The 56429-nt window shown below is 34.7% G+C and carries 56 protein-coding genes (1 of these 56 only partly in view); 13 read left to right on the forward strand and 43 right to left on the reverse strand.

All coding sequences use genetic code 11. The features are described from left to right. The 28 genes from rpsM to rpsL form a co-directional block, all read right to left on the reverse strand. Positions 1-116 carry the 5' portion of a 30S ribosomal protein S13 gene (gene rpsM, locus ACHRWY_RS20740; protein WP_031456033.1) on the reverse strand. The gene continues 259 nt to the left of window position 1, outside the view, so 116 of the gene's 375 nt are visible here — the first part of the coding sequence; it begins with the start codon at positions 114-116; its stop codon lies beyond the left edge, outside the window. Between the two features lie 2 nt (positions 117-118). Continuing rightward, positions 119-235 (reverse strand): type B 50S ribosomal protein L36, encoded by a 117-nt coding sequence (gene ykgO / locus ACHRWY_RS20745; protein ID WP_002987490.1) that lies wholly within the window; start codon positions 233-235, stop codon positions 119-121. A gap of 12 nt (positions 236-247) precedes the next feature. Then, positions 248-463 (reverse strand): translation initiation factor IF-1, encoded by a 216-nt coding sequence (gene infA, locus ACHRWY_RS20750; protein ID WP_007136545.1) that lies wholly within the window; start codon positions 461-463, stop codon positions 248-250. Between the two features lie 7 nt (positions 464-470). Next, the gene (gene secY, locus ACHRWY_RS20755; protein WP_068843790.1) at positions 471-1817 is read right to left on the reverse strand and encodes a preprotein translocase subunit SecY; all 1347 of its coding nucleotides are present in this window, start codon (positions 1815-1817) and stop codon (positions 471-473) included. 13 nt (positions 1818-1830) lie between these two features. Continuing rightward, positions 1831-2283: a 50S ribosomal protein L15 gene (rplO, locus tag ACHRWY_RS20760; protein WP_017495009.1), complete on the reverse strand. Its 453-nt coding sequence runs from the start codon at positions 2281-2283 to the stop codon at positions 1831-1833. Positions 2284-2294: 11 nt separating this feature from the next. Further along, complete coding sequence (gene rpmD / locus ACHRWY_RS20765) at positions 2295-2477, reverse strand: 50S ribosomal protein L30 (RefSeq protein ID WP_017495010.1); 183 nt, start codon at positions 2475-2477, stop codon at positions 2295-2297. 12 nt (positions 2478-2489) lie between these two features. Further along, the gene (gene rpsE, locus ACHRWY_RS20770; RefSeq protein WP_085950271.1) at positions 2490-3014 is read right to left on the reverse strand and encodes a 30S ribosomal protein S5; all 525 of its coding nucleotides are present in this window, start codon (positions 3012-3014) and stop codon (positions 2490-2492) included. Between the two features lie 3 nt (positions 3015-3017). Next, positions 3018-3368: a 50S ribosomal protein L18 gene (gene rplR / locus ACHRWY_RS20775; protein WP_053470830.1), complete on the reverse strand. Its 351-nt coding sequence runs from the start codon at positions 3366-3368 to the stop codon at positions 3018-3020. 11 nt (positions 3369-3379) lie between these two features. Continuing rightward, positions 3380-3922 (reverse strand): 50S ribosomal protein L6, encoded by a 543-nt coding sequence (rplF, locus tag ACHRWY_RS20780; protein WP_042565877.1) that lies wholly within the window; start codon positions 3920-3922, stop codon positions 3380-3382. Between the two features lie 18 nt (positions 3923-3940). Beyond that, positions 3941-4339: a 30S ribosomal protein S8 gene (gene rpsH, locus ACHRWY_RS20785; protein WP_017495014.1), complete on the reverse strand. Its 399-nt coding sequence runs from the start codon at positions 4337-4339 to the stop codon at positions 3941-3943. A gap of 104 nt (positions 4340-4443) precedes the next feature. Further along, positions 4444-4713, reverse strand: a complete 270-nt coding sequence (rpsN, locus tag ACHRWY_RS20790) for a 30S ribosomal protein S14 (RefSeq protein ID WP_007803655.1) — start codon at positions 4711-4713, stop codon at positions 4444-4446. Positions 4714-4716: 3 nt separating this feature from the next. Continuing rightward, positions 4717-5268, reverse strand: coding sequence for a 50S ribosomal protein L5 (rplE, locus tag ACHRWY_RS20795; RefSeq protein ID WP_017495015.1), 552 nt, complete (start codon positions 5266-5268; stop codon positions 4717-4719). Between the two features lie 2 nt (positions 5269-5270). After that, positions 5271-5585: a 50S ribosomal protein L24 gene (rplX, locus tag ACHRWY_RS20800; protein WP_007803650.1), complete on the reverse strand. Its 315-nt coding sequence runs from the start codon at positions 5583-5585 to the stop codon at positions 5271-5273. An 11-nt stretch (positions 5586-5596) separates the two neighbouring features. After that, entirely contained in the window at positions 5597-5965 is a 369-nt protein-coding gene (rplN, locus tag ACHRWY_RS20805) for a 50S ribosomal protein L14 (protein WP_007803649.1), read from the reverse strand. 2 nt (positions 5966-5967) lie between these two features. Continuing rightward, positions 5968-6228: a 30S ribosomal protein S17 gene (gene rpsQ / locus ACHRWY_RS20810; protein WP_007803646.1), complete on the reverse strand. Its 261-nt coding sequence runs from the start codon at positions 6226-6228 to the stop codon at positions 5968-5970. A 17-nt stretch (positions 6229-6245) separates the two neighbouring features. Next, a complete protein-coding gene (gene rpmC, locus ACHRWY_RS20815; protein WP_007803639.1) occupies positions 6246-6437 on the reverse strand; it encodes a 50S ribosomal protein L29 in 192 nt (63 codons plus the stop codon). A gap of 13 nt (positions 6438-6450) precedes the next feature. Beyond that, positions 6451-6876, reverse strand: a complete 426-nt coding sequence (rplP, locus tag ACHRWY_RS20820; protein ID WP_007803637.1) for a 50S ribosomal protein L16 — start codon at positions 6874-6876, stop codon at positions 6451-6453. A 19-nt stretch (positions 6877-6895) separates the two neighbouring features. Further along, complete coding sequence (rpsC, locus tag ACHRWY_RS20825) at positions 6896-7654, reverse strand: 30S ribosomal protein S3 (protein ID WP_012022487.1); 759 nt, start codon at positions 7652-7654, stop codon at positions 6896-6898. Between the two features lie 5 nt (positions 7655-7659). Next, a complete protein-coding gene (gene rplV, locus ACHRWY_RS20830) occupies positions 7660-8073 on the reverse strand; it encodes a 50S ribosomal protein L22 (protein WP_007803631.1) in 414 nt (137 codons plus the stop codon). Positions 8074-8079: 6 nt separating this feature from the next. Continuing rightward, positions 8080-8358: a 30S ribosomal protein S19 gene (rpsS, locus tag ACHRWY_RS20835; RefSeq protein WP_012022488.1), complete on the reverse strand. Its 279-nt coding sequence runs from the start codon at positions 8356-8358 to the stop codon at positions 8080-8082. A 6-nt stretch (positions 8359-8364) separates the two neighbouring features. Further along, on the reverse strand, positions 8365-9189 hold the full coding sequence (gene rplB / locus ACHRWY_RS20840) for a 50S ribosomal protein L2 (protein ID WP_007803623.1): 825 nt from the start codon (positions 9187-9189) through the stop codon (positions 8365-8367). 9 nt (positions 9190-9198) lie between these two features. After that, positions 9199-9489 carry a 50S ribosomal protein L23 gene (gene rplW / locus ACHRWY_RS20845; protein WP_007803621.1) on the reverse strand — a complete coding sequence of 97 codons (291 nt, stop codon included), beginning with the start codon at positions 9487-9489 and terminating at the stop codon, positions 9199-9201. 7 nt (positions 9490-9496) lie between these two features. Further along, positions 9497-10126: a 50S ribosomal protein L4 gene (rplD, locus tag ACHRWY_RS20850; protein ID WP_395357230.1), complete on the reverse strand. Its 630-nt coding sequence runs from the start codon at positions 10124-10126 to the stop codon at positions 9497-9499. After that, complete coding sequence (gene rplC, locus ACHRWY_RS20855; protein WP_007803612.1) at positions 10126-10743, reverse strand: 50S ribosomal protein L3; 618 nt, start codon at positions 10741-10743, stop codon at positions 10126-10128. Before rplC ends, rplD begins: the two co-directional genes overlap by 1 nt. 402 nt (positions 10744-11145) lie before the next feature. Further along, positions 11146-11451 (reverse strand): 30S ribosomal protein S10, encoded by a 306-nt coding sequence (gene rpsJ, locus ACHRWY_RS20860; RefSeq protein ID WP_007803605.1) that lies wholly within the window; start codon positions 11449-11451, stop codon positions 11146-11148. Positions 11452-11462: 11 nt separating this feature from the next. Further along, positions 11463-13619 carry an elongation factor G gene (gene fusA, locus ACHRWY_RS20865; protein ID WP_065450854.1) on the reverse strand — a complete coding sequence of 719 codons (2157 nt, stop codon included), beginning with the start codon at positions 13617-13619 and terminating at the stop codon, positions 11463-11465. A gap of 10 nt (positions 13620-13629) precedes the next feature. After that, positions 13630-14106, reverse strand: coding sequence for a 30S ribosomal protein S7 (gene rpsG / locus ACHRWY_RS20870; RefSeq protein ID WP_007803600.1), 477 nt, complete (start codon positions 14104-14106; stop codon positions 13630-13632). A gap of 117 nt (positions 14107-14223) precedes the next feature. Continuing rightward, entirely contained in the window at positions 14224-14607 is a 384-nt protein-coding gene (gene rpsL / locus ACHRWY_RS20875) for a 30S ribosomal protein S12 (protein WP_007136570.1), read from the reverse strand. A 168-nt stretch (positions 14608-14775) separates the two neighbouring features. On the opposite strand from rpsL, the gene ACHRWY_RS20880 reads away from it, so the two are divergent. The 7 genes from ACHRWY_RS20880 to ACHRWY_RS20910 all read left to right on the forward strand — a co-directional run bounded on the left by ACHRWY_RS20880 (position 14776) and on the right by ACHRWY_RS20910 (position 27775). After that, a complete protein-coding gene (locus ACHRWY_RS20880; RefSeq protein WP_395357231.1) occupies positions 14776-16491 on the forward strand; it encodes a hypothetical protein in 1716 nt (571 codons plus the stop codon). A gap of 87 nt (positions 16492-16578) precedes the next feature. Continuing rightward, a complete protein-coding gene (locus ACHRWY_RS20885) occupies positions 16579-19857 on the forward strand; it encodes a SusC/RagA family TonB-linked outer membrane protein (protein ID WP_395357232.1) in 3279 nt (1092 codons plus the stop codon). Between the two features lie 11 nt (positions 19858-19868). After that, the gene (locus tag ACHRWY_RS20890; protein ID WP_395357234.1) at positions 19869-21329 is read left to right on the forward strand and encodes a SusD/RagB family nutrient-binding outer membrane lipoprotein; all 1461 of its coding nucleotides are present in this window, start codon (positions 19869-19871) and stop codon (positions 21327-21329) included. 303 nt (positions 21330-21632) lie between these two features. Then, on the forward strand, positions 21633-24692 hold the full coding sequence (locus tag ACHRWY_RS20895; RefSeq protein WP_395357236.1) for a SusC/RagA family TonB-linked outer membrane protein: 3060 nt from the start codon (positions 21633-21635) through the stop codon (positions 24690-24692). Between the two features lie 16 nt (positions 24693-24708). Then, complete coding sequence (locus tag ACHRWY_RS20900) at positions 24709-26115, forward strand: SusD/RagB family nutrient-binding outer membrane lipoprotein (RefSeq protein ID WP_395357237.1); 1407 nt, start codon at positions 24709-24711, stop codon at positions 26113-26115. Positions 26116-26200: 85 nt separating this feature from the next. Then, the gene (gene rlmB, locus ACHRWY_RS20905; RefSeq protein WP_395357239.1) at positions 26201-26935 is read left to right on the forward strand and encodes a 23S rRNA (guanosine(2251)-2'-O)-methyltransferase RlmB; all 735 of its coding nucleotides are present in this window, start codon (positions 26201-26203) and stop codon (positions 26933-26935) included. 42 nt (positions 26936-26977) lie between these two features. Next, positions 26978-27775, forward strand: coding sequence for a DUF2490 domain-containing protein (locus ACHRWY_RS20910; protein ID WP_395357241.1), 798 nt, complete (start codon positions 26978-26980; stop codon positions 27773-27775). 6 nt (positions 27776-27781) lie between these two features. Here ACHRWY_RS20910 and ACHRWY_RS20915 read toward each other — a convergent pair whose 3' ends face one another. Both ACHRWY_RS20915 and ACHRWY_RS20920 read right to left on the reverse strand, forming a co-directional pair. Continuing rightward, entirely contained in the window at positions 27782-28282 is a 501-nt protein-coding gene (locus ACHRWY_RS20915) for a hypothetical protein (protein ID WP_395357242.1), read from the reverse strand. Between the two features lie 68 nt (positions 28283-28350). After that, complete coding sequence (locus ACHRWY_RS20920; RefSeq protein WP_395357244.1) at positions 28351-29115, reverse strand: rhomboid family intramembrane serine protease; 765 nt, start codon at positions 29113-29115, stop codon at positions 28351-28353. Positions 29116-29266: 151 nt separating this feature from the next. On the opposite strand from ACHRWY_RS20920, the gene ACHRWY_RS20925 reads away from it, so the two are divergent. Then, positions 29267-30544, forward strand: a complete 1278-nt coding sequence (locus ACHRWY_RS20925) for a replication-associated recombination protein A (protein ID WP_395357246.1) — start codon at positions 29267-29269, stop codon at positions 30542-30544. A gap of 15 nt (positions 30545-30559) precedes the next feature. Here the strand turns inward: ACHRWY_RS20925 and ACHRWY_RS20930 are convergent, their stop codons facing one another. Genes ACHRWY_RS20930 through ACHRWY_RS20945 form a run of 4 tightly spaced genes read right to left on the reverse strand, consistent with a single transcriptional unit; the run spans position 30560 to position 33161 of the window. Then, on the reverse strand, positions 30560-31309 hold the full coding sequence (locus tag ACHRWY_RS20930) for a hypothetical protein (RefSeq protein WP_395357247.1): 750 nt from the start codon (positions 31307-31309) through the stop codon (positions 30560-30562). Between the two features lie 2 nt (positions 31310-31311). Next, entirely contained in the window at positions 31312-31998 is a 687-nt protein-coding gene (locus tag ACHRWY_RS20935) for a YjjG family noncanonical pyrimidine nucleotidase (protein ID WP_395357249.1), read from the reverse strand. A gap of 3 nt (positions 31999-32001) precedes the next feature. Then, positions 32002-32691 carry a DNA repair protein RadC gene (gene radC / locus ACHRWY_RS20940; RefSeq protein ID WP_395357251.1) on the reverse strand — a complete coding sequence of 230 codons (690 nt, stop codon included), beginning with the start codon at positions 32689-32691 and terminating at the stop codon, positions 32002-32004. After that, positions 32691-33161, reverse strand: coding sequence for a GNAT family N-acetyltransferase (locus ACHRWY_RS20945; RefSeq protein ID WP_395357253.1), 471 nt, complete (start codon positions 33159-33161; stop codon positions 32691-32693). Before ACHRWY_RS20945 ends, radC begins: the two co-directional genes overlap by 1 nt. Before the next feature lie 133 nt (positions 33162-33294). Here ACHRWY_RS20945 and ACHRWY_RS20950 point away from each other — a divergent pair, with 133 nt between their 5' ends. Beyond that, positions 33295-33921 (forward strand): DUF1287 domain-containing protein, encoded by a 627-nt coding sequence (locus ACHRWY_RS20950; protein ID WP_395357254.1) that lies wholly within the window; start codon positions 33295-33297, stop codon positions 33919-33921. A gap of 70 nt (positions 33922-33991) precedes the next feature. Here the strand turns inward: ACHRWY_RS20950 and murC are convergent, their stop codons facing one another. Together murC and ACHRWY_RS20960 are read right to left on the reverse strand one after the other, a co-directional pair. Then, a complete protein-coding gene (gene murC / locus ACHRWY_RS20955; protein ID WP_395357256.1) occupies positions 33992-35347 on the reverse strand; it encodes a UDP-N-acetylmuramate--L-alanine ligase in 1356 nt (451 codons plus the stop codon). Between the two features lie 63 nt (positions 35348-35410). Next, complete coding sequence (locus ACHRWY_RS20960; RefSeq protein ID WP_395357258.1) at positions 35411-36097, reverse strand: tetratricopeptide repeat protein; 687 nt, start codon at positions 36095-36097, stop codon at positions 35411-35413. Positions 36098-36227: 130 nt separating this feature from the next. Here ACHRWY_RS20960 and ACHRWY_RS20965 point away from each other — a divergent pair, with 130 nt between their 5' ends. Continuing rightward, a complete protein-coding gene (locus tag ACHRWY_RS20965) occupies positions 36228-42629 on the forward strand; it encodes an alpha-2-macroglobulin family protein (protein ID WP_395357260.1) in 6402 nt (2133 codons plus the stop codon). A 129-nt stretch (positions 42630-42758) separates the two neighbouring features. Here ACHRWY_RS20965 and ACHRWY_RS20970 read toward each other — a convergent pair whose 3' ends face one another. The 5 genes from ACHRWY_RS20970 to hpt form a co-directional block, all read right to left on the reverse strand. After that, positions 42759-44903, reverse strand: coding sequence for a S46 family peptidase (locus tag ACHRWY_RS20970; RefSeq protein WP_395357262.1), 2145 nt, complete (start codon positions 44901-44903; stop codon positions 42759-42761). A gap of 176 nt (positions 44904-45079) precedes the next feature. After that, positions 45080-46081 (reverse strand): GTPase ObgE, encoded by a 1002-nt coding sequence (gene obgE / locus ACHRWY_RS20975; protein WP_395357264.1) that lies wholly within the window; start codon positions 46079-46081, stop codon positions 45080-45082. Between the two features lie 108 nt (positions 46082-46189). After that, positions 46190-47464: a hemolysin family protein gene (locus ACHRWY_RS20980; RefSeq protein ID WP_395357265.1), complete on the reverse strand. Its 1275-nt coding sequence runs from the start codon at positions 47462-47464 to the stop codon at positions 46190-46192. A gap of 219 nt (positions 47465-47683) precedes the next feature. After that, entirely contained in the window at positions 47684-48256 is a 573-nt protein-coding gene (locus ACHRWY_RS20985; RefSeq protein WP_395357266.1) for an adenylate kinase, read from the reverse strand. A gap of 80 nt (positions 48257-48336) precedes the next feature. Continuing rightward, on the reverse strand, positions 48337-48867 hold the full coding sequence (hpt, locus tag ACHRWY_RS20990) for a hypoxanthine phosphoribosyltransferase (protein ID WP_395357268.1): 531 nt from the start codon (positions 48865-48867) through the stop codon (positions 48337-48339). Between the two features lie 184 nt (positions 48868-49051). Between hpt and ACHRWY_RS20995 the strand changes: the two genes are divergently transcribed. From ACHRWY_RS20995 to ACHRWY_RS21005, 3 genes are all read left to right on the forward strand, one after another. Next, positions 49052-50326, forward strand: a complete 1275-nt coding sequence (locus tag ACHRWY_RS20995) for a PQQ-dependent sugar dehydrogenase (RefSeq protein ID WP_395357269.1) — start codon at positions 49052-49054, stop codon at positions 50324-50326. A gap of 160 nt (positions 50327-50486) precedes the next feature. Then, positions 50487-52586, forward strand: a complete 2100-nt coding sequence (locus tag ACHRWY_RS21000) for a TonB-dependent receptor (RefSeq protein WP_395357271.1) — start codon at positions 50487-50489, stop codon at positions 52584-52586. Next, the gene (locus tag ACHRWY_RS21005; RefSeq protein WP_395357273.1) at positions 52587-53159 is read left to right on the forward strand and encodes a hypothetical protein; all 573 of its coding nucleotides are present in this window, start codon (positions 52587-52589) and stop codon (positions 53157-53159) included. It begins immediately after the preceding gene. 123 nt (positions 53160-53282) lie between these two features. Here ACHRWY_RS21005 and ACHRWY_RS21010 read toward each other — a convergent pair whose 3' ends face one another. Then, complete coding sequence (locus tag ACHRWY_RS21010; RefSeq protein WP_395357274.1) at positions 53283-54170, reverse strand: type IX secretion system membrane protein PorP/SprF; 888 nt, start codon at positions 54168-54170, stop codon at positions 53283-53285. A gap of 22 nt (positions 54171-54192) precedes the next feature. Then, positions 54193-56429 (reverse strand): gliding motility-associated C-terminal domain-containing protein (locus ACHRWY_RS21015; protein WP_395357276.1); only part of this gene is annotated, 2237 nt, incomplete at its 5' end.

Raw genomic sequence — 56429 nt, forward strand, 5'->3', positions numbered from 1 at the left:
ACTTGAGCTTTTTCTAAAATCTCAATAGCTCTACTTCTTCCTAATCCAAAGATATAGGTTAGTGCTATAACACCTCTTTTATTTTTTGGGATATCTACCCCTGCTATTCTTGCCATAATTATCCTTGTCTTTGTTTAAATCTAGGATTCTTTTTGTTTATTACGTACAATCTCCCTTTTCTACGCACGATAATGCACTCGGCACTTCTCTTTTTTACTGATGCTCTAACTTTCATAGTGAATATCCTTTAATATCGATAAGTAATTCTTGCTTTTGACAAATCGTAAGGACTCATTTCTAGTTTCACTTTATCACCAGGTAATAATTTGATGTAATGCATACGCATTTTACCAGAAATATGAGCAATTACAATATGTCCATTTTCTAACTCTACACGGAACATCGCATTTGATAATGCTTCAATGATTGATCCGTCTTGTTCTATTGCTGATTGTTTTGCCATAAATATATTAAGCTACTGCTTTTCTATTTTTACCAGTCTTCATTAAACCATCATAATGTTTGTTTAACAAGTATGAATTGATTTGTTGAATAGTATCTATTGCAACTCCAACCATAATTATTAATGAGGTACCTCCAAAAAACATTGCCCAAGATTGTTGTACATCCATAATACTTACAACAATAGCTGGGAACACAGCAATCAAAGCAAGGAATAAAGATCCTGGGAAAGTTATTAAAGACATCACTTTATCTAAGAAATCTGAAGTTTCAGCTCCCGGACGTACGCCAGGAATAAAACCACCACTTCTTTTTAAATCATCGGCCATCTTGTTAGTAGGAACAGTGATTGCAGTATAGAAGAATGTAAATACAATAATTAAAGTTGCAAATACAAAATTATACCAAAATCCGAACATATTACTAAAAGCACCAACAATAGATTGTGATGTATCTGATTTAGACAATCCAGCTACAGCCGCAGGGATAAACATAATTGCCTGAGCAAAAATGATTGGCATAACTCCAGAAGCATTAAGCTTAAGAGGGATCCATTGTCTATTACCACCTGCCAAATCTTGCTCATAATCTCCAGTTGTTGTACGACGAGCGTATTGAACTGGGATTCTTCGTACTGCCATTGTAAGCAATACACAAGAAATGATTACTAATAACCACACAATAATTTCAATAACTAATAACATTGGACCACCATTGTTATTGGTAACTCTAGAAGAAAACTCCTGCATGAATGCCTGAGGTAATCTAGCCAAAATACCAACCATAATCAATAATGAAATTCCATTTCCAATACCTTTATCTGTAATTTTTTCTCCAAGCCACATAGCAAAAATTGTGCCTGTAACTAAGATAATAACTGATGAGAACAAAAATTCAGGAGAATTAAAACCTAGTAAGAATGCACTTCCAGGCAATGTTCTGTATAAATTATAGATATAAGTCGGACCTTGAACCAGTGTAATAGCTATAGTCAACCAACGAGTGATTTGATTAATCTTTTTTCTACCACTCTCTCCATCGTTTTGAAGTTTTTGCAAATAAGGAATCGCAATTCCCATTAACTGAACAACAATAGATGCAGAAATATAAGGCATAATTCCTAAAGCAAAAACTGAAGCTTTAGAGAAAGCACCTCCTGTAAACATGTCTAGGATAGATCCTAAACCATTTTTAGTTTGTCCCGCTAAACCTGTCAATTGAGTTGCGTCAATTCCAGGTAGCGTTACGTGTGCACCAAAACGATATACTAAAAGCAATCCTAATGTAATTAAGATTCTGTTTTTCAGTTCTTCGATTTTCCAAACATTACTTATTGATTCAATAAATTTCTTCATCTTAGTAGATAAGTTATATAGTTACAGCTTCTCCACCAGCAGCTTCAATAGCAGCTTTTGCAGTAGCAGTAAATTTGTGGGCAGTTACTTTTAATTTTGCTTTCAATTCTCCTCTACCTAAAATCTTAACGATTTCATTTTTGGTAGCAAGACGATTTGCTACGAAATCTGTCATTGAAACAGAATCAGTAATCACACCATTGTCTACTAATAATTGAAGCGTATCTAAATTAACACCTTCGTATTCTTTACGATTGATGTTTGTGAAACCAAACTTAGGTACACGTCTTTGAAGTGGCATTTGCCCTCCCTCAAAACCAATCTTTTTAGAATAACCAGAACGAGATTTTGCTCCTTTGTGACCTCTTGCAGAAGTACCACCTTTTCCTGAACCTTCTCCTCTACCTAATCTTTTATTTTGATTGTGTGTTGACCCTTCAGCTGGTTGTAAGTTACTTAAATTCATAACAGTATTTGTTATTTAGCTTCTTCGACAGAAACTAAGTGTTTAACTTTGTTTATCATCCCAAGGATAGCAGGATTTGAATCATGCTCTACAACTTGTCCCATTTTACGTAGACCTAAAGCTTCCAAACCTCTCTTTTGAGAAAGAGGACAGTTGATTTTGCTTCTTACTTGTTTTACTAATAATTTAGCCATAATTTCCTTGAATTAACCTTTAAAAACTTTTTCTAAAGAAACACCTCTTTGTTTTGCAACAGTATAAGCGCTTCTCATTTGTAATAAAGCATCAAAAGTTGCTTTCACTACGTTATGAGGATTTGATGATCCCTGAGATTTAGATAATACATCGTGAATACCTACTGACTCAAGAACCGAACGAACAGCTCCACCAGCAATAACTCCTGTACCATGAGAGGCAGGAATTAAGAATACACGTGCACCACCAAATTTACCTTTTTGTTCGTGAGGAACAGATTGTCCGTTCAAAGGAATTTTTACTAAATTTTTCTTAGCATCTTCTACTGCTTTCGCAATTGCTTCAGAAACGTCTTTAGATTTTCCTAATCCATGACCAACTACTCCGTTTTCATCACCTACAACTACAATAGCAGAAAAACCGAAAGCTCTACCACCTTTTGTAACTTTAGTAACACGATTAACACTTACCAGACGATCTTTAAGTTCAAGACCACTTGGTTTTACCAATTCTACATTTTTGTATTTAGACATAATATATTAGAATTTAAGTCCAGCCGCTCTTGCGCCTTCTGCTAATGATTTAATACGACCGTGATACAAATATCCACCTCTGTCAAAAGTGATGGTTTCGATCCCGGCTTTTAACGCTTTCTCTGCAACTAATTTTCCAACAGCAGCAGCGACTTCAACGTTAGTACCTTTTCCTATTTCTTTTTCTCTTGAAGATGCAGCTAAAATAGTAACTCCATTTACATCGTCAATAAGTTGAGCGTAAATTTCTTTGTTACTTCTAAATACAGATAGTCTTGGGTTAGCAGCAGTACCACTAATCGATTTTCTAATTCTGAATCTAATTCTCTGTCTTCTATCAGATTTTGTTAATGACATAATCTTATTTTTTAAGCTGATTTACCTGCTTTTCTTCTTAATACTTCACCCACAAATTTAACACCTTTTCCTTTGTATGGCTCAGGCTTACGGAAACCTCTGATTTTCGCAGCAACCTGTCCTAAAAGTTGTTTGTCAAATGATGTTAATTTTACGATAGGGTTTTTACCTTTTTCAGATATTGTTTCTAAAGCTACTTCCGGAGCAATTTCTAAAACAATATTGTGAGAATATCCAAGAGCTAAATCTAATTTTTGACCTTGGTTTGAAGCTCTATAACCAACTCCAACTAATTCAAGTTCTTTTGTAAAACCTTCAGATACACCAATAATCATATTATTGATTAATGATCTGTATAATCCGTGTTTTGCTCTTTGGTCTTTATGATCAGACGATCTTTCTAATAAAACCTGATCGCCTTCAACTTTTACAGTAATGTCCGAAAACTCCTGAGTTAGTTGACCTTTTTTTCCTTTTACCGTAACGATACCGTCTTTAACTTCTACAGTTACGCCAGCAGCGATTACAATTGGGCTTTTACCTATTCTTGACATCTTATTTAGTCTTTAAAATTAGTATACGTAACAAATTACTTCACCACCTACATTTAATTGTTTCGCTTGTTTTCCAGTCATAAGACCTTTTGAAGTTGAAACAATTGCAATTCCTAATCCGTTAAGGATTCTTGGTAATTTGGCAGCACCTGCATATTTACGTAAACCAGGTTTACTAATTCTTTGGATATCTTTAATTACAGGCTCTTTAGTATCTTTATCATACTTCAAAGCAATTTTGATTGAACCCTGTACAGAGTTGTCTTCAAATTTGTAACTCAAGATATAACCTTGATCAAATAAGATCTTAGTTATTTCTTTTTTTAGATTAGATGCCGGAATTTCAACAACTTTGTGGTTTGCAGCCACAGCGTTACGAACTCTAGTCAAATAATCTGCAATAGGATCTGTATACATATGTATTTGATTGCGATTATGGTTTTCGGGAGGCACCCGCCTCCCGAACCTTTAATCAATTAAAATTATTTTTTGGTTTGCAAAAGTAATAACTTATTGCGAGATTACCAAGATGCCTTTTTAACTCCAGGAATTAATCCATTATTAGCCATCTCACGGAAAGTTACACGTGAAATACCAAATTGACGGATATAACCTCTTGGTCTACCTGTTAATTTACAACGATTGTGTAAACGAACTGGTGAAGCATTTTTAGGTAATTTTTGTAAACCTTCAAAATCTCCGGCTTCTTTCAAAGCTTTTCTTTTCTCAGCATACTTAGCTACCGTTTTCTCTCTTTTCACCTCACGGGCTTTCATTGATTCTTTAGCCATGTCTTAATTCTTTTTAAAAGGTAATCCTAATTCAGCCAATAATGACTTTGCTTCCTTGTCTGTTTTTGCAGTAGTAACAAATGTAATATCCATTCCTGAAATTTTGTTTACTTTGTCAATATCAATTTCCGGGAAAATGATTTGCTCTAAAACTCCAAGATTGTAATTACCTCTTCCGTCGAAACCAGTAGCTTTGATACCACTAAAATCTCTAACACGCGGTAAAGCAGAAGTAATAAGTCTATCTAAAAACTCATACATTCTTTCACCACGTAAAGTAACTTTTGCTCCAATAGGCATCCCTTTTCTCAATTTGAATGACGCAACGTCTTTCTTTGAAATTGTAGATACTGCTTTTTGTCCAGTGATCTTTGTTAACTCATCAACTGCATAGTCAATAAGTTTTTTATCAGATACAGCTGCACCAACTCCACGGCTCAAAACGATTTTTTCAAGTTTTGGAACTTGCATTACGTTTGTATATCCGAATTCCTCTTTAAGAGCAGAGATTACTCTACTCTTATATTCTTCTTTTAGTCTAGGTGTATATGCCATTACTATAGTACTTGATTAGATTTTTTTGAAAATCTTACTTTCTTATCTCCTTCTACTCTAATACCAACTCTAGTTGTTTCCTTAGTTTTAGGATCAATTAGTGAAATGTTAGATATTTGTATAGAAGCTTCTTTCTTAACGATACCACCTTGAGGGTTTTTAGCACTTGGTTTTGTATGTTTCGAAACCATGTTTACACCTTCAACTATCGCTTTATTTTTCTCACGGTAAACACGTAAAACTTTACCTTCAGCACCTTTATGGTCTCCAGCAATAACTCTTACGATATCTCCTGATTTTATTTTTAGCTTTATCATCTTAAAACGAATTAAAGCACTTCTGGTGCTAATGATACAATTTTCATGAATTGTTTTTCACGAAGTTCTCTTGCTACCGGACCAAAAACACGTGTTCCTCTCATTTCCCCTGCAGCGTTCAAAAGAACACATGCATTATCATCGAAACGGATATAAGAACCATCAGCTCTTCTCACTTCTTTTTTGGTACGTACAACAACTGCAGTTGAAACAGCTCCTTTTTTAACGTTACCGTTAGGAGTTGCATCTTTAATAGATACTACAATCTTGTCACCAACAGAGGCATACCTTCTTTTGGTACCTCCTAAAACACGGATAGTTAAAACTTCTTTTGCTCCCGTGTTATCTGCTACTTTTAGTCTTGATTCCTGTTGTACCATAATTATTTAGCTCTTTCTAAGATTTCAACTAATCTCCAACATTTTGTTTTACTTAAAGGACGCGTTTCGCTAATTCTTACAGTATCTCCAATGTTACAGTCGTTTGTTTCGTCGTGTGCAACGTATTTCTTTGTTTTCAACACGAACTTACCGTATAATGGGTGTTTTACTTTTCTTACTTCAGCAATAACAATAGACTTATCCATTTTATTTGAAGTAACAACACCTATTCTTTCTTTTCTTAAATTTCTTTTTTCTTCCATCTTTCAGCAGAATACAATTATTGTAACTCTCTTTTAGTTAACTCTGTAGCCAATCTTGCAACTGTTCTTCTTACACTTCTAATTTGAAGCGGATTCTCAATTGGAGAAATAGCGTGAGCCATTTTTAGGTCAGCATATATTTTCTTAGTTTGACTAAGTTTTTCTTGCAACTCCGCTGCAGAAAGATCTTTTATTTCTGATTGTTTCATAATATAAATTTAATTATGCTTCGAAATCTCTAGCAACGACGAATTTAGTTTTTACTGGAAGCTTTTGAGCTGCAAGACGTAACGCCTCTTTTGCAACTGATAAAGGAACTCCTCCAACTTCAAACATAATTCTTCCGGGTTTAACAACGGCAGCCCAATATTCAACGGCACCTTTACCTTTACCCATACGTACCTCAAGAGGCTTCTTAGTAATTGGTTTGTCTGGAAATATTTTGATCCATAATTGTCCTTCTCTCTTCATGAAACGAGTTGCAGCAATACGTGCAGCTTCGATTTGACGAGAAGTTAAGAACATTCCATCTTCATGTACAGATTTAATACCAAACATTCCATTAGAAAGTTCATGCCCTCTTTGAGAGTTACCTTTCATTTTACCCTTTTGTACCTTACGGTATTTTGTTCTTTTAGGCTGTAACATTTTTCTTTAGTTTAAAAATTTACTTTCTTTTACGAGCGTCTGGTTTTCCACCTTTATTAAAGTTAGATTTACCTCTAGGGGCATCTCCACCTTTACCACCACCAGTTCCAGATTGTTTTTTATCCATTCCTGCAAGCGGAGAAAGATCTCTCTTTCCATAAACTTCACCTTTCATGATCCATACTTTGATACCCATTCTACCGTAAGTAGTATGAGCTTCAGCCAAAGCATAATCAATGTCAGCTCTGAAAGTTGATAGAGGAATTCTACCTTCTTTGAAACCTTCTGAACGTGCCATCTCAGCACCATTCAAACGACCAGAAATCAAAACTTTGATACCTTCAGCGTTCATACGCATAGAAGCAGCAATAGCCATTTTGATTGCACGTCTGTAAGAAATACGGCTTTCGATTTGACGAGCGATGCTTGTCGCCACAAGATAAGCATCTAATTCAGGTCTTTTGATTTCAAAGATGTTGATTTGAACCTCTTTGTCAGTAACTTTCTTAAGTTCTTCTTTTAACTTGTCTACCTCTTGTCCACCTTTTCCGATAATGATACCAGGTCTTGCAGTAGTGATAGTAACGGTTACAAGTTTCAAAGTTCTCTCGATGATTACTTTTGATACACTAGCTTTTGATAAACGAGCGTGGATATACTTTCTGATTTTGTGATCTTCGGCAAGTTTATCACCGTAATCATTTCCACCATACCAGTTTGAGTCCCACCCTCTGATGATACCAAGTCTATTTCCAATTGGATTTGTCTTTTGTCCCATGCTGCTTAAGAATTGCTTTGTGTGTTATTGATAGCTCCAAGCACGATTGTTACGTGATTAGAACGTTTTCTTATTCTGTGTGCACGACCTTGTGGAGCTGGACGAAGTCTTTTCAACATCATTCCACCATCTACTCTGATCTCTTTAACAAATAATCCAGCTTCTTCTAAATTACCTTCACTATTTTTTTGCTCCCAGTTGTTGATTGCAGATAATAATAGTTTCTCTAATTTTCTTGAAGCCTCTTTAGAACTGAATCTTAAGATGTTAAGTGCTCTTTCTACCTTCTGACCTCTTACCAAGTCCGCTACTAAGCGCATTTTTCTAGGTGAAGTAGGGCAGTTATTCAATTTTGCGAAAGCAATAGACTTATTAGCCTCTTTTCTCGCATCTGCTGTTTCTCTTTTACGAACTCCCATTGCTTCTTATTTTTTACCTTTATTTTTTGCTCCAGCATGACCTCTAAAAGATCTAGTTGGTGAAAATTCTCCTAATTTGTGACCTACCATGTTTTCTGTTACGTAAACTGGTACAAATTGACGACCGTTATGAACTGCGATAGTTTGTCCAACGAAATCCGGAGTAATCATAGAAGCTCTAGACCAAGTCTTTACTACACTATTTTTACCACTTTCTACGTTTTCCTGAACTTTCTTGTCTAACTTATAATGAACGAAAGGTCCTTTTTTTAATGAACGTGCCATATCTTATTATTTCTTTCTACGTTCTACGATATACTTGTTACTCGGGTTTTTCTTAGAACGAGTTCTATAACCTTTTGCTGGTATTCCATTTCTTGAACGTGGATGTCCACCAGAAGAACGTCCTTCTCCACCACCCATTGGGTGATCAACAGGGTTCATTGCAACAGGTCTTGTTCTAGGTCTTCTTCCTAACCATCTTGTTCTACCTGCTTTACCAGATACAACTAATTGGTGGTCTGAATTAGAAACAGCTCCAATTGTAGCCGAACAAGTTAACAAGATCAATCTTGTTTCACCAGATGGCATTTTAATTGTAGCATATTTTCCATCTCTTGCCATTAATTGAGCAAATGTACCAGCTGAACGAGCGATTACCGCTCCCTGACCTGGACGTAACTCAATACAAGAGATTACAGTTCCTAAAGGAATTCTGCTTAAAGGCAATGTATTACCAATTTCAGGTTGAGATTCCGGACCAGAAACTAATTTCTGACCAACTTTCAATCCGTTTTGAGCAATTACATAAGTTTTCTCTCCATCAGCATAAGCTAATAAAGCGATAAATGCAGTACGATTTGGATCATATTCAATTGATTTCACAGTAGCCGGAATTCCGTCTTTAGTTCTTTTGAAATCAATGATACGATATCTCTGCTTGTGACCACCACCCGTATAACGCATGGTCATCTTTCCTTGACTATTTCTACCTCCAGAGTTTTTTATCGGCGCTATCAAAGAGCGTTCCGGCTTATCAGTTGTAATGGCGTCATAACCATTCACAACTCTAAATCGCTGACCTGGGGTAATAGGTTTTAATTTTCTTACTGACATTTTTCTATCTTAGATATTGTTGTAAAAATCAATTGTTTCTCCTTCTTGTACTTGAACAATCGCTTTCTTAATTGCATTTGTCTTTCCACTGATCAAACCACTTTTAGTGTATTTTGTAGTTCTGTCCGGTCTTACGTTCATCGTGTTAACTGAAACGATAGTTACTCCATAAGCAGCTTCAATAGCTTTCTTAATCTGAACTTTGTTTGCTTTTTTGTCAACAACGAATCCGAAGCGGTTTAAAACTTCACTTTCTTTGGTTACTTTTTCTGTTACTATAGGTCTAATTATGATACTCATATTCCTATTATTTGCTTAAATTTTCTTCGATTAACTCCAAAGAACCTTCTAAAAGCACTAAATTGTTAGTGTTTAAAATAGCGTAAGTGCTTAATTCTGAGCTAGTTACGACATTAGAAGCCTTTAAATTGCGTGAGGACAAATATACATTTTTATTCGACTCTCCCAACACAAATAGAGATTTTTTATTTTCTAACCCTAAAGCTTTCAAAACGTTAATGAAATTTTTAGTGTTTGGCGCTTCAAAATTAAAGTCTTCAAGAACGATGATATTCGCCTCTTTTGCTTTGATTGAGAAAGCTGATTTTCTAGCCAATCTTTTCAAGCTTTTATTCAATTTAAATGAATAACTTCTTGGTCTTGGCCCAAAAATTGTTCCACCACCTTTAAACAATGGATTTTTGATACTTCCCGCACGAGCAGTACCTGTTCCTTTTTGTTTTTTAATCTTACGTGTACTTCCTGTCACTTCAGCTCTTTCTTTAGCTTTGTGAGTCCCTTGTCTTTGATTAGCAAGATATTGCTTAACATCAAGGTATACAGCGTGATTGTTTGGTTCAATTGCGAATACTGAATCAGAAAGTTGAACTTTTCTTCCAGTATCTTTTCCGTTGAAATCTAATACTTTTACTTCCATTACTTCTGAATGATTACATAAGAGTTTTTATGTCCAGGAACACATCCTTTAATAACAAGCAGGTTCTTTTCAGCAACTACTTTTAAAACTCTAAGGTTTTGAACTTTTACATTGTCTCCTCCCATTCTTCCAGCCATACGCATTCCTTTGAATACTCTAGATGGATAAGAAGAAGCTCCCACAGAACCTGGCGCTCTTAAACGGTTGTGTTGACCGTGAGTTGCTTGTCCAACACCACCAAATCCGTGACGTTTAACAACCCCTTGAAAACCTTTACCTTTAGATACACCTTGTACATCTACAAATTCTCCTTCAGCAAAAATAGAAACATCAATAAGATCCCCTAATTTTTGTTCAGTTGCAAAATCTTGAAATTCAACGACTTTTTTCTTAGCAACAGTTCCAGCTTTTTTAAAGTGACCTAAAGCCGCTTTAGTGGAATGTTTCTCGTTTTTGTCATCGAAACCAAGTTGCAACGCTTCGTACCCGTCAACACCTTTGGTTCTGACTTGGGTAACAACACACGGCCCAGCCTCGATTACTGTACAAGGAATGTTTTTCCCGTTTTCGTCGAAAATACTAGTCATGCCGATTTTTTTACCAATTAACCCAGACATAAATATTAATTATTAATTACTAAAATTCCCTTCAATTTGAAAATAACAGAAATTTCCAAACAGGGAGTGCAAAAGTATACATTAAAATTGAATATACCAAACAGTTAGAAAAATTAAATAGCTCATAATCAAAATCAAAGCACCAATCCGAGTACTGCCAATATTTTTTTTCTCCAAAAAAATATTTTCCATTAGCTTAACCCACAAGACCCATTACCTTAACATTTATCTAATCCTCCACAGAAAAAACTCTCGCAACAGCCTAAACCAAAGACATTTCAACTAAACCACATACAATTAACCGCTATAGATATTTCACGAAAAATTATAATATTTTTTTTTAGCATAAAAAAAAGCGAGACATTTCTGTCTCGCTTTTTATATATAAAATATAATAAAAAATTATACTTTTATTTCCACTTCAACTCCACTTGGCAATTCAAGTTTCATTAAAGCATCAATAGTTTTAGATGAAGATGAATAAATATCAATCAATCTCTTGTATGACATTACCTCAAATTGCTCTCTCGCTTTTTTGTTAACGTGCGGAGAACGTAACACAGTGAAAAGTTTTTTGTGAGTTGGTAACGGAATTGGACCTGTTACAACTGCTCCAGTAGTTTTTACTGTTTTTACGATCTTTTCAGCAGACTTGTCTACCAACATGTGATCGTAAGATTTTAGTTTTATTCTGATTTTTTGACTCATTTTCTTAAGAATTAAGCGTTACCTTTTGCTTTTTTAATTACAGCTTCTGAAATATTAGAAGGTGTTTCTGCATAGTGAGAAAACTCCATTGTTGAAGTAGCTCTACCAGAAGATAATGTTCTTAATGTTGTTACATATCCAAACATTTCTGATAAAGGCACATCAGCTTTAATAGTTTTAGCACCGTTTCTGTCACCCATGTCATTAACCTGCCCTCTACGACGGTTGATATCACCTACGATATCCCCCATGTTTTCTTCAGGAGTAATAACTTCCATTTTCATGATTGGCTCAAGAATAATTGCTCCAGCAGCCTTAGCCACTTCTCTATAACCCATTCTTGCAGCTAATTCAAAAGAAAGAGCATCAGAATCGACAGGGTGGAAAGATCCGTCTGTCAAAGTTACTTTCAAACTATCCACTTGATAACCAGCCAAAGGACCAGTTTTCATAGCTTCACGGAAACCTTTTTCTACAGATGGAATATATTCCTTAGGAACGTTACCACCTTTTACTGCATTAATAAACTGTAATCCAACAGGAACTTTACCATCCACTTCGTCAGCTGGCTCAAGCGTAAATACGATATCACCGAATTTACCACGACCCCCTGATTGTTTCTTGTAAGTTTCTCTGTGCGTTGCAGTTCTTGTAAACGCTTCTTTATATTCAACTTGAGGCTCACCTTGGTTAACTTCAACTTTAAATTCACGTTTCATACGATCTACTAAGATATCCAAGTGAAGCTCACCCATACCTGAGATAATAGTTTGTCCTGAAGCCTCATCAGTTCTAACTGTAAATGTAGGATCCTCTTCAGCTAATTTAGCTAAAGCCATACCCATTTTATCAACGTCAGCTTTTGTTTTAGGCTCAATTGCAATACCAATTACCGGCGCAGGGAATTTCATAGACTCAAGAATGATTGGGTGTTTTTCATCACACAATGTATCTCCAGTTTTAATATCTTTAAATCCAACAGCAGCTCCAATATCTCCAGCCTCAATAAATTCGATTGGATTTTGCTTGTTAGCGTGCATTTGGTAAATACGAGAAATTCTTTCTTTATTTCCTGAACGAGTGTTCAAAACATAAGAACCAGCATCTAAACGACCAGAGTAAGCACGGAAGAAAGCTAAACGACCTACGAATGGGTCAGTAGCAATTTTAAATGCCAAAGCAGCGAACGGCTCTTTTACATCTGGCTTACGCAAGATTTTAGTTTGATCTTCTTCTAATAATTCAGCATCATCAGGATGGATTCCTTCGATACCTTCCTTATCCATTGGAGAAGGCAAATATTTACAAACTGCATCTAACATGAATTGAACCCCTTTGTTTTTGAAAGAAGAACCAGCGATCATAGGAATGATAGCCATATCCATAGTAGCAGCTCTTAGAGCTTTGTTGATTTCTTCCTCTGTAATAGAGTTTTCATCTTCCATGAATTTCTCTAAAAGGTTTTCATCGTAGTCAGCAACTGCTTCAATAAGTATAGATCTGTATTCTTTAACCTCTGCAACCATATCCTCAGGAATTGGCACAATATCAAAAGTCGCCCCTTGAGTAGCATCATGCCAGATGATAGCTTGGTTTTTTACTAAATCTACAACACCTTTGAAATCATTTTCTTCACCGATTGGTAAAGTGATTGCAACAGCATTTGATTTCAACATATCACGAACTTGTTGACAAACTGCCAAAAAGTTAGATCCCTGACGGTCCATTTTGTTTACGAATCCCATACGAGGAACTCTATATTGATCAGCAAGTCTCCAGTTAGTTTCTGATTGTGGCTCAACACCATCAACAGCACTAAACAAGAAAACTAAACCATCAAGTACACGTAAAGAACGGTTTACCTCTACAGTAAAGTCAACGTGTCCGGGAGTATCAATAATATTAAAGTGGTACGGCAATGATTCAGGCAAAATTTTACCTTGCTCAGTTGGAAAATTCCACTCACAAGTTGTTGCAGCTGAAGTAATTGTAATACCTCTTTCTTGCTCTTGAGCCATCCAGTCCATTGTTGCAGCACCATCATGTACTTCACCAATTTTATGTGACTTTCCAGTATAAAAAAGGATACGCTCAGTTGTTGTTGTTTTACCAGCATCAATGTGAGCAGCAATTCCGATATTTCTTGTATATTTTAAATCTCTAGCCATTTCTTACGAATTAAAATCTAAAGTGAGAGAAAGCTTTATTAGCTTCTGCCATCTTGTGAGTATCCATTCTTTTCTTAACCGCAGCTCCTTCTTCTTTAGCAGCAGCTAAACATTCTGACGCTAAACGTTGTGCCATAGATTTTTCATTTCTTCTTCTAGAATAAAGTATTAACCACTTCATTGCCATAGAAATTTTTCTGTCTGGTCTAATTTGCATTGGAATCTGAAATGTAGCTCCACCTACTCTACGACTACGTACTTCTACGTGAGGCATAACGTTTGTTAAAGCATCTTTCCAAATTTCTAATGAAGATTTTTCTGAATCTTGCTTTTTAGACTCAATGATGTCAATTGCATCATAAAATACTTTGAAAGCTGTAGATTTCTTACCATCCCACATTAAGTTGTTCACAAAACGTGTTACCAATTGGTCGTTAAACCTCGGATCTGGTAAAAGTGGTCTTTTCTTTGCCGCTCTTTTTCTCATGTCTTTTTTTTAATAAAAAGTTATAGGTTATCCGTTAAATGTTATGTGTTACAGATCTCCACCTAAGCTTCAACCCCCAACCCTTAACTCCTAACCTCCAACTCTTAACGTTTTAAATTACTTTTTTGCTTCTTTTGGGCGTTTAGCACCGTACTTAGATCTTCTTTGCGTTCTTCCTGCAACTCCTGACGTGTCAAGCGCTCCACGAACGATATGATATCTAACACCTGGTAAATCTTTTACCCTTCCACCTCTAACTAATACTATCGAGTGCTCTTGTAAATTGTGTCCTTCTCCAGGGATGTAAGCATTCACCTCATTACCATTTGTCAAACGTACACGCGCAACTTTACGCATTGCAGAGTTTGGTTTTTTTGGTGTAGTAGTGTAAACACGCGTACAAACCCCTCTTCTTTGAGGACAAGAATCTAAAGCAACCGATTTACTCTTCTTAGTTATCTGAGTTCTTCCTGTTCTTACTAATTGTTGAATTGTTGGCATAATTAATACTAAAAATTTATTATGTATATTAAATTCCCGCTTTTTACGGGGTTGCAAATGTATAAAATATTTTTCAGTATACAAACGTTAATTCATTAATTTTCAATAACATTATTTAAGCTTATGATTTTACAAACAAACAATTGATATTTGCAATACTTTTAATAAATGAAACAATTGCTTTTGAAATCCTTTTTATATCTCATAGTTTTCAGCATCAGCTTTTCCTGTTATGCTCAGAATTTTCATTTAAAAATAAATGGATCGAACCAAACTGAAAGTCAAATTATTGATTCACTGAACTATTCAAAAAATCATCTCAATTTAAAATCATTATTTGACGAACTTAAAAACACCTCAGAAAAACTATCCCAAAAAGGCTACCTCGACAATGAAATATCCGAAACAAAAAAAAATAACGACAGCTCTTATACCACATTAATCAGCTTAAAAAACAAGGTAAAAGAGATACATATATATATAGGTACAAATTATAGTTTTTTCAAAACTTCACAACCAAAAAATGACACTATAATAATTCCATATCCAGAGCTTGAAAACTTTTTAAATCAAAAAATAAAAGAGTCAGAAAAAGCGGGTTTTGCGCTAAGCAAAATAAAACTGGAAAATATCCAAAAAAAGAATTCAATAATTTACGCGAGTCTAAATATTAAATCCGAAAAAAAACGGGCTGTTAATTCCATTATTCTAAGTGAAACAAATGACACTAAAAGAAATTATTTCCCTAAAGGACACTTAAAACAACTAAACAAAAAATATCTAAACCAAACTTTCAACCAGGAAATTGTAAAACAACTATACAACGACATCAACACTTTTGAATTTGTGACTCAAACTAAATATCCCGAAATATTATTTACAAATGATTCTACAAAAATCTACGTTTACACAGAGAAAAGAAAAGCAAATTCTTTTGATGGCTATGTTGGGTTTTCTAATGACGAAAATAAAAAAACAACAATCAACGGATACCTGGATATATCACTCCTCAACACGCTACATGCAGGCGAGCAATTTTCATTATACTGGAAAAGCGACGGAAATCAACAAAAAACATTTAACACAAAAATCGAAATACCCTATATTTTTCAATCATCGATAGGCCTAAAAGCCCAATTAAACATATTCAAACAAGACAGTACTTTTCAAAATACAAAAACATCTATAGATTTAGGATATTACTTAAATTACAATTCGCGAATATACCTGGGATATCAATCAACCGAATCCAGTGATATTCAAAACACAAACAACTCAACCATTAGTGATTACAAAAACTCATACGTCACATCAAACATCGAATATAAAAAATTTGATCCCATTAATAATTTATTTTCAAGAAAAGCATATCTGAATTTTATAATTGGATATGGCAAAAGGAACACAAACGATGAGCCCGAAACAGCCGAACCCAGTAAGCAAATCTATACTAATTTAAATTTTTCATACAATTTTGAATTGAACAGAAAGAATTTCATCTATGTCAATTCACAAAATCTATACTTAAAAAGTAAAAATTACATTTCAAACGAATTATTTCGATTTGGAGGACTAAATTCGATCAGGGGATTTACCGAAAACAGCCTGCAAGGCAATAACATCAACATTCTTATGACCGAGTATAGATATCTAACTACGCAAAATTTATACCTACACAGCATAATTGATTATGGAATTTATCAAGATCAAACCAATTTACAAAACAGTAAAAAATTCAATACGTTAATTTCTGCCGGGGTAGGATTGGGACTACTAACAAACAATGGGCTTTTACGAATAATCATCGCTAATGGCAGCGTAAATAAAACCGAAATAAAATTTTATAACAGTATCCTAAATATCTGTTATAATGTTAAATTTTAACTTAAACGAAAAATTCGTTAACATAACATTAGGTTTATTAACAAATTATTATGAATATTGTATCACTAATTCAAAATAATTGAGAAAATGAAACCAAAGTTCAATGGATTTTTAGTGCTATTATTAGTACTATTCGCGCAACTAACCTTTGCGCAAGAAAGAGCTGTCTCGGGTATTGTTACCGATGATGCAGGTATGCCTCTGCCAGGCGTAAGTGTATTAGTCAAAGGAACAAAAACCGGCACGCAAACTGATTTTGATGGTAAATATTCCATCAAAGCAACAACTAGTCAAGTTTTAGTTTTTAGTTACATCGGGATGAAATCGCAAGAGATTACTGCAAGCTCATCACAAATCAACGCTAAATTATCAGGAGACGCACAACAACTTGAAGGAGTTGTAGTTACAGCCTTAGGTCTGTCCAGAGAAAAAAAATCTCTTGGTTACGCTACACAAGAAGTAAAAGGCGAAAGCTTAGCCGCAGTCAAAAGCGATAACTTCGTAAATGCTATATCAGGAAAAGTTTCTGGTGTACAAGTAAAAAGAACCACCAATTTTGGAGGTTCTACTAATATCGTAATTAGAGGAAATTCTTCCCTAACAGGAAACAATCAGGCTTTATTTGTTATTGATGGAGTACCCGTAAGCAATAACAATTCAAACTCAAGAGATCAAGAACAATCTGGTGCAGGTTACGATTACGGTAGCGCAGCATCTGACATTAACCCAGAAGACATTGAATCGATAAACGTACTTAAGGGATCAGCCGCGAGTGCACTTTATGGATCAAGAGCAGCAAATGGGGTTGTAGTAATTACAACTAAAAAAGGAAACAAAAAAGGAAAAGGTTATTCTGTAACGGTCAACTCAGGAGTAACCGTTGGGTCTGTCGACAAAAGCACTTTTATCAAGTACCAAAAACAATATGGTGGCGGATATGGACCTTATTACGGACCGGACGAAGATTCATACCTGGATCACATTGACATCAATGGCGACGGAATTTTAGACAACGTAACGCCATTAACAGAAGATGCTTCTTATGGCCAAGCATTCAATCCTAATTTATTAGTCTATCAGTGGGATGCTTTTTATCCGGAATCTCCAAACTATATGAAAGCTACTCCATGGACAAGCGCAAAAAACGGTCCAATAACATTTTTTCAAAAACCAGTTGCAGTTACAAATTCTGTTTCTATCGACAAAGGGCTGGAAAATGGTTATTTAAGATTAGGTTTTAACAACCTTGATCAAACTGGGCTTTTACCTAATAGCTCATTAAAAAGAAATACTTTAACTTTAAATGCTTCAACACTTATCAACGATAGGCTAACCGTAGCGGGATATGGAAATTTTACAAGAACAAGTACCATTGGTAGAAATAGCACAGGATACAACGACAACATTGCTGGTAACTTTAGACAATGGTGGCAAACTAATGTTGATATCCAAGGCTTAAAACAAGCTTATGAACTAACAGGAAGAAATATTACATGGAATCCTAAATCATATACAAATCCTGTTCCAGCATTCTGGGATAATCCTTATTTTCAACGTTACGAAAACTATGAATCAGATAGCAGAAACAGATTCATTGGTAACGCTTCATTAAACTATAAAGTTACAAGTTGGCTAGACGCTTTTGGAAGAGTTTCTGTTGATACATATGACGAACTACAAGAAGAACGAAGAGCCATAGGTAGTGTAGCCGCAAATTTCGGTATCGGAACTGGCGGAGGCGACGGATCTCTTAATAGAAGCCCTGCATCTTCAGGATATTCAAGAAAAAATATAGGTTTTAGTGAGTACAATTATGATTTCATGTTAAACTACAACACGAATATTACAGAAAAACTAAACCTTAAAGGAGTTGTTGGGACAAATATAAGAAGAAGCTATTACACTTCTATTTTTGCAGCCACAAATGGAGGTCTTGCAATACCAAAATTATACGCATTACAAAACAGCGTTAGCCCTTTACTAGCTCCTATAGAAAGAGACGAATCTATTGGTGTTGATGGTATTTACGGAAGCGCATCTTTTGGATATGATGATTATTTATTTCTGGAAGGAACAATAAGAAGAGACCATTCTTCAACCTTACCAGAAGCAAACAGCTCTTACTACTATCCTTCCGTATCAACAAGTTTTGTATTCTCTAAATTCATAGATGCTGACTGGCTTTCATTTGGAAAAGTAAGACTTAATTATGCCGAAGTTGGAAACAGCCCGGGCTTTGACAGAGTTTTAGACACTTATAATGTTAACACAGCATTTGGAGCCGCTTCTGCCTCTGTTAAAGACACTAAAAACAATCCGAATCTAAAACCAGAACGTACCAAAAGTTACGAAGCAGGTTTAGAACTTTCATTTTTTAAAAAGAGACTAGGGTTTGATTTCTCTTACTACAAATCAAATTCAATTGATCAAATCATCCCTTTAAGATTAACTGCTTCTACAGGATATTTGTATGAATTAATTAATGCCGGAGAGATTGAAAACAAGGGTATAGAAGTCTCTTTAAATGGTACTCCTGTAAAATCAGAAAACTTCTCCTGGGATATCAACTTAAATTTTGCCAGAAATAGAAATAAAGTTGTAGATCTTTTAGATGGTATTGACAACTTACAATTAGGATCTTTCCAAGGTGGCGTAACAATAAACGCTGCAGTCGGACAACCTTATGGAGTAATTTACGGTACACAATACACTTATTTAAACGGACAGAGAGTCGTTGACCCGGTAAATGGTCAGTACATCAAAACTTCAACTTCTGATAACGCAATCGGAAATGCCAACCCAGATTACACTGCCGGCTTAAACAATAAATTTACGTACAAAAACTTCTCTCTTGAATTCTTAATTGACATGCAAAAAGGAGGACAGATATTTTCACTTGATCGCTACTACGGTTTAGCAACAGGTCTGTATGACGATACTGCTTTTACCAATGAACTTGGAAACCCGGTAAGAAACCCATTAACAACAGGATCTGACAGTGGTGGTTTTATCAATCCTGGAGTAAATCCTAATGGATCCGTAAATACAACCAGAATCGAAGCAAGCCGTTTTGGAGCACAGGGATACAGAAGAGGATTACCTGATGAAGCTTTTGTATATGACGCAAGTTATATCAAATTAAGACAGACTTCAATCTCATACTCTTTATCAGAAAAAACATTAAGAAATACTTTTATAAACGGCATGACTTTTAGTATTGTCGGAACAAACCTTTGGATTATACATAAAAATTTACCAGATGCAGATCCTGAGTCAGGTTTAGGTGCAGGTAATTTACAAGGCTACTCTACAGGATCTTTGCCATCAACAAGAGATGTTAGCTTCAACGTTAAATTCCAATTTTAAATTAAGAAATCATGAAAAAAATATTTTTAATTCTACTCACTGCTGCAACTCTTGTGTCTTGCTCGGATGATTTAGAAACTTTAAACGTAAACGTTAAGGATCCGTCAAATGTACCTGGCGAAGCCTTATTTACCAGCGCACAAAAAAGCCTGGTTGACCAGATGGTGAGTACAAATGTAAATGACAATATTTTCAGATTAATAAATCAGTACTGGACTGAAACTGTTTATACTGATGAAAGCAACTATGATTTAGTTACCAGAACCATTCCGGAACAACACTGGCAATATCTTTATAAAGATGTACTAAAAGATTTAGACCAAAGTGCGATTAACATCAACAGCACACCCCTTGGTTTAACAGAAAACCCTTTAGACAAACAAAACAAACTTGCGATCATTGAAGTTTTAAATGTTTACACTTATGCAATATTGGTCGAAACTTTTGGAAATGTACCTTATTCTCAAGCTTTAAACTTAAATTACAAAACTCCAAAATATGATGATGGCCTAACTATCTACAAAGATCTTATTACGAGATTAAACAAAGCCATAACAAATCTTAATACAGGAGGAAAAAGCTTTGGAGAAAATGATAGAATCTATGGAGGTGATGTTGCCAAATGGATCAAATTTGCCAACACATTAAAATTAAGAATGGGAATTACTATTTCTGACATTCCTACTGAAAGTGCTTTAGCAAAAACTACTGTTGCAAGTGCAGCTCCTTTTGTATTCGCATCAAACCTTGACAATGCAGACCTAAAATACCTAACTGCTACACCAAATACAAATCCGCTATATATAGATCTTGTTGCCAGTGGTCGTGACGATTTTGTTCCTACAAACACATTAGTAGACAAAATGAATGTCTTAAATGATCCAAGACGTGCAAAATATTTCGACAATAATGTGGATGATCCTTCTACTCCCGAAATTGAATATATTGGCGGTGAAAATGGCGCAAGTAATTCATATGCTCAAAAAACTCATATTGCACCAACAATTAAGGCTCCTGATTACCCTGGAACAATTTTAGATTATGCCGGAGCACAATTCTTACTGGCAGAAGCAGCGGAAAGATCATTGTATGGAACTCCGGCTGATGCAGCAACTCATTACAATGCAGCAATTACTGCATCTATATTAGACTGGGGCGGAACAATTGCAGAAGCAACGGCATATCTGGCCAATCCAGCTGTGGCATATGCAACAGCTACCGGAACCTGGAAACAAAAAATCGGAACCCAAAGCTGGATAGCGTATTACAACAATTCATTTGAAGGCTACTCAACTTACAGAAGATTAGACTTCCCTGTTTTAGTTGCACCGGCAGATGCCGTTTCAGAGATACCAGTGCGTTATACTTATCCAATTATTGAACAATCCCTAAACAAAGCAAGCTACACTGAAGCAAGCACTGCTATAGGAGGAGACAAAGTAGAAACAAAATTATTTTGGGATAAATTTTAATTTAACCTTAATATAACATAAAAACCACCCTAAAAAAGGGTGGTTTTTTTATTTAAAAGTTATAAAAAAAAGAAAAGTAACAATCAATTTTAGAAATTTAACATTTTAGACATTCTTAATAAATTTCATTATTATCATAATTCATGAAAAAAAATGCTGAATTATTAATTACATAGTTTTTTTAACAATAAAAAAACAATATCTAATAACAAAATCATAATTTAACTAAAAAAAAATCTCCTTATGTTAGGTAGATTAACAAATTATTAAGATTTTTGTCAAACTAATTCAAAATATTTAAAAATGAAACTAAAGTTCAATGGATTCTTAGTACTTTTCTTAGTACTAGTTGCGCAACTTACTTTCGCGCAAGAAAGAGCTGTTTCTGGAACAGTTTCTGACAATACAGGAATGCCTTTGCCGGGTGTTAGTGTATTAGTTAAAGGAACTAAAACAGGAACACAAACAGACTTTGATGGTAAATTCTCTATCAAAGCATCTTCAAGCCAAATTTTGGTATTTAGCTACATCGGGATGAAATCTCAGGAAGTAGCAGCAAGTTCAACATCTGTTAATGTAAAATTAAAAGATGACTCAGTAGAACTTGAAGGTGTAGTAGTAACTGCATTAGGTATCAAAAAAGACGAGAAAAAACTTGGATATGCCGTATCTAAAGTAAGTGCTGACGAAATCAACAAATCTGGTGAGCAAAACGTTCTTCAGGCACTGGCTGGAAAAGCTGCTGGTGTTCAGATTATTGGTTCTGGTGGTACTCCGGGTGCTTCAAGTAAAATTATTATTAGAGGTGCAAATACCATTACAGGATCAACAGATCCATTAATCGTTGTTGACGGTATTCCAATCGACAACACTACAGATCAGACTACAGCAGGAGACAACCCGTTTAACGCTAACTTATCTGGTATCAACAACTCTAACAGAGCTTTAGACATCAACCCTAATGATATCGAAAGTGTAACTGTTCTTAAAGGACCTGCAGCAGCAGCTTTATACGGAGCAAGAGCTGGTAACGGTGTTATCATTTATACTACTAAAAAAGGTAAAAACGGAAAAGGTTTAGGAATTGATTTTAGTACGTCATTAGGAATTGACAGAGTAAGTCAATTACCTGCAAGACAAAGCAAATACATCCAGGGAACAACTGCAACTGCAACAGCTCCGAATCCTGCAACACCTCAAAGCTGGGGACCAAGTGCTGCATCATTAGGACTTCCTACATATGACAACGTTGGTAATTTCTTTCAGGATGGTATTACTCAAACTAACAACATCTCATTCTACGGAGGAGATCAAAAAGCAACTTTCAGAGCTTCTTACGGAAATGTTACTCAAACTGGTATGATCCCTGAAACAGGTTTAAAAAGAAACACCATCAGATTTGCCGGAGATTTAAAACTAAGCGATAGCTGGAAAGCTGGAGGAAGTATGCAATACACGCACACAACAAACACTTTAGCTCAAAACGGTAGTAATACATCAGGAGTTATGTTGAGTTTAATGCGTTCTCCTATTAACTATGATTTGAGAAATTACATAGATGAATTTGGCAACAACACGAACTACTTTGCCAATTATGACAACCCTTACTTTACAGTAAATGAAAACCCTGCAACAAGTGATGTGAACCGTGTTTTAGGAAATATTTTCTTAACTTATTCACATGCAGAATGGCTTTCATTAACAGCTAAAGCTGGTATCGATGCTTACTCAGACGCACGTAAGCAAATTTATGCTGTTTCATCAAACGGAGATAGCTTAGGAGGAATTGGAGAAGTTGCTTTTAACAGCATTACTAACAAAGACTACTATGGAGATTTAATCGCTACAGGTTTACTTCCATTAAAATCTGACTGGTTAAAAATCAACTATACTGCAGGTCTTAACTTACGTTCTATACAATACTTAAGTGTATTTTCAAGAGGTAAAGGACTATCTGTAAGAGGACTTTATAATTTAGCCAATGCAACAGAATTATATGCTTCAAATTACGAAGAAAACCAAATATCAAGAGCATTATTTGCTCAGGTAGATTTTGACATTAAAGATCAACTTTTCATATCAGGTACTGTTAGAAAAGAATGGTCATCTACTTACGGTGATAATGTGCAAAGTGCAGTTTTCCCTTCAGGTACAGCTTCATGGATTCTTTCAAACACTTTTGGATGGGATAATTTCGTAAAAATAAACTATGGTTACGGAGAAGTTGGTATCGCACCAGCACCATACCGCACCATAAGCGTATACGCTCAACCAAGTCTTACAGATGGTTTTACAGATGGTTTAAGTTTCCCTTATAATGGTGTAAACGGAATGGGATTAGCCGGACGTTTATCAAATCCAGATTTAAAACCTGAAAGAGTATTAGGTCATGATTTAGGATTAAGTACTAAATTCCTTGATAACCGTTTAACAGCAGATATCAGTTTATATTACAAAACATCTAAAGATTTATTAATTGATGTTCCACTAGCACAATCATCAGGTTATTCTTCTCAGTACAAAAATGCTGCTGAGTTAAGAAATAAAGGTGTTGAAGTTGAACTTGGTTATGATATTTTCAAAAAAAGCAATGCTTTCCAATGGAATATTAATCTAAACTGGGCTAAGAACGAAAATGAGGTTACAAAAATTTCTGGTGGTTTAAGTGAAATTTCTATCGAATCTGCTTTCTCTTCAATTGGATACTATGCTGTTGTAGGACAACCTTTAGGAAGTTTCTACGGAACAAAATGGTTACGTGACGCAAATGGTCAAATAGTTGTTGGAGATAATGGCTTAGCAAAATTAGATCCTGTAAAAGGAAATTTAGGAAACTCTGCTCCAGACTGGACAGGAGGTATCAGAAATACATTCTCTTTCAAAAGAGTTACTTTGTCAGCTTTATTAGACTTCAGACATGGTGGTGTAGTTTACAACGGAACCGGAGCAAGATTGAATACAATTGGTATGTCTGAAGGTTCATTAGACAGAGAGCGCAATTATGTTATAGCTGGTGTAAAAGAAGACGGAACTCCTAATACTACAGAGATATCAGCTAAAAGTTATTTCCAAAACTTTATAGGTGACAACCCTACAGCTGCTGCTGAAGAAGCCGTAACAGATGTTAACTGGGTTAGACTACGTGACGTAAGTCTTACTTACGATTTCAACGTAAAACAATTCCCATTTTTATCTTCAGCTCAATTATCTGTAACTGGAAGAAACCTATGGTTAGATACTAACTACAAAGGAGTAGATCCAGAAACTAGCTTAACAGGAGCAGGTTCACGTATTAACGGTTTAGATTATTTCAACAACCCAGGTAGCAAATCATTCATTATGGGTCTACGCGTAAGCTTCTAATTTAAATTAAATAAAAATGAAAAAATATATAAAAAATATAATTCTTGCAGCCTTTAGCGTTAGCGTACTAGCCGGCTGTCAGACAGAATTAGACACCTTTAATGAAAACCCAAATGATCCTTCTACCAGTAATCCATCTTTACTAGTAGCAGCTATGGAGCTTGGTACTTTCCAAACTCACAGTAGTGGAGTAATGAGATATTCAGGTATCTTCACACAACACCTACAAGGAACAAACTTAGGTCAAATGGGAGCTGTTGGACTTTATACAGTAAGCGAAGGAGACGTAAACAATGAGTGGAATACTATTTACGGAACCACTTTAATGAATGGTCATATCCTAAACCGTGATTTTGCTAAAAATTATCCATGGTACAATGGAATTGGTCAAATTCTAACTGCAATCAATTTAGGTTACGCTACAGACATGTGGGGTGATGTTCCTTATGATGATGCTTTTCTTGCAGCTGAAGGAAATAAAATGCCTAAGTATAATACCCAACAAGAAATCTATAGCAGATTGCAAACAATTTTAGACAAAGCTATTGCAAACTTATCTCAACCAAAGGCTAGTAACGAAGAAGTTCCTACTAATGATGATTTCGTCTTTAACGGAGATGCAAAAAAATGGATTAAAGTTGCTTATGTTTTAAAAGCAAGATATGCTTTAAGATTAACAGAAGTTGAAGGAAGTACCGTAGCTGCTCAAAAAGCCCTGGATCTTATTACCAAAGCTAACATGACTTCAAACGGAGATAATGCTAACACATTTTTCTTAGATAAACCAAATTCATGGAATCAATGGTATGCATTTGAAGACAACCGTCCTAGCTACGTAAAAATGGGAAAAACTTTTGTAGACTTTTTAGTTAACAATAATGACCCAAGATTACCATTTATGGTTGGTGAAGATGGTGACGGAGGTTATTCAGGAAATGCACCAGAAGATGATAATACACTTACAACTTCTTACATAGGAGGTTACGATGATCCATCTTCACAAAGAGGTTTTGCAAGTCCGGACTGGCAAATTGGAATTGTAACTTATGCAGAAGCTAAATTCATTGAAGCTGAAGCTAAAGCAAGATTGGGACAACCAGCTCAATTAGCACTACAAGAGGCAGTAACAGCTTCGGTAACTAGTGTTACCGGTTCAGCACCATCAGCTGCTTTCTTAACTGCTGCTACTGCTAGTTCTACTGTTGCAAACATCATTCAACAAAAATATGTTGCTCTTTTCTTGACTATGGAACCATATAATGATTACAGAAGAACTGGTTTCCCTGCATTGGTTCCAAATCAAAAATCAGACACGAAGGTTATCCCGGTAAGACTTCCTACTCCATCTGACGAAAGACAATACAATTCTAATGCTACTGTAGTGAGTAATGTAACTACTAAAGTATGGTGGGATAAAAACTAATTTTATTCTATAATAAATATAGAAAACCACTCTGTTCATTCAGAGTGGTTTTTTTTTATATCAACATTATACCTATATTTGCCCCATGGAAAAAGAACATCAAATATTTGGAATCAGAGCCATTATAGAAGCAATTCAGGCAGGAAAAGAAGTCGATAAAGTATTTATACAAAAAGAGATTTCCGGAGAATTAATGAAAGATTTAATGAAAGTGATGAAACGCGCTAACATTAATTTCTCTTATGTACCTGTAGAAAAATTAAACAGACTAACACCAAATAATCATCAGGGAGCAGTAGCAACCATATCTCCTATTGGATTTATAGAATTAGAGCATTTAGTTGAATCTACTATTGCTTCAGGTTCAAAACCTTTGTTTTTAATATTAGATCAGATTTCTGATGCCCGAAATTTTGGAGCGATCATTAGAACGGCTGAATGTACCGGCGTAAACGGGATTATTGTGCAAAAAGCAGGTTCTGCCCCCGTAAATGGAGACACGGTTAAAACTTCTGCAGGTGCGGTTTTTAATGTTCCTATTTGCAAAGTTGAACACATTAAAGATGCCATTTTCTACCTTCAGGGTTCAGGAATCAAAACAGTTGCAGCAACTGAGAAAACAGACCAAAATATTTATGATATAGCCCTAAACGAACCAGTCGCTATTATCATGGGATCTGAAGACCGGGGAATTAACCCCTCTGTACTTAAAATTGTTGACGAAAAAGCAAAGCTACCTATGTTTGGAACAATCGGATCTTTAAACGTATCTGTTGCTTGTGGAGCATTTTTATATGAAACTGTTCGACAAAGAAGTTAAATAATATTGCGGAATTAAGATGGCAAATAAATATAATCATTGATGTCTTGCCCTACTTATAACATATTACTTAAAAAACCTGGTTTAATACTTGTAATTTTACTGATTACAAGTATTAACTACGGACAAACGACTACCTATAATCAATTTTGGAATGAAATTCAATTCACCCGTACTATTAATGAAAAGTGGTCGACTGAATTAAATCTTGGGGCTGTTTACAGCAGTACAGAATCTTCTTCTAATATTTTCCAACAAAATACACAAAGATCCATAAGGGCCTGGGGACATTATTATTTTTCTCCGCGATGGAAATTCTCTACTTTTCTAGCCTATAATTATAACAAGGATGTTCCGGAAATTGGTCAATTTAAATCTCCTGAAGTTAGGTTTGCTCTTCAAGGCATTTACTATTTTCATAAAACTGGTTATACACTAAGTACAAGAATGAGAATGGAACTTCGTCATATGCGAAGTGAAGACGGGACCTATGATAATGTTTTACGATATAGACAACAAATAAAATACATACAACCCATAAACAGTAAAGTTCTAAGGGAAGGTGTTTTTTACGGTGTAGCTTCTGACGAGCTATTCTTTAAATCGGGAACCAAAGTAACCGGCCTTAGTTTTTTTGACCGAAACAGATTAAATATAGGGGCTGGCTATTTGTTTAGTGATGACATACAAGTTGAGCTCACCTATGCTAATGAATACCTCCCCAGAGATGAGAAAAGTCAAATTGTAAATGCGGCATCACTCACCGTTACTTTTAATAATTTTTTTAAAAATCTGAATAAAAAATCATCCCATAAAAACGAAGCTTCAAATGAAGATTAGCTCTTTTTATTTATCGTCCTTTTTTAAAAAACAAGCCAACTGTTTTACAATAGCATCTTTATGCAATTTGAAATCATAACTACGCACAAATTCCGTTCCCTCCATATTAATTTCAGCCACTATAGCTTCAAACTTAGAAAAAGCATCAATATCTTTTTGATCTATTAAATAAAGTACCTGCATCACTGAATCGTTATGTCTGTACTGCGTATCATAATGTGTTAGTTTGTATACTTTTTTATCAGCAAGATGAATGACTAAATCATCCTTAATTTTAACGCCTTCTTTTTTAGCGGGAAATGGTGAAGGCTGAAGTGCTATAAAGAAATGTTCTTTATCTGTTACGATATTAATTTTTAACGACTTTGATTTTGTACTATAAAAGTCCGCAGGCTCAAAATAATACGTCATAGTACCATCAGCAAGTACCCTATTCTTTATTTCGCATTGAGCATGCAGTTTTGCACTTATTAAGACTAAAACGACTATCAGGCTTACTTTTCTCATAACAAATCGATTTGAAATTAGAACAGAAACAAAAATAGTCTTTTTAGATTAATCCGAATATGGTCAATTTAGATTTTATCATCTGATTCTGTTTTAGTTACAGTATAATTTACTAAAAAATTGGAATTATAATAAGCAATATTACCTTCCGCTTCTTCTTCTGGTATTTCTGTATTGACAAAATTCCCATTTTCATCAAAGTGTTTCATGAAAGCATCTTCTTCCGGCTTAAAATCCGGTTTTTGCCAATCGTAAACTATAGGTTTTGCATATTCAGGTGTTTTATACAATAGCGATATTACAAATCCGGTAATAAACCCTGCCAAATGTCCTTCCCATGAGATTGTTTTGTCAACATCAGGAAAAACATACCAGATCATTCCTCCATAAAGCAAAATTACAGATAATGAAAGAGCCACTAAACGGTAATAACGCGTTTGAATTCCTTTAAAAAAAATAAAACTCACCAAAACATAGATCAATCCACTTGCACCAATATGGTAATTCTCACGACCAATAATCCAGGTAATCAAACCTGAAAATACAATACCGTAACTAATAACAGCAAACGATTGTTTTGGATAAAAAAATTGCAAAGCAGCCAATAATACCAAAAGCGGAATGGAGTTATTATATAAGTGACTTAAGTTTTCATGAATAAAAGGGCTAAACAACACACCTTGCAAACCGGAAAAGTCGCGCGGATAAATTCCAAACTGATAAAAATCAAAATCAAACCGGATTTGAACCCAATAGACAATCCACAGAAAAAGAACAAAAAAAACGGGAAGACCAATAACGGCATTCGAAAATTTAAAGTGGTGATCATTCATTGTTTTTGGAAATAAAGTTATAAAGATGGTATCAAAAAACTATCCAATTACAATTTACTGATAATTTGTCAGCTAAAGCCTTAATGCCCTTTGTTATGATTTGTAACCCTTTAAAACATAAAATTAAAATTGAAAATAGTAATTTTACAAAATGGAAGCACCTTTAGCCGAGCGTATTCGCCCACAGCAATTAGAAGATTACATTAGTCAAAGTCATTTGGTTGGACCAAATGGTTCATTAACGCAACAAATTTCGAAAGGAATTATTCCGTCATTGATCTTTTGGGGACCTCCGGGAACAGGAAAAACGACTTTGGCACAAATTATAGCACAGGAATCCAAGCGTCCTTTTTATATTTTAAGCGCTATTAACTCCGGGGTTAAAGACATACGGGATGTAATTGAAAAAGCCAAACAAAGTGGCGGATTGTTCACTGCTAAAAATCCCATTTTATTTATTGATGAGATTCATCGATTTAGCAAATCACAACAAGACTCACTTTTGGCTGCAGTCGAAAAAGGCTGGATTACTCTTATTGGTGCAACTACAGAAAATCCAAGTTTTGAAGTCATCCCTGCATTATTGTCACGTTGTCAAGTTTATATTTTAAATGCTTTTACAAAAGCCGATTTAGAAGCTTTATTACATCGTGCCATGAAAACAGATACGTATCTGGCATCTAAAAACATTACCTTAAAGGAAACGGAAGCTCTGCTCCGACTTTCTGGCGGAGACGGAAGAAAATTACTGAATATTTTTGAACTCGTCATAAATGCTTCATCCGGAGATGAAATTATCATTACAAACGAACGTGTTTTCGAACTGGTTCAGCAAAATACGGTATTGTATGACAAAAGTGGAGAACAACATTATGATATCGTATCGGCCTTTATAAAATCAATTCGGGGTAGTGATCCAAACGGGGCGGTATATTGGCTGGCAAGGATGATTGAAGGAGGTGAAGACGTAAAATTTATCGCCAGAAGAATGCTTATTTTATCTAGTGAAGATATTGGAAATGCAAATCCAACAGCATTTATAATGGCCAATAATACTTTTCAGGCTGTCACAACTATTGGATATCCTGAAAGCCGAATCATACTAAGCCAATGTGCTATTTATCTGGCAACTTCTCCTAAAAGCAATGCCTCATACATGGCAATTGGAAACGCCCAGCAATTGGTTAAGCAAACCGGTGACTTGCCAGTACCTATTCACTTAAGAAATGCTCCTACCAAACTAATGAAAGAACTAGGTTATGGTGACGATTATAAGTATTCGCACGATTACGCCAATAATTTTGCCGAACAAGAGTTTTTACCTGACGCTGTAAAAGAAACGGTTCTTTATAATCCGGGAAGCAATTCAAGAGAGAATAGCAACCGCGAATTTTTAAAGAACCGTTGGAAGGATAAATATGGTTATTAAAACCTTATTTTATTTTTAGAATTTTACTGAAACTTTTTCAGAAACTAATTGATCATTTTTGTAATACTCAAAAAACCATTGATTGTCTTTTGCGTTTAATGAACCCTGAACACCATCTTTGATCGCTATAAACGAATCAGGGCGTGATGTTTTTAACAACTTCATAACCACTTTTGGTGTTTTATCAATTAATTGATATCCATTTTCAGTTGGCTGGGCATATAATAAGTTAGGGTCTTTCATATCTGCAACCGGAGCAGAGACAACCGTTGTAGCAGCTATTGTTGAGGCTACGGGAGCCGTAACTGCAGCTGTTCTTACAGAACTTGTAGTGCCACTTTTTCCACTATATTTATAATGTAAAGCGTTTATAGAAGCAAATGCCAAATCAAGACATTCTCTGTAAGCTGTTTCGTAATCTTTTTCTTTACTTTTTCCAACTTCTGATGTGTAAATTACTTTTCCGTAACAATCTTTAAATTCTACAAAAAGCTTGGTAATTAAAAAGCCATTGTCCTTTTTTACGTCAACATACAAAAGATCGCAGCGATCACCAAAACCCGCCGGAAGTTCCTCATTGCCGTAGAAAGCCTGAAAACCCGCCTTATTTAAATTTGCCTTTGTCATTGTTGACATTCTATATTGATTTTCTGTTTTCAAAAAATCATATCGTAACGGTACAATAACCGCTTTGTAATCGTTAACAGTTTGCGAAAACCCAATAACTGATGTAAGAAGTGCAATCAACAAAAATTTAATTCTCATAATTATAAATATTTTTTAAGTTCTAATAAATGGTTTATTTGTTTAATATTATCCGGAGCTTCAATCTTTTTATCGTTAAAGAAAATGGCGTCAAGACCGGCATTTAATGCTCCATTAACATCGGCATCAAGGCAATCGCCAATCATTATACTATTTTCTTTTGAGGCTTTGGCAACATTTATAGCATAATCAAAGATAATACTATTTGGCTTTTTGACACCTGCCAGTTCAGAATTTGTGATCGTATTAAAATAACCCGAAAGTGCTGCATTATTTATTTTCTTATCCTGAACGTTAGCAAAGCCATTTGTAATAATGTGCAATCTGTATTTTGCTTTTAAGTAGTCTAAAACTTCAATTGCACCATCAAAAAGGTAATTGTTATCAGTCAAAAAATCAATATAGTCTATTGCAATCTGATGAATATCCTCATCTGAAACTTCAAGCTCTAATGCATCAAAAGAAAACTTTAATCTGTTATAACGCAATTCCTGATGTGTAATTTTATCATGCTGATATAATTTCCAGCATTCCTGATTAATAGGCGCATATTTGAGTATAAAATCTTCCGTCTTTATATGCGGAAATTTACTTTTGAAAATTCGATCAAAAGCCATTTCTGAATTTTTATCAAAATCCCAAAGTGTATGATCTAAATCAAAAAAAATATCGGTAATTGTGGTATTCATGTGCTAAAAAATTCCTTCATCTACAAAACTATAATATTTTGTTTCAGTTATGATCAAATGATCTAAAACTTTAACATCTAAAATCCCTCCTGCAACCTTTAACTTCTTCGTAATTTCTTTGTCGGCATCACTGGGGCGTAAATTCCCTGATGGATGATTATGACACAATATCAAGCCAGTAGCTCTATTTTCAAACGCTAACTTAAAAACAAGTCGCACATCGACAACTGTTCCTGTAATACCACCTTTACTTAATTGAGATTTAGAAATTACCTTATTAGAATTATTCAGAAAAAGCACCCAAAATTCTTCATGAGGCAATTCGCCTATAATAGGCTGCATCATCTCAAAAACCATTTTACTAGAAGTGATTTTACCCAATTTAGAAGCATCTTCAAATCTTCTGCGTCTGCCTAATTCTAGAGCCGCAACAATTGTAATTGCCTTAGCCTGTCCTATTCCTTTAAACTTTATTAATTGCGAAATCGACATTTTACCCAATGCATTTAGACTATCTACACTTAGCAAAATTCTTTTAGCCAGACCAACCGCAGATTCATTCCTGCTCCCAGAACCTATCAAAATAGCAATTAATTCAGCATTACTCAAAGCTTCTTTCCCCTTAATCATTAATTTTTCACGAGGACGATCTTCTTTAGACCAATCTGAAATTGGAGAATAAGTACCTTCCATTACTGTATAGTATTAATAGATCGACTCATACAAATACTATTCGACAACCCTATATAAGGTTCGTAGTTTTCAATAATTTCAAAACCTGCCTTCTGGTATAAACTTATTGCTTCAATTTGTTTGTACAGGGTTTCTAAAATCATAATTTGAAAACCTTGGTTCTTTGCTTCGTTTTCAAGCTCTTTAATTACTAGTTGTGCCAGACCTAAACCTCTGGCTTCCGGAGAAACAAACATTCTTTTTAACTCTACAGTACTTTCGTCATACTTCTTAAAACAACCACTTGCAGCAGGTTTTTCATCCAGATAAATTAAAATCACATTGTCATTAAACTCTATTATATTATTTCCCCAATACTCTCTTTTCAACTCCGGATATCGTTCCCACAAATAGGTATCGAATACTTCTATTAATGCTATAAAGTCCGGGTTTTCACTTGTTGTTTTTACAACCTTTATTCTTGAATTCATTTTCTATAATCTTAAAAAGCGAATATATTTAAAAAATAAGAAAAATCACTCACAAAAAAGAATTACTATTTTAAAATTAACTAAATTTAAATGCCAATATTCAATTTCAGGATTTTGTAATTTAATAAACCAAATGAGACCTTTCTTTATTTTTACCCTAATTTTCTTTTTTTATTCTTGCAATCAAAAGCAAGAAAGAAACGCTATTGCTAAAAATTCTCTGCCCAATCATACCACCTTTGCAGATAAATTATCGAATGCAGCAATTTCAATTATTGACCCTTCTATAGATTATGATCCCGCTTATTTTTCGATAAAATATCCAAATGGTGACATTCCCGAAAACAAAGGAGTTTGTACCGATGTGATTATTCGCTCTTACCGAAAACTGGGTATCGATTTACAAAAAGAAGTTCATGAAGATATGCTTGAAAACTTTTCGGCATATCCGAATTTACAAAAATGGGGAATGACTAAAACGGACACTAATATTGATCATCGGAGAGTTCCTAATTTAGAAATTTTTTTTGAGAGAAAAGGAGAAAAACTTGCAATATCTGAGGATCCGAAAGAGTACCAGACAGGAGAAATTGTAACCTGGATGATTAATGCTAAATTACCGCACATTGGTATTGTTACCAATAGAAAGTCTGCCGACGGAAAACGAAATCTAATTGTACACAACGTAGGTAATGGACAGGTCTTACAAGATTGTTTGTTTGCATACAAAATTGTCGGACATTATAAATACTGGAAGTAAATTTCAAAAAAAAGTGCCAATTGAAAAATAACAATTGGCACCTTATCTCATTTTCTAATGGAACAAGTATCTAATGAATCAATCCTTTCACTTCATCAAAATTTAATCCCCCGTAATTTCCTGAACTCATCAGTAATAAGGCTGAATTATCCAGATTTAAATTGAACAGGTATTCTTTAAATTCAGCAGGATTGGTGTAAATGATTAAATCTTTTCTATTGAAAGAACTGGCAATCTGATCGTAAGTTACTTCTTCTAATTGCTTAATTTTTACAGCATCCGGAGAATAGAAAACTACAGCAACATCTGCATATTCAAGCGCTCCTTCATATTCTTTTAAGAATTCAGCATTCAAACTACTATAGGTATGCAATTCTAAACAAGCTACCAACGTTCTGTTTGGATATTGTTCTTTTACCGCTTTTGTAGTTGCAGCCACTTTACTTGGAGAATGTGCAAAATCTTTATAAGCCACTTTTCCTTTTCCTTCAGCAATTTTTTCTAAACGTTTAGACGCCCCTTTAAAACTTGCAATTGCTTCGTAGAAATCAGCTTCATCAACCCCCATGTTTTGACAAATCCATTTTGCCCCGGCCATATTATTTAAATTGTGCGCCCCAAAAACTTCAATTGGCATATCGCCTTCCGGAGTTTCTAATAATGTTATACCATCACTAACACTATATTTTGGAGTAGTGTAAGCAAGTTTTCTAATTGGGTTTGTAGCTGCTTCGGCAACGCGTTTTACTTCAGGATCATCTTCGTTATACACTAAGATTCCCCCATTTGTAATTTTAGCAATAAAAATTTCGAACTGCTCCACATAATTCTCGTACGTAGGAAACACATTGATATGATCCCAGGCAATTCCGGAAATCAACGCAATATTGGGTTGGTATAAATGAAATTTTGGACGTCTGTCGATAGGAGAAGATAAGTACTCGTCTCCTTCCAGTACCATAAAATCATTTTCTTCTGTAAGATGTACCATCGTATCAAAACCTTCTAACTGTGCCCCTACCATATAATCTACTTCGATATTATGATAATGCATCACATGCAAAATCATCGAAGTGATGGTGGTTTTTCCATGAGAACCTCCAATTACAACACGGGTTTTATTTTTAGACTGCTCGTATAAAAACTCAGGATAAGAATAAATTTTCAATCCCAATTCCTGCGCTTTCAACAGTTCAGGATTGTCAGCTTTTGCATGCATTCCTAAAATAATGGCATCAATATCAGCCGTAATTTTTTCAGGAAACCAACCTAATTCAGCCGGTAAAATTCCCTTTTTTTCTAATCTTGATTTTGATGGTTCAAAAATAGCATCATCACTACCCGTTACCTGATATCCTTTGTTATGCAATGCTAATGCTAAGTTGTGCATGGCACTTCCGCCAATGGCGATGAAATGTGTTTTCATTTAAATTCCAATTTTTTAAAATTTTAAATTCCAATCTTCAAATGGAATTCAATTTTGATCTTATTAAGCTTCAAATTTTTGTTTTAATTCTCTAGCTTTTTTAGTATCTTTTAGATTATTCAAATATAAATTATATAATTTTTGAAACGTGGTTTTTGATTTACCAATTTCATGGGCCCTTATAAAGTTTTTTTCGGCTGCGGCATATCTCTTAAAATAAACATCTATTCTTCCTCTTGATAAATAACCATCAACCGGCGACAATTGTGCTAACTGATTTGAATATAAAATTGCTTTTGATTCGCTTCCTCCAAAAATTCCCGGCAATTGCAAGTATATTTCGATTAATGCCCATCTGGCCGGAATGTGTTTAGGATCTAAAACAATAGCTTTTTCAAATGATTCTTTCATTTCACCAACCATTCCCAGAGCTTTTATTCTATTCACTTCTATAGCCCGCATTGCCAGACAGCCTCCGTATTTATAGAAATAATCAGCTTCTGTAGGTTTTAATTCTTTCAGTTTTTTGAAATATTCGGCACCTCTTACCCATGATTTTTGATGCGCTGCAATTTCTCCCAAATACTCAGTTGTTTTTATATCTAAAGGTTTGCTTTTTAAAACTCCTTCGAAAATAACCTGAGCTTCATCATACTTTTTTGCATGATATAGTTTTTCTGCTTTTTCAAAATTAGACTGTGACCAAATACAAATTGGTACAAATAAAAAAAAGAGGAGCAGCTTTTTCATGTTTCAAAAATAGGGAAATATAAAACGTAACATTTGGTTTTGAAGATAAATTAGTAATTTGTACGAAATTTATTTTATCCGCATGCCAACCTTTATTAAAAAACCGCTCTCTATATACTAAAACTCACTTATGAAAAAAATATTATTTGTTTTCTTCTTGTTTACTACTGCTTTATTTGCTCAAAAAAACGATAAAAACTGGGCTAAAGTTACCTCTTATGAAAACGAAGGTAAAATTAAATCAGCAAATGAAATAGTGGACAAAATTTACAAAAAAGCAGTCTCAAGAAAAGACGAAGTGCAAATGATAAAATGTTTTTTTTATCAATCTAAATATTTACAGGTAGTCGATGAAAATGCAAAAACTAAAATCTTAGATCATCTTAAAACAGATATTAGCCGCGTATCGATACCATCGAAAGCAATTTTGAATTTAATTTATGCCAAATGCTTAAATAATTACTCTAATTATGACGAAGCTTATGCTGTTGTAGATAGTGCAGCGGCGGTAGTAGATGAAGCTGTGGTAATGTCAGACTCTGTTAGTTTTGATGTAGATACTGTTGCTGTAGCCATAGACACTACAGCGGTTGTTGATATACAGGAAAATGATAGTGCAAGCGTTGATTTTACATCTGAAAAAGAAGTAATTGCTCTTTATGAAAAAACATTAGAAAATGAATCAATCTTAAAAAAGACACGTTTAACAAAATATCAGGCAATTTTTAGTTTTTTGACTTTAGAAAAACTAAAAAACGAAAACTTATATGATTATTTACTAAAGGAAAATATCGCGTTTTTTACTGAAAAAATTGAGCGATGGGAAATTGAAAACAGTCAAATTCCAGCCTATAAAAATGAACTTTTAGGAAATTCAGAATCCTTTTTAGAACTTGATCTCAATTTTATAAAAGAAGCAAATTTCAAAAGAGTTCTTTCTTTATATCAAAAGCTCGAATCTGACAATCCATCATTAGAAAATCAATTTGAAAGAGTTATTTTTTGCAGTGAATTTATGCCGGAACCTAATGAAGATTTAAAAACGTTTTTAAATGAATTTCAAAAACGTACAGACAATCCAATTCTAATTCAAAAAATTCTACTAAAAAAAGCAGAAATCCTGCATAGTCAGGCTTCAAAAGAATTACATCCTGACTATAATATCGAAGCGGTCAAAATATACGATGATGTAATAAAAATTAATAATCAAACCTATTCAGCACAAACTGCTTTAGAGCAAAAACAAATTATTACATCAAAATCATTGAACATTCGGCTTAATAAATTCACTTACAAGAAAGAGAATACAAGAGCTTTTATTATCTATAAAAACCTTGACCATTTAAAAATATCATTCTACAAAATAGATCAAAAAAAACTTAAATCATTTATAAAATCATATAATTATATTGAATTAGATAGTTTAGTAGATGTTATTACAAAAAAACAAATTAAAACAGCTTCAAAAGACTATCAGCTTCTAAACAAAAAAGATTATTTCGAATATACTACAGAAGTTGTTTTACCACAACTGGAAACAGGGAGTTATTTGATTTATTTTGAAAGTGATTCTGATATAAAAAACGAGAAAGCATCGTCTTATCAAACCATCACAGTTTCAAACCTAAGCATTCTGGCCTCTCACGAAAAGAATAAAGAAAACTTTCAGGTTCTGGATAGAAAAACAGGAAAACCTCTTGAAAATGTAGCCATAAAATCTAATCGTTATACGCTTAAAACAGATTCAAACGGATTAGCTTCTTATATCGGACCAAATAACGACGATGAAGATGAGCATATAGAATTTTCATTAGCAAATGACACCATTTCACCTGAAAGAAATTACCTTGGATATACGCAGCGTTACAATCAAACAGAAGACAATCATTTAACAGGAAAGGTTGAATTTTATCTTGACAGAGCAATTTATCGTCCGGGACAAACGGTTTACTATAAAGGAATTGCCATTAAAAAACAAAAAAACAAGACCTGTATTGTTGCCAATACCACTTTTAGATTATTTGTTAAAAATGCCAATTATCAAACTTTTAAAGAATTTGAAGTTATAACCAATGAATTTGGTTCTTTTTCAGGAGAATTTACCTTGCCTACAAGTGGCCTTACAGGTGATTTTAATATTTATGCAACTCAACCGGATAACTATGAAAAAGGAGACGTTTCCTTTAAAAATAAACCAAATGCATCATTTTGGAAAACGGTAAGACTTGAAAACTCTCAAACTTACTTTAGGGTCGAAGAATACAAACGTCCAAAATTTAAAGTAGATTTTGATCCTAAAAAAGAAAGTTTCCAGGTTAATCAATCGATTAAAGTAAACGGAACTGCAAAAGCGTTTGCCGGAAGCAACATTTCTGATGCAAAAGTAACTTACAGGGTAAATCGATTTACGCGTTATGTCAGAGATTATAGTGATTATTGGGGGCAAGAACAAAACGAAATTATCGCAACCGGCGAAACCAAAACAGATGCTTCAGGAAAATTTGTTATTGAATTTATTGCCGAACCTTCTAAAAATGCGATCAAAGAAAAATTACCTGTTTTTAGCTATAGCATAACTGCCGATGTAACTGATATTAATGGTGAAACACATACCTCAGAAACCGTTGTAAAAGTTGGGTATCATGATTTGATCATCAATGCCGGTATTCCGGGTAGTATTGAAACTAAGAAAAAAAACGAAATCACACTTACAAGCACCAACTTGAACGGAGAATTTTTAGCTGCAAAAGGTGAAATTAAATTGTATTTCGTTAGCCCATTTTCTAATAAATTCAAAGAAAACGTTTGGCAAAAACCAGAAATCGAAAGCATTTCAGCATCAGATTTTGAAAGATTGTTTCCTTATGAAATTATAGAAACTAAAACGGATAAAGCAAACGAAATTTTATTGTTCTCGAAGAAGGTAGACACCGAAAAAGACAAAAAAATAGCGCTGGATTTTATTTCAGATTATAAATCCGGAAATTATAAAATTGTTTTTTCGGCAAAAGACACCTTCAATAATCCTATAGAATCTGTTTCTAATTTTGAAATCAGGCAAAGTAAAGACAAATTTACTCCGGGTAGATTATTTACGGCAGAACAGCTAAATACTGACCCAAAAAAAGATGGCTTTGTCGCAATTAGACTTTCTTCTGTCATTCCTGATCTTTATATCAATACAAAAGGAAATTACGGTAATCAAACCTATTTTGAAAATACGTATCATTTGCAAAACAATGAAGTAACAATCAAAATTCCGCTAAAAAAAGAATTCGAAAAATCAGTTGGCATAAGTTTTCAAAGCATTTTCGACAACGAAATTTTTAATAACCAAATAGACATCGAACTGAAAACACAAGAATCTAAACTTGAATTACTAGTGGAAAGTTTTAGAAATAAAATCGAACCCGGAAGTAAAGAAAGCTGGTCGTTTAAACTAAAATCAATTAATGCAAAAACCGAAGCAGAAGTATTAGCATCGATGTACGACAGTTCTTTAGATCAATTTACAAAAAGGGATTGGAAGAATAACTTAAGCATAAATAATTACCATTATAATTCTTCTAATTTTAAATCTGCCTTAGGTTTTGAGCGAACATATTCCTCTCTTCAAAACCTAAATGATTATTTACCAATAACTGAATTCAAAAATGATGAAACACAATTAAACTGGTTTGGTTTTGATTTCGACAATAGTCGATACGGAGATTCACTTGGTATAACAATAGTAGACATTAAAGACAAAAAAGTAGGCGCCGAAACTATTAAAGGAGATCCAGATGCTGTTTTAACAGTTGATGAGCCTGTTGGTGCCGGAGCTTCTCTTTCAGAATCAATAATTGCTTTACCTAAAGTCGATCAGGTAAGATTTGTAAAACCTGCCTATATGAAAACTGGGGATACTTTAAACAATCCAGAATATTACTATCAAACCAATAAAGTGCAATTTGTTCCTGGAAAAAAAATTATGAGTGGTCTTATCTCAATGGCAATTAATTCATCAACATTATACATAATTGATGGAGAAATTTCTTCTGAAGATAATTTCAAAAAAATAAATCCGGACGACCTTCTTGACATCGAGTTTTTAACCGGAGACAAAGCCACGACACTTTACGGAAGCAAAGCTGCAAACGGAGTCATAATCATCACAACCAAAAAAGCATTAGAAGCCTTAACTCAGGTAAAAGCCAGAAAAAATCTTTCTGAAACTGCTTTCTTTTTGCCTAATTTAAGAACAGATGCAACCGGAAAAGTAAGTTTCAATTTTACTTCTCCGGAAGCTTTAACCGCATGGAAGCTTCGTTTATTGGCACATAATAAAGATGCTGTTTCAGGATATTTAGAAAAAAGTGTTGTCACCCAAAAAGAGTTGATGGTTTTGCCTAATTTCCCAAGATTCTTGAGAGAAAAAGATACAATTGTGATCTCTGCAAAAATTTCGAATATTACAGATCAGCCCAAAACCGGGATCGCCATTTTACAATTTTTTGATGCTGTAACCATGCAGCCTATTGATGCTAAAATGCTCAATGCAAAAAACATTAGAAACTTTACGATAGGTGCTTTTGGGAATACAACGGCAAGTTGGACTATTTCTATTCCTGAAGGTGTGCAAGGTGTGCAATATAAAATTCTGGCTAAATCGGGTAATTTTTCAGACGGAGAAGAAAACATACTTCCGGTTTTAACCAATAATATGCTGGTTACAGAAAGTATTCCGATCTGGGTTCGTGAGAATTCGACCAAAGAATATACGTTTCAAAATTTGAAAAACAATACTTCTACAACTTTAAAAAATCATCAGCTTACTTTCGAGTATACTTCAAATCCTACTTGGATCGCGATTCAGTCTTTGCCTTATTTAATGGAATATGAGCATGAATGTGCCGAACAGACTTTTGCTCGTTTTTATGCGAATGCTTTGGCTTCAGAGATTATTTCGAGTAATCCAAAGATTGCAACTGTTTTTGAAAATTGGAGAAAAAACGGAAAATTAAATTCGAAATTAGACGAAAATGAAGAATTGAAATCACTTGTTCTTGCAGAAACGCCCTGGATAAATGATGCAGAAAGCGAAGACGAAAAGAAAAAGAATCTCGCCCTTTTATTTGATTTGGAGAAAATGAAAAATTCGCAGGAAACCACTTTCGAAAAACTAAAACAAAAACAAAAACCGTCAGGAGGATTTTCATGGTTCGATGGAAGTTCTGAAAGTGAATACATCACCCGACATATTCTGGCAGGTTTAGGTCATTTATCAAAACTAAATAAGACAGAAGACAATGCTAATAAAATTGATGCCATAGCCAAAACAGGTATTCCGTTTCTGGACCATAAATTTTTAGACTATTACAAAAACCAAACTAAGGACTTAAAAGCAACAAGTAAACTAATCTGGGTAAATCCATATTCTGATTTGCATTATTTGTACACCAGAAGTTTTTATTTAGAGAAATATCCACTTTCAGATACGCTAAAAAAAGCGACTAAATTGTATTTAGAAACGACTAAAAAAGACTGGCTGAATTATTCACTTTACGAAAAAGGATTGGCTGCTTTGACTTTAAACCGTTTTGGTGAAAGTGAAACAGCTAAAAAAATTACAGAAAGCCTAAAAGAAACAGCTTCGAACAATGAAGATTGGGGAATGTACTGGATTGCCAATAAAGCAGGTTGGTATTGGTATCAGGCACCTATAGAAACCCAAGCTTTATTAATTGAGGCTTTCGCCGAAGTAACTCACGACACTCAATCTGTTGATGCGATGAAAGTCTGGCTGTTAAAAAACAAACAAACCAAAAACTGGCCCACCACAAAATCTACCACTGAAGCTGTTTATGCTTTATGGATGCAAGGAAACGACTGGCTGAGTGTAAAAGACAATACCATTATCAAAATTGGAAATGAAAAAATCTTAACCAAAAAATTAGCCGAAAATGAAAAAGAAGCTGAAACAGGTTATATCAAACTAAACTGGAAAGCCGATGACGTTAAAAAAGACATGGCATCCATCAGCATTCAGAACAAATCTAAGGTTCCGGGTTTTGGGGGCGTTTATTGGCAGTATTTTGAAGATTTAGACAAGATTAAAACGAATTCAGGTGCTGTCTTATCCGTTGCAAAAGAATTATATCTAAAGAAAAACTCGCTTAAAGAGGATCAATTACAAAGAATTACAAGTAAAAACCCATTGAAAACGGGAGATTTAGTTACAGTCAGGTTAATTATCAAATCTAAAGAAGATATGGAATTCGTTCATTTAAAAGACATGAGAGCTTCTTGCTTTGAACCTGTAAATGTACTTTCTGAATATCAGTATAAAGACGGTTTAGGATATTACAGAAGTACAAAAGATGCGGCAACTCATTTCTTTTTTGATCACATAAACAAAGGGACTTATGTAATTGAATACGATATAAGAGTAAATAATAGTGGCGAATTCTCAAACGGAATCACTACTATTGAAAGCATGTATGCTCCGGAATTCTCAAGTCATACTAAAGGAATTCGCGTAAAAATTCAATAAAATATCAGACATAAAAAAGACCTGACAGTTTTTTAAAAGCTGTTAGGTCTCATTAATAATTAGACTAAAAAAAACAAACCCGGCAAATTTTCAAAACTTGCCGGGTTAAATTTTTAAGTAAATATGAGATTATTTTACAATCGTCAATTCATCAATAATATTTTTAGCTCCGGCGTATTTGTCGATAATCCAAAGTACGTAACGAATATCTACGTTAATTGTTCTTTGTAATTTTGGATCGAAAATAACATCTCCTGCCATAGCTTCAATGTTTCCGTCAAAAGCAATACCAATTAATTCTCCTTTTCCGTTAATAACCGGTGAACCTGAGTTTCCTCCGGTAATATCATTATCCGTTAAAAAGTTTACTGGCATGTAACCCGCTTTATCCGCATATTGTCCAAAATCTTTTGCTTGGTTTAATTCTAATAAACGTTTTGGCAAGTCAAATTCCTGATCTCCGGCTTTATACTTTTTCACCATGCTTTCCATAGTGGTGTAATTGTTTATTTTAGCATCGTTACGAGGATCTGCAGGTAATGCACGAACTTTTCCGTAAGTCAGTCTCAAAGTTGAGTTTGCATCCGGATATTGAATCGCATTTAATTTTGATTCTCTTAAGCCTTCAACCAATTCACGGTAAGCAGTCGCAAAACCATCATCAGCTTTTGCCTGATCATCCGTTTTAGCGCGATATTTTGTTAGCAAATCATTAGAAATAATATACAAAGGATCGTGTACAATCGCCAATGGTTTTGGATTAGCCATAAAAGCCAGCACTTTTTCCTTAGAGGTAAAATAACTTATTTCAGTTGCTTTTGTAACATCTGCCGTAAAATCTCCATTATTCTCTGATTTCATTTTAGCTATTTGCGGCGCTAAACCATATTCAGCAGCTTTAGCAGCATATAAGTTTAACTGAGCAGTCAACACATCTTTTTCAAGTGGTGCATAAAACTCGCCATAAATATTATCGATCATAGCGGTAATCTTAGGCAGCATTTCTGCTTTTTTAGCATCATTTTCATTGTAGTAGGCAATCAATGCGTTTCCTAAATTTGCTGGTCCGGTTGCATAGCTTGAAGTACGTAAAAGTTGCGATAAATAATTATCGTGAGTCGCTTTTAAGTTCGTTTCTCTGTAATAATCATTAATTGTTGGAATTACATTTTCGTACTTTTCTTTATTAGCAGGTTTAGTTGCCCATTCGTAGAATTTATCTTCTTGTGCAGTTTTAACATCTACCGTTCCCGCTTTAGTTAAAGCATCGATCATACCCTGACGGTTTTTCCAGTAGTTTGCTGTCGAAGCATATTTAGACGCATATTGCAAACGAACTGTTGCATCTTTATCCATATACTTTTTCATTTGGTCCATTCCGGTTTTAGCACCTTCAACCCATGCAGGATAAGCATATTTTATATTTTGCTCGATTCCGCCAGCAGGCATCCAACGGTTTGTTCTTCCAGGATACCCTAAAATCATAGCAAAATCATTTTCTTTAACCCCTTTAATACTTACTGGCAGGTAATGTTTAGGCTGCAAAGGCACATTGTCTTTAGAGTAAGCTGCAGGATTTCCGTCTTTGTCAGCATATACTCTGAACATAGAAAAATCCCCGGTTTGACGTGGCCACTCCCAGTTATCCGTATCCCCGCCAAATTTACCAACACTTTCAGGTGGTGTTCCCACTAAACGAACATCCGTATAATCCTGATAAACGAAATAGTAATATTCATTTCCCTGAAAAAAAGGACGAACAGAAACAGTATATTTTCCGCCTTCGTTGTTTTCTTTTTCAATCAGGTTAATTTCTTGCTGAATGATTTTGTTTCTTTCAGTTTCTGTCATTTTATCATTTACTTTTGATAAAATTCTTTTCGAAACATCGTCCATACGAACGAAAAAACGAACGTATAATGATTTTGGTTTCATTTCGGCACTTTTTTGTTTTGCCCAAAAACCGTCTTTTAAATAATTTTGTTCTGCTGTAGAAAGTTCAGCAATTGCATTATAGCCACAATGGTGGTTCGTTAAAACCAACCCTTCTTTAGAAACGATTTCAGCAGTACAACCTCCATTAAATTGCACAATTGCATCTTTCAGACTATGGTGATTAATGCTGTAAATTTCTTCGGACGTTAGTTGTAAGCCCATTTTTTCCATATCTCTATGGTTCAATCTTTCGATAAACATCAAAAACCACATTCCTTCATCAGCTTTTACAGGAAAAGCCATTAGGCACATGGTCAAGAATAAAACTATTTTTTTCATGTTATTTTGTTTAAGTGATGCGAATATAACTCATTTTCATAATTATATCACTCCAACCATTATCAAAAATAAAGATGCTCATGCATTTTTAGTATTTTATTACGAATTTAACATTCTGAAAAATAAAAAAGGTGTTCTGTTTCCAGAACACCTTTTGGTATAAAACTAATACTTTATTAATCATTCAGCATTTTCCAAAGCTTATCTTTCAGATCAGTCAACCCCTGTTGGGCAACAGATGAGATAAACATATAAGGAATATCTTTGAAAGCAACATCTAATTCTGTTTTCAGTTCGGCTTTCAGTTCGTCATCCAGCATATCGCATTTTGAGATTACTAAAAGACGTTCTTTATCTAACATTTCAGGATTGTATTTGGTTAATTCGTTAACCAAAATGTCATATTCTCCCTTAATGTCCGGTGTATCAACAGGAACTAAAAACAACAAGGTTGAGTTACGCTCAATATGACGCAGGAAATAATGTCCTAATCCTTTTCCTTCTGCAGCACCTTCAATAATTCCCGGAATATCAGCAATTACAAACGATTGAAAATCTCTGTATGCGACAATTCCTAAATTTGGTTTTAGGGTGGTAAAAGGATAATCGGCAATTTTAGGCTTTGCAGAAGTCAATACGGACAATAAGGTTGATTTTCCTGCATTAGGAAAACCTACTAATCCAACATCTGCCAAAACTTTAAGTTCCAGAATCACATCCATTTCTACACCCGGCAAACCTGGCTGAGCATATCTTGGTGTCTGATTGGTTGAACTTCTAAAATGCCAGTTTCCTAATCCGCCTTTTCCGCCTTTAGAAAGAATTCTTTTTTCTCCGTCTTCGGTAATTTCGAATAAAGTTTCTCCGGTTTCTTTGTCTTTTACGACAGTTCCTAAAGGCACTTCTATAAACTTATCATCTCCGTCTGCACCTGTACTACGGTCTCCTCCTCCGTCTCCACCGTGACCGGCCTTAATATGACGGGCAAACTTTAAATGAAACAGTGTCCAAAGACCTTTATTTCCAACTAAATATACGTGTCCTCCACGACCACCATCACCTCCGTCCGGGCCTCCTTTTTCAATAAATTTCTCCCTATGTAAATGTGTAGACCCCTTTCCTCCCTTTCCGGAAGAAACATATATCTTAACATAATCTACAAAATTTCCTTCTGTCATTTTCTTTTTGTTTATGTATAGTTTAAAGTTTAAAGTTTCAGGTTTCAAGTTGGCGTAACACACTTAACTTGAAACTTGAAACATAATAAAACCTGAAACAAATTCTCTTTACTCTTTAAGCGCTTTTACGAGCACTTTATCAATCTTTACGCCATCCATATCGATAACTTCCAGCACAAATTTTTGCCAGATTAGTTTTTCACCCTCTTTTGGAATATGAGAAAGTTCAGTCATAATCATTCCGCTTACGGTATTTACCTCGTAATCGTTTGTCAATTCGTCTAATTCAAAATACGTCAGAAAGTCGTGTAATGAATAATGGCCGTCTACTAACCATGAACCATCTTCTCTTTCTATCAGTTGAAATTCGTCTTTATAAAAATCAGATGCGTCACCAACTAATGCTTCCAAAATATCATTTAGGGTAATTATGCCCTGAAAAACACCATATTCATCAGAAACTAAAGCATAATGAACACCTGTTTTTTTGAAATTCTCTAATGCTTTATAAGCAGTGGTCTGCTCCATTAAATAGGGCGCATCTATCATTATAGCACCCAAATCGAAATGATCGCTTTCGATGTTTGCAAATATGTTTTTTAAGGTCACGATTCCAACAATATCATCGTAATTATCACGGTATACCGGATAAACAGTATGCAGGTCCATTAAAACCAGTTCTTTTATTTTGGCTTTATCGGCATTAAAAGGCAACATGTCTACAGATTTTCTGTGTGTCATTAAAGAGTTTACTTTACGATCCCCGATATGAAAAACACGCTCTACGATATCCTGTTCAATTTCCTGAACTTCCCCTCCTTCTGTTCCTTCTTTGATAATGGCCTTAATCTCTTCCTCGGTAACTTTACCATCGGCAGTGGGTTTTATTTGAAAAACATTCAATAAAAAATCTGTTGAAGTGGTAAGCAACCAGATAAAAGGGGCTGTGATAATCGAAATAATCTTCATTGGCATTGCCACCATTTTTGCTATCGATTCCGGATAATTTAATCCGATTCGCTTTGGCAGCAATTCTCCTAAAACTAATGAGAAAAATGTTAAAACTACCACCACAATCCCAACTGCAACTGAATGTGCGTAGGGTTTTAAAACTGCAAATCCGCTTACAAATGTTTCTACATCTATGGTGATTTTATCCCCACTGTAAATACCGGTCAAAATTCCGATTAAGGTAATTCCGATTTGCACGGTTGATAAAAATTTATTTGGCGAATTGGCTAAATCAAGCGCAATTTTAGCACTTTTATTTCCTTTTTTTGCAGCAGTTTCAAGTCTGTTTTTTCTTGCTGAAATAAGTGCAATTTCAGACATAGAGAAAACTCCGTTTAATAGTATTAGAAAAAATATTATTAGTATTTCCAATTTGTGTTTTATTCGTTATAAAATAGTCCTGTTAATGTAATTTGTAACCTCAATCTATTGTCATCCAGATGAAAGTAAAAGCTAAAAAAACTAATTTTTCGTACCATAAAGCAGTAGACTCCCGAAGCATCGGGAGCGGCCCGTTTTTATGGCATGAAAAATAAGTTTTTTTAGCGTCCCGAAAGCTATCGGAATGTAACGTACAGCTGGAAAAAGCTTCTACAAATTATCTATAACTGACGTTAATCGCTCTGTAATTTCTTTAACCTCTCCAATACCGTTTACGGCATGAAATTTATTTTGTTCTTTATAATAATCAATTAATGGTGCCGTTTTCTCATTGTATTCCTGATATCTTACACGAATTTTTTCTTCGTCCTGATCATCAACCCTGCCACTTGTTTTTCCTCTTTCTAACAAACGGGCTACCAAAATTTCATCATCAGCTTCTAATGCGATTGTAGCAGTAACACTTGACCCAATTGTTGGTAAAAATTTATCCAGGGCTATTGCCTGATCTAAAGTTCTTGGATAACCATCGAACAAAAAACCTGCTGTATCCGGATGTTTTTTTACCTCGTCTATTAACATTGCTGTTGTAAGTTCGCAAGGTACCAATTCTCCATTGTCCATAAAACCTCTTGCTTTTTTACCTAAATCTGTATCATTTTTTAAATTAAAACGAAAAATATCCCCTGTTGAAAGATGTGTTAATTTGTATTTTTCTTTTAAAAATTCTGCCTGAGTTCCTTTTCCTGCTCCCGGCTTTCCAAATAAAACAATATTAATCATAATATGAGTGAGTGTTGTTACTTCTGTTTTTTACAAGAAGTTTTAAATGAATATATAGTTGTGTGTGTGTGTGTTTATTATTATTCTGCCAATTTGTATACTTCGGACAAATTTCGTCCCAAACCATCGTAGTCTAATCCGTAACCCACGATAAATTTATTTGGAATCCTGATTCCGATGTAGTCTATTTTAATGTCTTTTTTATAAGCTTCAGGCTTAAAGAATAAGGTCGCTACTTTAAAATGTTTTACATTTTGTTCTTTAAAGAGGTGTTTTAATTCCTCAATCGTATTTCCTGTATCGATAATATCTTCAATAATGACAACAGATCTGCCTGACAAATCCTGATTAATACCAATTAATTCTTTTACCGTATTGGTAGTTTCAGTTCCCTGATAAGATGCCATTTTGATAAATGAAACTTCGCAAGGGCTTTTGTACTTTTTTAAAAAATCAGCAACAACCATAAATGCACCATTTAAAACGCCAATAAAAATTGGAGTATCATCTCCAAAATCATCCTGCACTTGTGCTACTATTTTAGTTAAAGCAAAATCGATTTCTTTAGCCGAAATAAACGGAACAAATTGTTTATCGTGAAGTTGTATCATTATTTTTATGTTTAAAATAATGCGCAAAGATACAGAATTACAACCAAACTGTAAGTATCAAAATATACTGTAGACGTATTTTTTTAAGAATGTTAAATATCGCATAATATTTACAAATTTTTCTTTAAAAACATTTTAAATTTTACTAAATTGTTGTTCTATAAATATTTAACCTCAAATCATAATGAAAAATACCGTACAACTGTTTTCCATATCCTTATTAACCATAATAACAGCCTGTAACGGACAGGTAAAAAAAGAAGAGAAAGAAGCTTTGGCTAAACAACCCAACACAATTGTAAAAACTGCTGTTGGCGATCTTACATTACCTCCGCCTTACGCAACTGAATCAAAAACGAACAATAGTAAAGTTATTGGCTGGCCTGAAGGAAAAACGCCAACGGCTCCCGAAGGTTTTACCGTTACTAAATTTGCAGATGGTTTCGAAAATCCGCGTTGGACTTATATCGCACCAAACAACGATATTTTTGTTGTGGAAAGTGGCACAAGAACGAGTAAAAATCAAATTACGGTTTTGCGTGACAAAGATAAAGACGGCAAATTTGAAACCCGTGAAGTTTTTATAAAAGACTTAAATAAACCTTTTGGAATGCTGGTTCTAAAAGACTTTTTCTACATTGCCAACACTGATGGTTTATACCGATATCCTTATAAAAACAGTCCGCTAAAACTAGAAACAAAAGGAACTAAAATCCTTGAACTTCCTGCCGGAGGTTATAACAATCACTGGACAAGAAATATAATTTCGAATCCCGAGGGAACGAAAATTTATGTTTCTGTGGGGTCCGGAAGTAATGTTGGTGAAAACGGAATGGACAAAGAGGTTCGCCGTGCTGCAATCCTTGAAATTAATCCTGACGGAACTGGCGAAAAAATTTATGCAGCAGGTATTAGAAATCCAGTTGGAATGGACTGGAATCCTGTAAACAAGGAACTTTGGACAGCAGTGAACGAACGTGACGAATTGGGCGACGATCTTGTTCCTGATTATGCAACGAGTGTCAAAAGAGATGGTTTTTATGGCTGGCCTTATTCTTATTACGGAAATAATTTAGATCCAAGAATGAAAGGTGAGCGAAAAGACCTCGCTGCAAAAGCGATAGTTCCTGATGTTCCGGTTGGGGCTCACACGGCTTCGTTAGGATTGGCTTTTTATACTAAAAATGCATTTCCTGCAAAATACAAAAACGGAATTTTCGTAGGCCAGCACGGATCCTGGAATCGCGCGATAATATCAGGTTATAAAGTGGTCTTCGTTCCTTTTACCAATGGAAAACCCTCAGGAAAACCTGAAGATTTTTTAACCGGTTTTGTCGCAAACGCTGATAAAGCTGAAGTTTACGGACGTCCGGTTGCCGTAACAGTAACCCCGGACGGATCGCTGTTGGTTAATGATGATAGCGGAAATACAATTTGGAAGGTTATTGCGAATAAATAAATTTCGAACTTCTAAGTAAATATTTTAAACACATAGAAATATAGGTTTTCTCTTTTTGAAAGGGTATAAAAAAGAATTACATCTCTTTGCACATTTATACCTTTAAGCCCCATACTTCTATGTGTTAAAATGCTGCGTCAAAACCCATCAAAACCCTTTTATGATTTTAAAGAAATATTGTTTTCTCTTTTTTGTTCTTTTATGTTTCCAGAATATAAAGGCACAAAATAAAGAAGGCAAAACTATTGATTCTGTAAAAACACAGAAACTTGAAGAAGTTATCATTAGCCCTCTTCATGTTAATAACCGATTGCAAAATACGCCCGCCGCAATTGGTGTTTTATCCAAAAAAGAGCTGACTCAAAATAATGCCACAGATATTAGCACGGTAATCAATACGGTTCCCGGAGTTTTTATGCAATCTTCCAATTTTACCACAACCCGGATTTCGATTCGCGGTATTGGTGCCAGAACACCTTACGGGACTAATAAAATCAGGGCTTTTTATGGCAGTATTCCCCTGACTTCAGGAAACAGCGAAACGGTAATTGATGATATTGATCTGGAAAACATCGGTCAGATTGAAGTTATAAAAGGCCCGCTTTCGAGTATTTATGGTGCAGGTTTGGGCGGTGCGATTTTAATTTCACCTCAACTTTTAAAAACAACAGGAGAAAATGCCAGTATCAGTAGCACTTATGGTTCTTTTGGATTACTTAAAAATAGTTTGAATTATAGTTTAAACGAAAAAACTTCAAGTTTAAATATCAGCTATCACAAACTCAAGACAGATGGATGGCGGGAAAACAGTGCTTATGACAGAGAAGGAATCACACTTGGAGGAGAATTATTCAAAAAGAAGAACAGTAAACTTACCTATTTTACAAATTACACTTATCTGAAAGCTTACATACCAAGCTCTATTAGTAAGGAAGTGTTTGATAACAATCCGAAATTGGGTGCACCAACCTGGGTGGCATCTAAAGGATTTAAAGAATACAAATCGACTTTGGCTGGATTGGCTTATGATTTTAAAATAAACGAACATCTTAGCAATTCGACATCCATTTTTGTGAATTACAAAGACAGTAATGAACCACGGCCTTTTGACATTTTGCGCCAATATACTTTTGGAACAGGAGGAAGAACGCAGTTTTCTGGGAATTTTAAAATCAGTCAAATCGAAAATCAGTTTATTGCCGGGATTGAATATTTTACGGATAACTATAGCGGAAATACTTTTGAAAATCTCTACAAAACCAATAATGGCAAAGGTAGTTTACAAGGCATGCAACTTACTGAAACGGATCAGAAAAGGCATTTTTACAATATCTTTTCTCAAATCAGAACTTTGCTTTCTGATCAAATCGAAATTCAGGCGGGACTGAATTATAATGCCACTCATTTTGAACTAACAAACTTTCTCCCCAATACTATTTCTTCAACTGAAAAATACAATTATAACGGAATCTTTTCCCCACAATTGTCTTTCCTTTTTAAACCCAATCCTGAAAAGACTTTATACTTCTCGGTAAGCCACGGTTTTTCATTGCCTTCTACAGAAGAAACTCTTACAAGTACAGGAAATATAAATAAGGATATAAAACCTGAAAGCGGGTATAATTTTGAAGGTGGTGGAAAATTCTATCTCTTTAACAAAAACCTTTACGCTGAATTTGCCGTATATCGAATGGAAATAAAGGATTTATTAGTAGCAAAAAGAATCGGCGACGATCAATATGAAGGTATAAATGCCGGAAAAACATTTCATGAAGGAATCGAAATTATGACAAAACACAGCTGGGTGATTAATTCTTTTTTTACTTTAAACTCTTTTATCAGTGCTTCTTTGGGTAAATATGAATTTAAAGATTTTGCAGATAACGGAAATGATTATTCAGGAAATAAATTAACCGGTGTTCCGGCCAATAAAGTAAATGCAGGAATTAGCATAAACACCCGTTCAGGCATTTATTTTTCTGCCGATTATCAGTTTACAGATAAAATTCCGCTTAATGATGCCAATTCTGTTTATTCAGATTCTTACCGCTTACTCCATTTTAAAACCGGATATGGTTTTGAAATTATCCCTAATCTCAACACCAATTTAGCTTTTGGTATAAATAATGCTACGAATGAAAAATATGCTTCATTGATTTTGCCTAATGCGGTTGCAGCCGGAACCTCATCTCCGAGATATTATTATCCGGGGCTTCCTACAAATTATTACGGGACCGTTTCATTAAATTACTTATTTTAGATGTATAAAATACCACAAAACATGCTTTCTGAATTACAAACGAAACTAGACTACGTAAGTGCCTATAGAGAAAACAGGCTTAAAGTTGCTCAGTATGTTTTAGAAAATCCGTTATTTTTTGATGAATTGGTTCAAATTTGCTTTGCGCCATCAGACAAGAACAATCACAAAGCCTGTTGGATTTTAGAATTTGTATCATACGAAGAATTGATCTGGCTTCAGCCTCATCTTGATTTTTTCTGTTGCAACCTAAAAGCCTTAAAAGATGAAAGTGCGATTCGGCCCATTGCTAAAATAGTACAGCTTTTAGTAAAATCACATTATAAAAAAAACGAAAACAGCATTTTACTTTCTGAAACTAATCTGCAGGATTGTATTGAAGCCACTTTTGACTGGTTAATCAGTGATACTAAGGTGGCTACAAAAGCCTATTCGATCAGAACTTTATATGTTTTAGGGAATTACCACGACTGGATTCATCCTGAATTAAAAATTATTTTAAATAAGGATTACGCAAATCATTCGGCAGCCTATAAAGCCGTTGCCCGGGAAGTTTTAAAAAAAATCGAATAATATTGATGGTCATTCTCAATGACTGGTATAAATCAAAAGAGGGCATCTACCTACAGATGCCCTCTTTTTTCCTACTCAAAAAATAAAAAATAACACAGTTCAGATCATTGTGTTCTTATTGTTTTAAAACTTAAAACGAAGGAAAAATTCGTTTGAGTTTTTAGCACTTGCCATTACATTACCCGTACTTACTTCGTAAGCATAACCCAGGGTCATGCGATCACTAATATTGAATCCCAGTATTCCTGCATAGGCATTGTCTACTCTGTAACTTGCTCCTATTTCTAAAAATTTCTCTATTTGCAACATCAAATTAAGATCTACTGAAAGAGGTGCGCCATTAACATAACGCATCATAAAGGATGGTTTTAAGATTAATGATGTTGCCGTTTCAAAATCAAAATCATAACCACTGCTTAAATAAACATGGGCTCTGTCTGTTGCAACAGCAGTATAACCATCTTTATTTCTTGCACGCTCAGTATTCAATATTCTTGGAACAGAAAGGGATACGAAAAATTTATCATTTTTTAATAATGCCCCAACACCTACATTTGGATTAAACTGGTTGATGGTCTCCAAAGCCGGATCTGACTGAGGCACATACGTTTCAAGACCTGAGGTGTTAACATTATAGAAATTTCCTCCGGCTTTTATTCCTAAATACAAATCCGTAAGTGCACCTACCTGAATTTTATACGATACATCAATTCCTAATTGCGTTTGCTTTTCTATAAAGGTTTTATCATAGACCATCGAAACACCCAGTCCCAGGTTACTTCCTACTGATGTACCAAAAGATACTGCCTGTGTTTGCGGCGCATCCTTAATTCCTGTCCATTGCTGGCGAATGGTGCTTGCTAAAACAGTTTCTCCATTTACACCTGCATAAGCCGGATTCACAATATTCATGTGATAACGATAGGTTGTAAAAAGACTTTCTTGTTGGGCAAAAAGCATACTACTAAAAAGTAGTAATGCTCCTGCCAGTATATTTTTAATTATTTTCATTTCTAAAATTTTATTTTTTCAATTACCTGTTAATGTATATCCAACCTTCTCTGTCTGTTTTACCATCTCCATCTAAATCAATTTGATAGTAATATGAACTTGACTCAGGTAACGAACTTGAATTTCCTTTGTAATGTCCGTCCCAGTCATTTTGGTAATTTCTGGCAACAAATACTTCTGTTCCCCAACGATTGAAAACACGTACTGTTGAAGCAGGATAATATTCGATATTAGAAACAACCCAGGTATCATTGATACCATCTCCGTTTGGAGTAAAAGCCTGAGAGATGTTTACCTGATCTTTATCACAAGCATCTCCAATACCATTATGGTTACGATCTTCCTGATACGGATTAAAGGTAATTGGGCAATTGTCTGATGCGTCTGAAATTCCGTCATTGTCATCATCATTATCACAATTATCTGGAATTCCGTCTTTATCATTATCCGCAAATGTATTTACTACAGTAACTTTTGCAGTAGCCGTAGCTGTGTTACCATTTTTATCTTTTACGGTTAAAATCACTGTATTTACACCAACTTTTGTACAATCGAAAGAAAGTCTATCAAGGCTTACCGTAGCAATACCACAGTTATCAGAACTTCCGTTATTGATTTGTGCTGCTGTTATGGATGCATTTCCGGAAGCATCAAGTTGTATTGTTAAATCTTTTGTTTTAGCTATTGGCAGAATATTATCCTGAACAGTAACAATTGCGATTTCTTTAGAAACGTTACCGTTTACATCAGTCACTGTAAGCGTTACTACATTTTCCCCAACATTATTGCAGCTAAAGGTATCCGGACTAACTGTAATTGAAGCTATACCGCATGTATCAGTACTTCCGTTATTGATTTGCGCTGTTGTTATTGAGGCATTTCCGGAAGCATTCAGCTGAACGGTTACATCTTTCGTAAGGACTGTGGCAGCAATTTTATCCTGAATGGTTACTGTGGCAGTTTTAGAGGAAACATTTCCGTTTGCATCTGTAACGGTTAGCGTAACTGTATTAGCTCCTACATTAGCACAAGTAAATGTGCTTGGAGAAACTGCTAAAGTTGGAGTTCCACAAGAAACTGTTGAGCCATTATTTACATCTGAACCTGTTATTGCTGCAGTTCCTGCTGCATTAAGCTGAATTATAATGTTTTTTGCTAAAGCAATTGGTGCAATTTTATTCTCTACTTTTACGATTGCCGTTTGCGAAGCACTGTTTCCGCTTCCATCTGTAGCAGTAAGTGTAACGGTGTTGTTACCCACATTTGCACATGTAAATGTTTTTGGCGTAACCGTTAAAGTTGCAATGGCACAATTATCAGATGAATTATTATTGACATCTGCAGCCTGAATCGTTGCATTACCAGAAGCATCAAGTTGAATGGTGATATTTTTTGTTGCAAGAGCTGGAGCTATTTTATCTTCAATTGTAACAATGGCGTTTTTAGTATCAAAATTTCCATTTTTGTCTGTAACTTTTAACTGAACTGTATTTGATCCTATATTAGCACAAGTAAATGACGTTTTATCAATTGCTATGGTTTGGATTGAACAATTATCAAATGAATTATCATCTACATCAGAAGCCTGAATTGTAACATTCCCTGTTACGTCAAGCTGAACCGTAATGTTTTTTGTTACGACTGTTGGCAAGGCATTGTCTGCTACTATTACAGTTTGAGTGATTTCCGCAGCATCATTCCCATTAACATCTTTTACATTCCAGGTGATTGTTGTTGTTCCTACAGGATAAACATCAGTAAGCAATTTAGCATCACTTCTTACTCCTGTTGGAGTTCCAACTGTACAATTGTCTGTCGCTGTTGCAGAAACAATTACGTTTGCACCGCAAACTCCTGGATCAGTATTTACATTTTGATCGCCGTTTGAAGCAATCACAGGAATTTGATTATCGGTTACGGTTATGGTTTGAATTACTTCAACAGCATCATTTCCGTTAACATCTTTTACATTCCATTTGATTGTTGTTGTTCCTGCCGGATAAACATCCGAAAGTAATTTGGCATCACTTCTTACTCCTGTTGGAGTTCCAACTGTACAATTGTCTGTCGCTGTTGCAGAAACAATTATGTTTGCACCGCAAACTCCTGGATCAGTATTTACATTTTGATCTCCGTTTGAAGCAATCACAGGAATTTGATTATCGGTTACGGTTATGGTTTGAATTACTTCAACAGCATCATTTCCGTTAACATCTTTTACATTCCATTTGATTGTTGTTGTTCCTGCCGGATAAACAT

Origin of the sequence: Flavobacterium sp. FlaQc-48 (assembly GCF_044007335.1) — a bacterium.
In the GTDB taxonomy this organism is placed as follows: Bacteria; Bacteroidota; Bacteroidia; order Flavobacteriales; family Flavobacteriaceae; genus Flavobacterium.

Excerpts from the sequence above, each read along its gene's own strand:
- ykgO (WP_002987490.1), bottom strand. The coding sequence starts at position 235 with ATGAAAGTTAGAGCATCAGTAAAAAAGAGAAGTGCCGAGTGCATTATC.
- infA (WP_007136545.1), bottom strand. The coding sequence starts at position 463 with ATGGCAAAACAATCAGCAATAGAACAAGACGGATCAATCATTGAAGCA.
- secY (WP_068843790.1), bottom strand. The coding sequence starts at position 1,817 with ATGAAGAAATTTATTGAATCAATAAGTAATGTTTGGAAAATCGAAGAA.
- rplO (WP_017495009.1), bottom strand. The coding sequence starts at position 2,283 with ATGAATTTAAGTAACTTACAACCAGCTGAAGGGTCAACACACAATCAA.
- rpmD (WP_017495010.1), bottom strand. The coding sequence starts at position 2,477 with ATGGCTAAATTATTAGTAAAACAAGTAAGAAGCAAAATCAACTGTCCT.
- rplR (WP_053470830.1), bottom strand. The coding sequence starts at position 3,368 with ATGTCATTAACAAAATCTGATAGAAGACAGAGAATTAGATTCAGAATT.
- rplF (WP_042565877.1), bottom strand. The coding sequence starts at position 3,922 with ATGTCAAGAATAGGTAAAAGCCCAATTGTAATCGCTGCTGGCGTAACT.
- rpsH (WP_017495014.1), bottom strand. The coding sequence starts at position 4,339 with ATGTATACAGATCCTATTGCAGATTATTTGACTAGAGTTCGTAACGCT.
- rpsN (WP_007803655.1), bottom strand. The coding sequence starts at position 4,713 with ATGGCTAAAGAATCAATGAAAGCCCGTGAGGTGAAAAGAGAGAAAACG.
- rplE (WP_017495015.1), bottom strand. The coding sequence starts at position 5,268 with ATGGCATATACACCTAGACTAAAAGAAGAATATAAGAGTAGAGTAATC.
- rplX (WP_007803650.1), bottom strand. The coding sequence starts at position 5,585 with ATGATAAAGCTAAAAATAAAATCAGGAGATATCGTAAGAGTTATTGCT.
- rplN (WP_007803649.1), bottom strand. The coding sequence starts at position 5,965 with ATGGTACAACAGGAATCAAGACTAAAAGTAGCAGATAACACGGGAGCA.
- rpsQ (WP_007803646.1), bottom strand. The coding sequence starts at position 6,228 with ATGGAAGAAAAAAGAAATTTAAGAAAAGAAAGAATAGGTGTTGTTACT.
- rpmC (WP_007803639.1), bottom strand. The coding sequence starts at position 6,437 with ATGAAACAATCAGAAATAAAAGATCTTTCTGCAGCGGAGTTGCAAGAA.
- rplP (WP_007803637.1), bottom strand. The coding sequence starts at position 6,876 with ATGTTACAGCCTAAAAGAACAAAATACCGTAAGGTACAAAAGGGTAAA.
- rpsC (WP_012022487.1), bottom strand. The coding sequence starts at position 7,654 with ATGGGACAAAAGACAAATCCAATTGGAAATAGACTTGGTATCATCAGA.
- rplV (WP_007803631.1), bottom strand. The coding sequence starts at position 8,073 with ATGGGAGTTCGTAAAAGAGAAACAGCAGATGCGAGAAAAGAGGCTAAT.
- rpsS (WP_012022488.1), bottom strand. The coding sequence starts at position 8,358 with ATGGCACGTTCATTAAAAAAAGGACCTTTCGTTCATTATAAGTTAGAC.
- rplB (WP_007803623.1), bottom strand. The coding sequence starts at position 9,189 with ATGTCAGTAAGAAAATTAAAACCTATTACCCCAGGTCAGCGATTTAGA.
- rplW (WP_007803621.1), bottom strand. The coding sequence starts at position 9,489 with ATGAGTATCATAATTAGACCTATAGTAACAGAAAAAGTAACCAAAGAA.
- rplD (WP_395357230.1), bottom strand. The coding sequence starts at position 10,126 with ATGGAAGTAAAAGTATTAGATTTCAACGGAAAAGATACTGGAAGAAAA.
- rplC (WP_007803612.1), bottom strand. The coding sequence starts at position 10,743 with ATGTCTGGGTTAATTGGTAAAAAAATCGGCATGACTAGTATTTTCGAC.
- rpsJ (WP_007803605.1), bottom strand. The coding sequence starts at position 11,451 with ATGAGTCAAAAAATCAGAATAAAACTAAAATCTTACGATCACATGTTG.
- fusA (WP_065450854.1), bottom strand. The coding sequence starts at position 13,619 with ATGGCTAGAGATTTAAAATATACAAGAAATATCGGAATTGCTGCTCAC.
- rpsG (WP_007803600.1), bottom strand. The coding sequence starts at position 14,106 with ATGAGAAAAAGAGCGGCAAAGAAAAGACCACTTTTACCAGATCCGAGG.
- rpsL (WP_007136570.1), bottom strand. The coding sequence starts at position 14,607 with ATGCCAACAATTCAACAATTAGTAAGAACAGGAAGAACTCAGATAACT.
- ACHRWY_RS20880 (WP_395357231.1), top strand. The coding sequence starts at position 14,776 with ATGAAACAATTGCTTTTGAAATCCTTTTTATATCTCATAGTTTTCAGC.
- ACHRWY_RS20885 (WP_395357232.1), top strand. The coding sequence starts at position 16,579 with ATGAAACCAAAGTTCAATGGATTTTTAGTGCTATTATTAGTACTATTC.
- ACHRWY_RS20890 (WP_395357234.1), top strand. The coding sequence starts at position 19,869 with ATGAAAAAAATATTTTTAATTCTACTCACTGCTGCAACTCTTGTGTCT.
- ACHRWY_RS20895 (WP_395357236.1), top strand. The coding sequence starts at position 21,633 with ATGAAACTAAAGTTCAATGGATTCTTAGTACTTTTCTTAGTACTAGTT.
- ACHRWY_RS20900 (WP_395357237.1), top strand. The coding sequence starts at position 24,709 with ATGAAAAAATATATAAAAAATATAATTCTTGCAGCCTTTAGCGTTAGC.
- rlmB (WP_395357239.1), top strand. The coding sequence starts at position 26,201 with ATGGAAAAAGAACATCAAATATTTGGAATCAGAGCCATTATAGAAGCA.
- ACHRWY_RS20910 (WP_395357241.1), top strand. The coding sequence starts at position 26,978 with ATGTCTTGCCCTACTTATAACATATTACTTAAAAAACCTGGTTTAATA.
- ACHRWY_RS20915 (WP_395357242.1), bottom strand. The coding sequence starts at position 28,282 with ATGAGAAAAGTAAGCCTGATAGTCGTTTTAGTCTTAATAAGTGCAAAA.
- ACHRWY_RS20920 (WP_395357244.1), bottom strand. The coding sequence starts at position 29,115 with ATGAATGATCACCACTTTAAATTTTCGAATGCCGTTATTGGTCTTCCC.
- ACHRWY_RS20925 (WP_395357246.1), top strand. The coding sequence starts at position 29,267 with ATGGAAGCACCTTTAGCCGAGCGTATTCGCCCACAGCAATTAGAAGAT.
- ACHRWY_RS20930 (WP_395357247.1), bottom strand. The coding sequence starts at position 31,309 with ATGAGAATTAAATTTTTGTTGATTGCACTTCTTACATCAGTTATTGGG.
- ACHRWY_RS20935 (WP_395357249.1), bottom strand. The coding sequence starts at position 31,998 with ATGAATACCACAATTACCGATATTTTTTTTGATTTAGATCATACACTT.
- radC (WP_395357251.1), bottom strand. The coding sequence starts at position 32,691 with ATGGAAGGTACTTATTCTCCAATTTCAGATTGGTCTAAAGAAGATCGT.
- ACHRWY_RS20945 (WP_395357253.1), bottom strand. The coding sequence starts at position 33,161 with ATGAATTCAAGAATAAAGGTTGTAAAAACAACAAGTGAAAACCCGGAC.
- ACHRWY_RS20950 (WP_395357254.1), top strand. The coding sequence starts at position 33,295 with ATGAGACCTTTCTTTATTTTTACCCTAATTTTCTTTTTTTATTCTTGC.
- murC (WP_395357256.1), bottom strand. The coding sequence starts at position 35,347 with ATGAAAACACATTTCATCGCCATTGGCGGAAGTGCCATGCACAACTTA.
- ACHRWY_RS20960 (WP_395357258.1), bottom strand. The coding sequence starts at position 36,097 with ATGAAAAAGCTGCTCCTCTTTTTTTTATTTGTACCAATTTGTATTTGG.
- ACHRWY_RS20965 (WP_395357260.1), top strand. The coding sequence starts at position 36,228 with ATGAAAAAAATATTATTTGTTTTCTTCTTGTTTACTACTGCTTTATTT.
- ACHRWY_RS20970 (WP_395357262.1), bottom strand. The coding sequence starts at position 44,903 with ATGAAAAAAATAGTTTTATTCTTGACCATGTGCCTAATGGCTTTTCCT.
- obgE (WP_395357264.1), bottom strand. The coding sequence starts at position 46,081 with ATGACAGAAGGAAATTTTGTAGATTATGTTAAGATATATGTTTCTTCC.
- ACHRWY_RS20985 (WP_395357266.1), bottom strand. The coding sequence starts at position 48,256 with ATGATTAATATTGTTTTATTTGGAAAGCCGGGAGCAGGAAAAGGAACT.
- hpt (WP_395357268.1), bottom strand. The coding sequence starts at position 48,867 with ATGATACAACTTCACGATAAACAATTTGTTCCGTTTATTTCGGCTAAA.
- ACHRWY_RS20995 (WP_395357269.1), top strand. The coding sequence starts at position 49,052 with ATGAAAAATACCGTACAACTGTTTTCCATATCCTTATTAACCATAATA.
- ACHRWY_RS21000 (WP_395357271.1), top strand. The coding sequence starts at position 50,487 with ATGATTTTAAAGAAATATTGTTTTCTCTTTTTTGTTCTTTTATGTTTC.
- ACHRWY_RS21005 (WP_395357273.1), top strand. The coding sequence starts at position 52,587 with ATGTATAAAATACCACAAAACATGCTTTCTGAATTACAAACGAAACTA.
- ACHRWY_RS21010 (WP_395357274.1), bottom strand. The coding sequence starts at position 54,170 with ATGAAAATAATTAAAAATATACTGGCAGGAGCATTACTACTTTTTAGT.